Source organism: Mesorhizobium sp., assembly GCF_017306585.1.
Classification (GTDB): Bacteria; Pseudomonadota; Alphaproteobacteria; order Rhizobiales; family Rhizobiaceae; genus Mesorhizobium.
This window is the reverse complement of the sequence record NZ_JAFKIC010000112.1, coordinates 1-57,671: the sequence shown is the minus strand read 5'-3', so window position 1 is coordinate 57,671 and position 57,671 is coordinate 1. Positions and strand designations below refer to the sequence as shown.

42 protein-coding genes and 1 pseudogene (1 of these 43 running past the window's edge) are annotated in these 57,671 nt (G+C 64.9%); 23 read left to right on the top strand and 20 right to left on the bottom strand.

Annotated elements, in window-relative coordinates; all coding sequences use genetic code 11:
- Positions 1-493, bottom strand: the 5' portion of a protein-coding gene (locus tag J0I79_RS06785; RefSeq protein WP_292855924.1) for an IclR family transcriptional regulator. It extends 284 nt beyond the left edge of the window; the window shows 493 of its 777 coding nt (coding positions 1-493); the start codon lies at positions 491-493; its stop codon lies off the left edge, out of view.
- 229 nt (positions 494-722) lie between these two features.
- Between J0I79_RS06785 and J0I79_RS06780 the strand changes: the two genes are divergently transcribed.
- From J0I79_RS06780 to J0I79_RS06755, 6 genes are all read left to right on the top strand, one after another.
- Positions 723-2,387 carry an amidohydrolase gene (locus J0I79_RS06780; RefSeq protein ID WP_292855923.1) on the top strand — a complete coding sequence of 555 codons (1,665 nt, stop codon included), beginning with the start codon at positions 723-725 and terminating at the stop codon, positions 2,385-2,387.
- A complete protein-coding gene (locus tag J0I79_RS06775; protein ID WP_292855922.1) occupies positions 2,374-3,504 on the top strand; it encodes a GTP-binding protein in 1,131 nt (376 codons plus the stop codon). Before J0I79_RS06780 ends, J0I79_RS06775 begins: the two co-directional genes overlap by 14 nt.
- Positions 3,505-3,542: 38 nt before the next feature.
- A complete protein-coding gene (locus tag J0I79_RS06770; RefSeq protein ID WP_292855921.1) occupies positions 3,543-4,727 on the top strand; it encodes an ABC transporter substrate-binding protein in 1,185 nt (394 codons plus the stop codon).
- Between the two features lie 148 nt (positions 4,728-4,875).
- Positions 4,876-5,745 (top strand): branched-chain amino acid ABC transporter permease, encoded by an 870-nt coding sequence (locus J0I79_RS06765; RefSeq protein WP_292855920.1) that lies wholly within the window; start codon positions 4,876-4,878, stop codon positions 5,743-5,745.
- Positions 5,732-7,450: an ATP-binding cassette domain-containing protein gene (locus J0I79_RS06760; RefSeq protein WP_292855918.1), complete on the top strand. Its 1,719-nt coding sequence runs from the start codon at positions 5,732-5,734 to the stop codon at positions 7,448-7,450. Before J0I79_RS06765 ends, J0I79_RS06760 begins: the two co-directional genes overlap by 14 nt.
- Entirely contained in the window at positions 7,447-8,139 is a 693-nt protein-coding gene (locus tag J0I79_RS06755; RefSeq protein ID WP_292855916.1) for an ABC transporter ATP-binding protein, read from the top strand. Before J0I79_RS06760 ends, J0I79_RS06755 begins: the two co-directional genes overlap by 4 nt.
- A 209-nt stretch (positions 8,140-8,348) precedes the next feature.
- On the opposite strand, the gene J0I79_RS06750 is transcribed toward J0I79_RS06755, so the two are convergent.
- On the bottom strand, positions 8,349-10,178 hold the full coding sequence (locus J0I79_RS06750; RefSeq protein WP_292855915.1) for an ABC transporter ATP-binding protein: 1,830 nt from the start codon (positions 10,176-10,178) through the stop codon (positions 8,349-8,351).
- 194 nt (positions 10,179-10,372) lie between these two features.
- On the opposite strand from J0I79_RS06750, the gene J0I79_RS06745 reads away from it, so the two are divergent.
- The 5 genes from J0I79_RS06745 to J0I79_RS06725 are packed head-to-tail and all read left to right on the top strand — an operon-like array spanning position 10,373 to position 16,062.
- Complete coding sequence (locus J0I79_RS06745; protein ID WP_292855913.1) at positions 10,373-11,725, top strand: LLM class flavin-dependent oxidoreductase; 1,353 nt, start codon at positions 10,373-10,375, stop codon at positions 11,723-11,725.
- Between the two features lie 10 nt (positions 11,726-11,735).
- Complete coding sequence (locus J0I79_RS06740; protein ID WP_292855911.1) at positions 11,736-12,509, top strand: DUF427 domain-containing protein; 774 nt, start codon at positions 11,736-11,738, stop codon at positions 12,507-12,509.
- A 48-nt stretch (positions 12,510-12,557) separates the two neighbouring features.
- Complete coding sequence (locus tag J0I79_RS06735; protein WP_292855910.1) at positions 12,558-14,213, top strand: ABC transporter substrate-binding protein; 1,656 nt, start codon at positions 12,558-12,560, stop codon at positions 14,211-14,213.
- Positions 14,210-15,184, top strand: coding sequence for an ABC transporter permease (locus J0I79_RS06730; RefSeq protein ID WP_292855909.1), 975 nt, complete (start codon positions 14,210-14,212; stop codon positions 15,182-15,184). The genes J0I79_RS06735 and J0I79_RS06730 overlap by 4 nt, the downstream gene beginning before the upstream one ends.
- A complete protein-coding gene (locus J0I79_RS06725; RefSeq protein ID WP_292855908.1) occupies positions 15,181-16,062 on the top strand; it encodes an ABC transporter permease in 882 nt (293 codons plus the stop codon). Before J0I79_RS06730 ends, J0I79_RS06725 begins: the two co-directional genes overlap by 4 nt.
- 16 nt (positions 16,063-16,078) lie before the next feature.
- Here J0I79_RS06725 and J0I79_RS06720 read toward each other — a convergent pair whose 3' ends face one another.
- Positions 16,079-16,447, bottom strand: coding sequence for a response regulator (locus J0I79_RS06720; protein WP_292855907.1), 369 nt, complete (start codon positions 16,445-16,447; stop codon positions 16,079-16,081).
- A 16-nt stretch (positions 16,448-16,463) separates the two neighbouring features.
- On the bottom strand, positions 16,464-18,356 hold the full coding sequence (locus J0I79_RS06715; RefSeq protein ID WP_292855905.1) for an HWE histidine kinase domain-containing protein: 1,893 nt from the start codon (positions 18,354-18,356) through the stop codon (positions 16,464-16,466).
- Positions 18,357-18,731: 375 nt separating this feature from the next.
- Between J0I79_RS06715 and J0I79_RS06710 the strand changes: the two genes are divergently transcribed.
- A complete protein-coding gene (locus J0I79_RS06710) occupies positions 18,732-18,875 on the top strand; it encodes a hypothetical protein (protein WP_292855904.1) in 144 nt (47 codons plus the stop codon).
- Positions 18,876-18,989: 114 nt separating this feature from the next.
- Here J0I79_RS06710 and J0I79_RS06705 read toward each other — a convergent pair whose 3' ends face one another.
- On the bottom strand, positions 18,990-21,203 hold the full coding sequence (locus tag J0I79_RS06705; RefSeq protein ID WP_292855962.1) for a cation:proton antiporter: 2,214 nt from the start codon (positions 21,201-21,203) through the stop codon (positions 18,990-18,992).
- A 227-nt stretch (positions 21,204-21,430) separates the two neighbouring features.
- On the bottom strand, positions 21,431-22,123 hold the full coding sequence (locus tag J0I79_RS06700) for a DUF2270 domain-containing protein (RefSeq protein WP_292855902.1): 693 nt from the start codon (positions 22,121-22,123) through the stop codon (positions 21,431-21,433).
- 309 nt (positions 22,124-22,432) lie between these two features.
- Between J0I79_RS06700 and J0I79_RS06695 the strand changes: the two genes are divergently transcribed.
- Positions 22,433-27,844, top strand: coding sequence for an autotransporter domain-containing protein (locus J0I79_RS06695; protein ID WP_292855901.1), 5,412 nt, complete (start codon positions 22,433-22,435; stop codon positions 27,842-27,844).
- A gap of 332 nt (positions 27,845-28,176) precedes the next feature.
- Positions 28,177-30,762: a DUF2235 domain-containing protein gene (locus tag J0I79_RS06690; protein WP_292855899.1), complete on the top strand. Its 2,586-nt coding sequence runs from the start codon at positions 28,177-28,179 to the stop codon at positions 30,760-30,762.
- A 7-nt stretch (positions 30,763-30,769) separates the two neighbouring features.
- On the opposite strand, the gene J0I79_RS06685 is transcribed toward J0I79_RS06690, so the two are convergent.
- The gene (locus tag J0I79_RS06685) at positions 30,770-32,008 is read right to left on the bottom strand and encodes an MFS transporter (protein WP_292855897.1); all 1,239 of its coding nucleotides are present in this window, start codon (positions 32,006-32,008) and stop codon (positions 30,770-30,772) included.
- A 97-nt stretch (positions 32,009-32,105) separates the two neighbouring features.
- Here J0I79_RS06685 and J0I79_RS06680 point away from each other — a divergent pair, with 97 nt between their 5' ends.
- Complete coding sequence (locus J0I79_RS06680; protein ID WP_292855896.1) at positions 32,106-33,014, top strand: LysR family transcriptional regulator; 909 nt, start codon at positions 32,106-32,108, stop codon at positions 33,012-33,014.
- A 129-nt stretch (positions 33,015-33,143) separates the two neighbouring features.
- Here the strand turns inward: J0I79_RS06680 and J0I79_RS06675 are convergent, their stop codons facing one another.
- From J0I79_RS06675 to J0I79_RS06645, 7 genes are all read right to left on the bottom strand, one after another.
- The gene (locus J0I79_RS06675; RefSeq protein ID WP_292855895.1) at positions 33,144-33,983 is read right to left on the bottom strand and encodes a 3-methyl-2-oxobutanoate hydroxymethyltransferase; all 840 of its coding nucleotides are present in this window, start codon (positions 33,981-33,983) and stop codon (positions 33,144-33,146) included.
- 1 nt (position 33,984) lies between these two features.
- A complete protein-coding gene (gene rbsD / locus J0I79_RS06670; RefSeq protein ID WP_292855894.1) occupies positions 33,985-34,446 on the bottom strand; it encodes a D-ribose pyranase in 462 nt (153 codons plus the stop codon).
- Positions 34,447-34,482: 36 nt separating this feature from the next.
- The gene (locus J0I79_RS06665; RefSeq protein WP_292855893.1) at positions 34,483-35,343 is read right to left on the bottom strand and encodes a ribokinase; all 861 of its coding nucleotides are present in this window, start codon (positions 35,341-35,343) and stop codon (positions 34,483-34,485) included.
- Positions 35,344-35,453: 110 nt separating this feature from the next.
- Positions 35,454-36,971: a sugar ABC transporter ATP-binding protein gene (locus J0I79_RS06660; RefSeq protein WP_292855891.1), complete on the bottom strand. Its 1,518-nt coding sequence runs from the start codon at positions 36,969-36,971 to the stop codon at positions 35,454-35,456.
- An 82-nt stretch (positions 36,972-37,053) separates the two neighbouring features.
- The gene (locus J0I79_RS06655; protein WP_292855890.1) at positions 37,054-38,025 is read right to left on the bottom strand and encodes a sugar ABC transporter substrate-binding protein; all 972 of its coding nucleotides are present in this window, start codon (positions 38,023-38,025) and stop codon (positions 37,054-37,056) included.
- A gap of 57 nt (positions 38,026-38,082) precedes the next feature.
- A complete protein-coding gene (locus J0I79_RS06650; RefSeq protein ID WP_292855888.1) occupies positions 38,083-39,105 on the bottom strand; it encodes an ABC transporter permease in 1,023 nt (340 codons plus the stop codon).
- A gap of 212 nt (positions 39,106-39,317) precedes the next feature.
- Positions 39,318-40,082: a phytanoyl-CoA dioxygenase family protein gene (locus J0I79_RS06645; protein WP_292855887.1), complete on the bottom strand. Its 765-nt coding sequence runs from the start codon at positions 40,080-40,082 to the stop codon at positions 39,318-39,320.
- 140 nt (positions 40,083-40,222) lie between these two features.
- On the opposite strand from J0I79_RS06645, the gene J0I79_RS06640 reads away from it, so the two are divergent.
- A complete protein-coding gene (locus J0I79_RS06640) occupies positions 40,223-41,113 on the top strand; it encodes an AraC family transcriptional regulator (RefSeq protein ID WP_292855885.1) in 891 nt (296 codons plus the stop codon).
- A 62-nt stretch (positions 41,114-41,175) separates the two neighbouring features.
- Here the strand turns inward: J0I79_RS06640 and J0I79_RS06635 are convergent.
- The 4 genes and pseudogenes from J0I79_RS06635 to J0I79_RS06620 form a co-directional block, all read right to left on the bottom strand.
- Positions 41,176-41,874 (bottom strand): annotated as a pseudogene (locus J0I79_RS06635) (ABC transporter ATP-binding protein).
- A complete protein-coding gene (locus J0I79_RS06630; protein ID WP_292855884.1) occupies positions 41,871-43,706 on the bottom strand; it encodes a branched-chain amino acid ABC transporter ATP-binding protein/permease in 1,836 nt (611 codons plus the stop codon). Before J0I79_RS06630 ends, J0I79_RS06635 begins: the two are co-directional and overlap by 4 nt.
- A gap of 10 nt (positions 43,707-43,716) precedes the next feature.
- A complete protein-coding gene (locus J0I79_RS06625) occupies positions 43,717-44,592 on the bottom strand; it encodes a branched-chain amino acid ABC transporter permease (RefSeq protein WP_292855883.1) in 876 nt (291 codons plus the stop codon).
- Positions 44,593-44,779: 187 nt separating this feature from the next.
- Positions 44,780-46,129: a substrate-binding protein gene (locus tag J0I79_RS06620; RefSeq protein WP_292855882.1), complete on the bottom strand. Its 1,350-nt coding sequence runs from the start codon at positions 46,127-46,129 to the stop codon at positions 44,780-44,782.
- A gap of 225 nt (positions 46,130-46,354) precedes the next feature.
- Here J0I79_RS06620 and J0I79_RS06615 point away from each other — a divergent pair, with 225 nt between their 5' ends.
- The 6 genes from J0I79_RS06615 (at position 46,355) to J0I79_RS06590 (ending at position 53,025) form a co-directional block, all read left to right on the top strand.
- The gene (locus J0I79_RS06615) at positions 46,355-47,080 is read left to right on the top strand and encodes a Crp/Fnr family transcriptional regulator (RefSeq protein ID WP_292855880.1); all 726 of its coding nucleotides are present in this window, start codon (positions 46,355-46,357) and stop codon (positions 47,078-47,080) included.
- Between the two features lie 63 nt (positions 47,081-47,143).
- Positions 47,144-47,401, top strand: coding sequence for a helix-turn-helix transcriptional regulator (locus J0I79_RS06610; RefSeq protein ID WP_292855878.1), 258 nt, complete (start codon positions 47,144-47,146; stop codon positions 47,399-47,401).
- 297 nt (positions 47,402-47,698) lie between these two features.
- On the top strand, positions 47,699-48,202 hold the full coding sequence (locus J0I79_RS06605; RefSeq protein WP_292855876.1) for a hypothetical protein: 504 nt from the start codon (positions 47,699-47,701) through the stop codon (positions 48,200-48,202).
- Between the two features lie 573 nt (positions 48,203-48,775).
- Positions 48,776-49,975 carry a hypothetical protein gene (locus J0I79_RS06600; RefSeq protein WP_292855874.1) on the top strand — a complete coding sequence of 400 codons (1,200 nt, stop codon included), beginning with the start codon at positions 48,776-48,778 and terminating at the stop codon, positions 49,973-49,975.
- Between the two features lie 178 nt (positions 49,976-50,153).
- A complete protein-coding gene (locus J0I79_RS06595; protein ID WP_292855872.1) occupies positions 50,154-51,320 on the top strand; it encodes a reverse transcriptase family protein in 1,167 nt (388 codons plus the stop codon).
- A gap of 367 nt (positions 51,321-51,687) precedes the next feature.
- Positions 51,688-53,025 carry an RsmB/NOP family class I SAM-dependent RNA methyltransferase gene (locus J0I79_RS06590; protein WP_292855870.1) on the top strand — a complete coding sequence of 446 codons (1,338 nt, stop codon included), beginning with the start codon at positions 51,688-51,690 and terminating at the stop codon, positions 53,023-53,025.
- Positions 53,026-53,075: 50 nt separating this feature from the next.
- Here J0I79_RS06590 and J0I79_RS06585 read toward each other — a convergent pair whose 3' ends face one another.
- Positions 53,076-54,164, bottom strand: coding sequence for a DUF1835 domain-containing protein (locus tag J0I79_RS06585; RefSeq protein ID WP_292855868.1), 1,089 nt, complete (start codon positions 54,162-54,164; stop codon positions 53,076-53,078).
- Positions 54,165-54,538: 374 nt separating this feature from the next.
- On the opposite strand from J0I79_RS06585, the gene J0I79_RS06580 reads away from it, so the two are divergent.
- A complete protein-coding gene (locus J0I79_RS06580; RefSeq protein WP_292855866.1) occupies positions 54,539-55,600 on the top strand; it encodes an aromatic ring-hydroxylating dioxygenase subunit alpha in 1,062 nt (353 codons plus the stop codon).
- Between the two features lie 149 nt (positions 55,601-55,749).
- Here the strand turns inward: J0I79_RS06580 and J0I79_RS06575 are convergent.
- On the bottom strand, positions 55,750-57,671 hold a 1,922-nt coding region (locus J0I79_RS06575), incomplete at its 5' end, for a YgiQ family radical SAM protein (RefSeq protein ID WP_292855865.1).

The following is a 57,671-nucleotide window of genomic DNA, read 5'->3' as shown; positions in this document are numbered from 1 at the left end:
TGGTGTGGGCGGTGAAGGCGGTCAGCGGCTTGCCGAAATGCGCCTCCACGCTTTCCGGGCGCGAGAAGGCGAGGAAGGCGATGCCAGACGCCGTGCCGTGCAGCGGCAGGATCTGGCCGACATCGACGCTGACGCGGTTGGCCCGGGCTGAAAGCTCGACATGAACGGTGAGCAGCGCGCCGGCGCTGAACTCCGACAGATGCACGGTCTCGCCGGTCTCCTGCGCCAGCTCACGCGCGATTGGCGCGGCCAGCCGCACGAAGGGCAGATGCGCGTCGCGCATGCGGGCAAGCCGCGACAGGCCGGCGCCGAGCCGGTAGCGGCGGCTCAGCGGCTCCTGCTCGATCAGCCGGTGCTCGGACAGCGCCACCAGCAGGCGCGGGGCGGTGGCCTTGTCGAGGCCGGACTTGCGGGCGATGTCGGAGAGGCCGATTTCCGGCTCCTTCAGCGTGAAAAGCTCCAGCAGCGAAATCGCCTTGCCGACCGTGGTCATCGCGGACTCCCAAAAAATACTTAGCGTGTGAATTAACTTGACAGTGGGCCGTGAGGCTTGCAGTCTGGCTATAACATACAAAACATCGGTTCATATGATGAACCGAGATGGGAACGTAAAAAACAAGGGCATAACGGTTCGCGGCAGCGCCTGGGCGGTCGCCGCACGCAATGCCTGAAATGGCCGGGCTGCCCTTCGGCACGCAACCGGCGGTGAGGAGAGCGAGAAAATGCCCGACAGAAGTGCCGACCTGGTTCTGACCAACGGCCTGATCTACACGGTGGATCGCAAGCGGCCATGGGCCTCGTCGGTGGCCGTCAAAGGCGGGCGCATCGTGGCGGTGGGCGAGGCGGATGCGGTCTCCAGCCTGACAGGCTCGGCCACGAAAACCGTCGATCTCGGCGGCGCCATGCTTATGCCGGGCATCGTCGACGTGCACGCGCATCTGATGATGGGCGGGCAGGCGGAGCTGTTCGAGCTGCGCTTTTCGCCGACCTCGAGCTTAGAGACGCTGATCGCGCGGGTCGCCGAGGCGGCGGCCGGGGCGCCGCAGGGGGCATGGATCATCGGCGGCCAGTGGGGCAGCGATCTCCTGCCCAGGCTCAACAAGCTGGACGCGCTGGCGGCGCTCGACAAGGCAAGCCAGGGCCGGCCGGTCATGCTGCGCGACGACACCTATCACAACAGGTGGATCAATTCTGAAGCCTTGCGCCTTGCCGGTGTGTCGGCCGCGACGCCCGATCCGCAAAAGGGCTCGATCGGCCGCGACCCCACCACCGGTGCGCCGACCGGCATGATGATCGAATCCGCCGCCGGCATCGTCGAAAGCACGATTGCCAGGTCGGGCCACTATACCGAGGAGATGGACCGGGCGGCGATGGCGCGTTCCATCGCCACGCTCAATTCCTATGGCGTTACCGCCTTCCTCGACGCCGCCGCCATGCAGCCGATCCTGGCGGCGCTGAAAGGTCTCGACGATCGCGGCGAACTCACCGCCTGGTCGGTGTCGGCTATGCCCGCGGTCGAGCCGTCCTTCATGTCCGGCATTGCCGGCGACGAGCTGATCGCGCTGCGCGAAAACTATCGCGGCGCCCATGCGCGGCCGGATTTCGTGAAGATCTTCCTCGACGGCGTGCCGGGCGCGCGCACCGCCGCCTTCCACGAGCCCTATGTCGACGACGCGATCCTCGGCTGCTGTTTTCGGGGCTCGACCATCGTCACCGTGCCGGAGCTGATCCGCTGGGTGGGCAAATGCGAGAAGCTCGGGCTCGGGGTGAAAATCCACTGCGCGGGCGACGCCGCCGTCAGCCAGGCGCTCGACGCCATCGATGTCGTGCGGTCCTTCAACGGGCCGACGAAGCTGATCCACCACATCGCCCATGCCAGCTACATCGCGCCCGATGACGTCGCCCGCTTCGCCGAGCTTGGCGTCGCCGCCGATCTGTCGCCTTTCCTGTGGTATCCGACCAGCTTTCTCGAAGGCCACAAGCAGACGATGGGCGAGGCGCGTGCACTGCGCTTCTGGCCGAACAAGGATTTGCTTGCCGCCGGCGCGCTGCTTGCCGGCGGTTCCGACTGGCCCGTCATGCCCAATCCCGATCCGTGGAATGGCATCGAAGGGCTGGTGACGCGGCGCAACCCGAGCGGCGAGTTCGCCGGCGTAGCACTCTGGCCGGAGCAGGCGATCGACGTCGCCACCGCGCTCGAAATCTTCACCATCAACTCGGCCCGCGCCATAGGGCTCGCCGACACGGTCGGCTCGATCGAGATCGGCAAGTCGGCCGACTTCATCAAACTCGACCGCAACGTGCTGGAAACACCCGCCGACGAGATCGCGGACACCAAGGTGCTGACCACCTGGTTCGAGGGGAGGGTGGTGTATGAGCGGAGCTGATCCTCTTAGCCCCATCCCGGTCACGATCCTCACCGGCTTCCTTGGCTCGGGCAAGACCACGGTGCTCAACCGCCTGCTGAAGCGGCCTTCGCTCGCCGGGGCCGCCGTCATCATCAACGAGTTCGGCGCCATCGGGCTCGACCATCTGTTGATCGAGGCCAGCGAGGAACAGTTCACGCTGCTCGACAATGGCTGCGTCTGCTGCACCGTGCGCGGCGACCTGGTGGCGACGCTGAAGGCGCTCGACCTGCGCAGCCGCGCCGGCGAACTGCCCGGGCTGACCCATGTCGTCATCGAGACGACCGGGCTCGCCGATCCCGCGCCGATCCTGCACACGCTGATGGCCGAGCCTGATCTCGCCGGCCGCTATCTTGTCGCCGGGGTCGTGACCACGGTCGACGCGGTCAATGGTCCCGCCACGCTCGACCGCCATGCCGAAGCCGCCAAGCAGGTGGCTGTCGCCGACCGGCTGCTGGTGACCAAGACCGATCTGGTTTCGGACGAAGCCCTCAGCGAATTGCGGCACCGGCTGGCGACGCTGGCGCCGGCGGCGCGGCAAAGCCTGGCGAGGAATGGCGAGGCGGATTTCGACATCATGGATGTCACGCATTCCGCCATGGCGGGCGATGCGCGGGAGATGGCGGCGTGGCTCGACATCTCGGCTCACGAATGCGGGCCGGATTGCGCGCACGATCATTCTGACCATCATCCTGGGGCCGGCCATCACCATGGCCCCCGCGAGCATCACGGCCAGCACCATCACGGCATCCAGTCCTACAGCTTCGTCATCGACAAGCCGGTGGAATGGTCCGCCTTCGCGCGCTGGCTCGACTATGTCGCGGCGCTGAAGGGCGAGGACCTGTTGCGGCTGAAAGGCCTGGTGCATGTCACCGACGAGCCGGAGCGGCCGCTGGTGCTGCATGGCGTGCAGCACGTCTTCCATCCGCCGGTGCGGCTCGATGCCTGGCCGTCGGCCGATCGGCGCACGCGGCTGGTGTTCATCGTGCGCGATATCGACAGGGAGACGATCGCGCGCACGCTGAAGAAATTCGCCGCCATCGACGCCACAAGCACCGTCGCCGTGGGCACCGGCACGCCGTCGCGCGCCGCGGCATGATCAGAAAATGAATCAGGAAAAACAGGGGAGTGACTGATATGCAATGGAAATCCAGCCTGCTTACGGCGGCCTTGGCCGGCATCGGTATTGCCGCGATGGCCGGCACGGCGTCCGCCGCCGGCCCGACCTGCAAGGACGGAACCATCAAGGTCGGCGCGGTCTCGACCATCACCGGTCCGGCCGATTTCAGCGAGGTGCCGAAGGCGACCAAGGCGGCCTTCGACGCCGTCAACGCCGCCGGCGGCATCAATGGCTGCAAGATCGACTACACGATCGCCGACGACAAGGCGGACCCGGCGGTCGCGGCACAGGCCGCGCGCGACCTGATCGACAACAAGGAGGCGGTGGCGCTGGTCGGCTCGGGCAGCCTGCTCGACTGCGCGGTCAATTCCGCCACCTACAGCCGCAAGAAAATCCTGTCGGTGCAGGGCCTCGGCGTCGATGCCGCCTGCTTCTCCTCGCCCAATGTGGCGCCGGTCAATGTCGGACCCTACACGCTGTCGACGGCGATGGCCTACTACGCCACCAACCAGCTGAAGAGCGAGAAGCTGTGCGCCTTCTTCATCATCATCGGCGGCACGCAGGAGGCCTACAAGAAGGCGATCGAGAACTGGGAGAAGATCTCTGGCAAGAAGATCCACCTCATCGACCTGACGCTGCCCTTCCAGGGCGACCTCACGCCCTATGTCATCAAGGCCCGCGACGCCGGCTGCGACGCGGTGCTGACCAACCAGGTCGAGCCGCAGGTGGTGCAGTTGATCAAGACGGTCGATGCCCAGAAGATCACGAGCATCAACTGGCTGTTCCTGGCGCCGGGCTACACCGAGCAGGTCGCCTCGGCGCTGGCCGACACCAAGCAACCGATCTATGTCGGCACCGAATGGGAGCCCTTCACCGAGAAGAGTTCGGCCGCCAACGCGCAATGGGTGGCCGACATGCAGAAGGCCGGCCGGCCGCTGACCGCCTTCTCGCAGGGCGGCTATCTCGCCGCCCAGCTGTTCCTGAAAGTGGTGGCTTCGATCGATGGCGAGGTGACGCGCGAAAGCGTGACCAAGGCGCTGCATGACATGCAGCCGATCACCAATCCGCTCGCCGGCAGCGCTTACGTCTTCGGCAAGGCCAAGACCCATTCGCCGATGCAGGCGACCAAGGTGATGAAGCTGGAAAAGGGCGCCTGGACGGTCGAGACGCCGGACTGGGTGGTGCTGCCGCAGGCCAAGTGAGGTCCTCCCGGGCGTCGGCGCCGCCCCTCCACGTTCGGCCGCTTTCTCCCCGTTCACGGAGAGAAATATCCGGCAGGACAATGAGGGGCGGCGCCGGCCTCGGCAACGGCCGGCTCGAAGACTGCCATTTGTGCCAACTGGAAACCACATGAACGCATTGCTTACTTCAGCCGTGGCGGGGCTGACCGCCGGAGGCACCTATGCCTTGCTCGGCGTCTGCGCCGTCTTCACCTACCGGCTGGTCGCCGTGGTCAATTTCACCGGGGCCGCGATCGGCACGGCCGGTACCTTCGTGCTGATCGCGCTTTACGAGGCCGGATATCCGATCTGGCCCTCGGTCGCGGCGGGCATCGCGGCCGGCACTTTGGTGGGCGTTGCCATCGGCTATATCATGACGCGCTGGTTCGGCGAGGCCAGCGCCTCGACCAAGGCGGCGGTCACCGTGGCGCTTCTGGTCGGCGTCATCGCCATCGGGCTGCGGCTGACCGGCGGCCAGCATCCGCACAACATGCCGGAACTGTTCCCTGGCTCCGCCTTCCGCATGGCCGGCGTCGAGGTGACGATCGCCTCGGTGCTGACCATCGGGCTGGCGGCACTGTTCACCATCCTGGCCGACCTGTTCCTCAACAGAACCAAGGTCGGGCTCAACCTGCGCGCGCTGGCCGACCGGCCGATGGCGGCCGAACTGCTCGGCATCAGGGTGCAGCTTCTGTCGCTGCTGGTCTGGGGCATGACCGGCGCCTTCACGACCTTCGCGCTGATGATCATCGCGCCGCAGCGCTCGCCCAATTTCATGACGCTCAGCCTGCTTGTCGTGCCGGCGCTGGCGGCGGCCCTAGTCGGCCTGTTCCGCTCCTTCTGGCGCACGCTTGCCGGCGGCATCGTGCTTGGCCTTGTCGAAGGCATGGCGAGTTCCATCGACAGCGTCAGCCAGTACCGCAGCGCCATCCCGTTCCTGGTCGTGCTTGCCGTTCTCCTGTGGTCGCAGCGGGAGGCCCGTTGGGATGAAGCGCGCTAATCTGAAGGCCTCGCTGACCATCATCGCCGTGGCGCTTGTGGCCGGCGCCGTCGCCTGGCTCGGGCTCCTGCCATCCTACTGGGTGTTCCTGGCCACCTCGGTGCTGATCACCGGCGTGGCGCTGCAAAGCCTCGGCCTCGTCGCCGGGCGCACGGGCATGATCGCGCTCTGCCAGATGTCATTCGCCGGCGTCGGCGCCTGGACCGTCGGCTATCTCAACCTTGCCGAAGCGCCGGGCGGACTGCCGGTCTGGATCCTCATCGGCGGGCTGGCGGCGGTGCCACTCGGCATCGCCATCGGCCTGCCTGCGCTCAGGCTGCGCGGCATCAACCTTGCCATTGTCACACTGTCCTTCGCCACGGCCTTCGACACGATCCTGGCGACCATGACCTATCCCGGCCAGACCGATTTCCTGCAGGTGCCGCGGCCGGAACTGTTCGACAGCGACGAGGGCTATTTCGTCTTCGTGCTCCTCTTCTACGCGGCAATCGCGGTGATACTCGAAATCCTCAGCCGCTCGCGGCTCGGTGCCTCCTGGCTGGCGGTGCGGCACTCCGAACGCGCGGCGGCCGCGCATGGCGTCAGCATCGCCACCGCCAAGCTGTCGGCCTTCGCCATCTCGGCCTTCGTCGCCGGCATTTCCGGCGGGCTGCTCGCCGGCTATCTCGGCACGCTGGTCTCGGAGAACTTCAGCATGATGCAGTCGCTGTCGCTTTACGCGGTGGCGGTCATGACCGGCGCGCATTTCGCCGAGGGCGCCATCATCGGCGGGCTCTTGGTGGTGATGTTCCCGGAAATCCTGCGCCGGCTCGATTTGCCGCAGGATATCGGCAATGTGCTGTTCGCCATCGGCGCCACGCAGGCGTTGTCGACGGGCGAGACGATGAGCGAAACCTTCCGCCGGCAATTGCGCAAGCTGCTGCCGGCGCGGACAAGGGCTGGCGCCTCGGCGCCGGCAAGCGACCTGCCGGCGCCGATCGAGCGTCCGGCCGGACCGGCGCTGGCCATCGACAAACTCACCGTGCGCTATGGCAGCGTCGTGGCGCTCGACAATGTGAGCCTCACCGTTGCCGCCGGCACGGTGGCCGGGCTGATCGGGCCGAACGGCGCGGGCAAGTCGACCTTCATCGACGCCGTCGCCGGCTTCCTTTCGAGCTATGAGGGCAGCATCAGACTGGCCGGCACGCCGCTTGAGGCCATGCCGGCGCATCTGCGCGCCCGTGCCGGCGTGCGCCGCAGCTGGCAGACCAACCGCATCGCACCGGAACTCACCGTCGGCGGCTATCTCGCGCTGGCCGCGAAGGGCCTGTCGGCAGCAGAGACCAGAGCGATCCTGGGTTGGCTCGACTGTCCCGATCCCGACACGCTGGTGGTCTCGGTCGATGCCGGCACCAGGCGCCTGCTCGATGTCGCCGGCGTCGTCGCCGCGCGGCCTGCCGTGGTGCTGCTCGACGAGCCGGCGGCAGGCCAGTCGCATGAGGAGAGCGTGCGGCTGGGGCAACGCATCGCCGAAATACCAAGGCTGTTCGGCTCGGCAGTGCTTTTGGTCGAGCATGACATGGACCTGGTGCGGGCGGTCTGCTCCGAGGTGACCGTGCTCGATTTCGGCCGTGTCATTGCGTCCGGCCCGCCGGCCAGGGTGCTGGAGCAGGGCGCGGTGAAGAAGGCCTATCTCGGCAGCGAGGAAGAGAGCGTGGCGGCATGAGCAGGCTCGTCGTTTCCAACCTGTCGATCAACCGCTCGGAATTGCCTGTGGTGTCGTCGCTCGACATAGCGGTCGAAAGCGGCGCCATCAGCGTCGTGCTCGGCGCCAATGGCGCCGGCAAGACGACGCTGCTCGAAGGCCTGTCGGGCATCATCCCGGTCGCCGGCGGCACCATCGAAATCGACGGCCGCGAGATACAGAAGGCCCGGCCGGGCGTGCGGTCGCGCGAAGGCCTTGCCCATGTCGAGCAGGGGCGCACCGTGTTCCGTCAGCTCACCACCGAGGAGAACCTTCGGGTCAGCCTGCATGCGGGGTCCGATCTCGACGAGGCCTATGCGCTGTTTCCCGAACTGGTGCAGCGGCGCCATGTGAAGGCGAGCCTGCTGTCGGGCGGTGAGCAGCAGATGCTGGTGATCGCGCGCGCCCTGCTGACGCGGCCCAAGGTGCTACTGATCGACGAGATGTCGGCGGGGCTGGCCCCGGTGATCGTCACGCGGTTGATGAGCGCGGTGCGCAAGCTCGCCGACAACGGTCTGGCGGTGCTGCTGGTCGAGCAATTCGCGGCACTGGCGCTGTCGATCGGCAACCGCGCCTATGTCATGCGGCGCGGCCGCGTCGTCCATGACGGCGACTGCCTGAAGCTCTTGAAGTCGCCGGACGAACTGCACCGGCTCTATCTCGGCGGGTAGCGTAGATACTCTCAAAAGGAGTTTTTACGAAGAAGGACCCCCACCCTAACCCTCCCCACAAGGGGGAGGGAACGCTGCCGCATGCCACCCGTTTGGCATGGAGCCTAGGCAACTTGCGGAGATCAGCGCCTACCAAGTCTCCCTCCCCCTTGTGGGGAGGGATTAAGGGTGGGGGTCCTCTTCGAAAAAAACCACAGCAGACGGATCGCTCAGGCGCGTTTCCAGCAGGCGATGAAATGCCCTAGTGCCACCTCGCGGGCCACGGGCTCGGCCGTGCGGCAGGCGTCGTCGGCCAGCGGACAGCGACCGGCGAAGGCGCAGCCGGATGCACCGGCTTCGATGGCGGGCGACGCCTCCGCGACCGTCGCGGCCGGTCCGTCATGCGAGGACGCTTCCAGCAGCATTTGCGTGTAGGGGTGGTTGGGGCCGGCGAAAATCTGGTCCGATGAGCCGGTCTCGACCAGCCGGCCGCGATAGAGCACGCCGATGCGGTCGGCCATGTAGCGCACGACCCTGAGGTCATGGCTGATGAAGAGATAGGCGGTGTCCTGCCTTCTCTGCAGGTCGTTGAGCAGGTTCAGCACGGTTGCCTGCACCGACACGTCGAGCGCAGAGGTCGGTTCGTCCAGCACCACCAGCCTCGGCAGGCCGGCGAAGGCGCGGGCGACCGCCGTGCGCTGGCGCTGGCCGCCCGACAGCGTGCCGGGCTTCTGCCGCGCTGTGGTGCGCGCGAGGCGCACCGAGGCCAGGAGGTCACTGATGCGCTGCGGCACGGCGCGGCGGGGCAGGCCGGCCAGCCGCCGCAGCGGCCTGCCAAGGATGCGGCCGATGCGCTGGCGCGGGTTCAAGGTGCGGTCGGGCGACTGGAACACCATCTGCACGTCGCGCCGTTCGCCTGGCTGGCGCCGTTCGACCAGCGGCGCCACCGTCCTGCCGAACAGGTCGACGCTGCCCGCCGTCGGCGGCTGCAGGCCGGTGACGATGCGCGCCAGGGTCGACTTGCCGGAACCGGACTCGCCGATCAGCCCGAAGGTTTCGCCGGCGGCGATGTCGAGGTCTATGCCGTGCAGCACCGGCTGGCCGCCGAAGGATTGTCTTATGCCTCGGCAGGAGACGGCAATCTCGCGCTGCCGCGCGGGGGAAGCGCTATCTCCTGCGGCCGTGACCGGCGCGTCGGCGGCGAGATCGACGGGGCTGGCATCCTCGGCCAGTCGGCCGTCGCGCTTGGTGCGGTGAAGCGTCGGGATCGCCGCAACCAATGCCCTGGTATAGCCGTGGCGCGGGTTGTCGAACACTTCAGCAGCCACGCCGGTTTCTACGATCGAGCCGGACTGCATCACCGACACGCGGTCGCAGGAGCGGCGGATCAGGTTGATGTCGTGGCTGATCAGAAGAATCGAGGTGCGGTGCTCGCGCCTGAGATCATCGAGGATGGCGATGATCTCGGACTGGACGCTGGCGTCGAGCGCTGTCGTCGGCTCGTCCATCACCAGCAGCGCCGGGTCGAGCGCGATGGCGATCGCGATGTTGGCGCGCTGCTGCATGCCGCCCGACAGTTCGTGCGGATAGAGCCGCAGCACGCGCTCGGGATTGGCGACGCGCACGCGGCCGAGCAGTTGCGCGGCTCGCGCCCGCGCCTCGTCATGATGCATGGGGCGATGGCGCAGCAGCGTCTCGGTGATCTGGCCGCCGATGGTCATGCTCGGGTTCAGCGCCGAGCCCGGATGCTGGTAGACGGCGGCGATGCGGTCGCCGCGCAGCCGGCGCAACTGGTCGGCCGAGAGGTCGCGGATCTCGCGGTTCTCGAAGGCCAGCTGCGAGGCTTCGACACGGGCGTGCCTGGGCAGATAGCGCAGCACCGCCAGCGCCACGGAGCTCTTGCCGGAACCGGATTCACCAACCAGTCCAAGGGCTTCGCCCTGGCCGATGCGGAGCGAAATGTCATCGACCGCGCGATGGATGCGCCCGGCGCCCCTGTAGGAAACCGTGAGGTTCTCGACGTTTAGGACCGGGGAAGGGATGGGCGAAGAGGAGGACATGGAAGGACCGGAAACCACTTTCTGCGTGCGGCGCGATCTTGGGAAATCGCTTCCGCTTTCAATTAGAACAATCTCTATAAAATTACTCGAATTAAGTCTGAGCGCAATCTAACTTTCAAGGACAGGAAGATTTTCAGGCGCCGGCCACACGCCGTCGCGCCGGCGGTTTTCCGCACCGAAAAAGGGAGATCGAGATGTCGCACCTGATCCTGAGCGCGTTCTTCTTCAATCCGCAGGGCGACCACCGCATGGCCTGGCGCCATCCTCGTGCGCCGGGCCGCGAAGTGCTCGATTTCGACTATTACCGCGAGCTGGTGCAGGCGGCCGAGCGCGCGCGCATCGACACCATCTTCGTCGCCGACCACGTGTCGATCTGGGATTCGGTGAAAAGCGGCGTCGCCCACTACGCCAATGCGCGCCTCGAGCCGCTGACGCTGCTTTCGGCGCTGGCGGGCGTGACCAAACATATCGGCCTGATCACCACGGCGTCGAGTTCCTACAGCGAGCCCTACAATGTGGCGCGGCTGTTCGCCTCGCTCGACCATATCAGCAAGGGCAGGGCGTCGTGGAACGTCGTCACCTCCGCCATGGACGAGGAGGCGCGCAATTTCGGCCGCGACGGCAATATCGAGCACGCCTTCCGCTATGAGCGGGCCGGCGAGTTCCTCGATATCGTCAAGGCGCTGTGGGACAGCTGGGAGGATGAGGCGCTCCTCATCGACAAGGAAACGGGCTTTTTCGCCGATCCCGACAAGGTCCATCCGATCGACCACAAGGGCAAACATTTCAAGGTGCGCGGGCCGCTCAACGTGTCGCGGCCGCCGCAGGGTCATCCGCTGATCGTCCAGGCCGGATCGTCCGAGGACGGCAAGAATTTCGCCGCCGCGCAGGCCGACGTGCATTTCGCCATCTTCAGCACCAGGGAAGACGGCATCAAGTACCGGCAGGATATCAACGAGCGGCTCGCGCGCCACGGCAGGCGGCCGGAAAGCTTCAAGATCCTGCCCGGCATCCTGCCGATCGTGGCGGCTTCGGAAGCCGAGGGCCGAGCACGGCAGGAGTATCTGCAGACGCTGCTGCCCGACCAGGTCGGCATCGACCTGTTGTCGAGCTGGAGCGGCATCGACCTTTCCGTCTATCCGCCCGACGGGCCGCTGCCGCCGCTGCCGGACGAGAGCACGTTCAATGGCGGGCGCACCTCGCTCAATCGCGTCAAGCAATGGTCGCGGGAGAACCTCACCTTGCGCGAGATCGCCCGCAAGCTCGCCAACAGCGGCTCGGTGCCGACGGTCGCCGGCACGCCCCGGCAGATCGCCGACCAGCTCGAGGACTGGTTCGTTTCCGGCGCCTGCGACGGCTTCAACCTGATGTTCCCGCTGCTGCCCGAGGATTGGGTGAATTTCGCCGAACAGGTGGTGCCGGAACTGCAGCGGCGCGGCGTCGTGCCGACCGAATACGCCCCGGGCACACTGCGCGACCGCTTCGGCCTTGCCCGCCCCGCCAACCGTTTCGCCGAGCAACGCGCCAATCAGCGCGCCGTATCCTGAGGACCCGACCATGACCGCAGCGCCCAACCTTCAGCCCCGCGAAGCCACCGCTCCACGCCTCGTCAACGTGCTCCACAGTCCCAAGCGCATCCGCGTCAAGTCCGGCGGCCGCACCATCGCCGACAGCCGCAATGTGCTGGTGCTGCGCTCCAACCATTTCCTGCCGATCTATTTCTTCCCGCCGTCCTCGGTCGATCCATCGGTACTGAAGCCGTCCGCGCATCGCGAGCCGCATCCGGTGGGCGGCGAGACCGCCTATTGGGATATCGACAGCGGCGACAGGCGCGCCGCCAACGCGGCCTGGTCGTTCACGGCGCCGCCGGATGAAAACCTCGCGCCGCTCGCCGGCCGCATCGCCTTCACCTGGAAGGCGGTCGACCAATGGTTCGAAGAGGAAGAGGAGGTCTTCGTCCACGCCCGCGATCCCTATGCGCGCATCGATGTGCTGCAAAGCGCCAGCCACGTGCAGGTCTGGTTCGATGGCGAGATCATCGCCGACAGCCACCGCCCGGTGCTGCTGTTCGAAACCCATCTGCCGACGCGTTTCTACCTGCCCGCCGAGGATATCCGGTTCGACCGGCTGGCGGCCTCGGTTTCCACGACGCGATGTCCCTACAAGGGCATCGCCTCCTACTGGTCCGGCATCCTGAAGGACGGTTCGATCCGCCCCGATATCGCCTGGAGCTACCGCGAGCCGATCGACGAAGTGGCCAAGATCAAGGGCCTGATCGCCTTCTATCCGCAAGCGGTCGACCGCATCCACCTCGACGGCCAACCGGCCTGACGGCGGCCCGCTCACATTCCACCAATCCCATTTCATGAGAGACAGACAATGACGAAACGTTCCGACATCGATCTCGTGCGCGGCCAGTCCCCCCGCAATCCGTCCCGCGACATCTGGAATGTCGCCGTCGATGAATATGCGCAGGGCTTCCTCAAGCGCCGCGATCTCCTGAAATACGCCGCGCTCCTCGGCCTCACCGGCTTTGCCGCCTCGCAAGGGCTGTTCACGCCGGGGACTGCTCGCGCCGCCGGTGCCGGCGGCGGCACGGTGCGCGTCGGCCTCGGCCAGCCGACCAAGGCGATCGACCCGGTGACGGTCACCGATCCGGCCAGCATCGGCGTGATCAGCCAGGTCGGCGAATATCTCATCCTCGACGATCCCAAGGATGGGCTGCAGCCGAAGCTTGCCTTATCGTGGGAGGCTGACGAGACGGCCAGCCGCTGGACCTTCAAGCTGAGGCCCGGCGTGAAATTCCACGACGGCCGCGCGGTCACCGCCAAGGATGTGGTCGCGACCTTCGAGCGGCTTGTCGATCCGAGCACCGGCTCCGGCGCGCTGTCGGCCTACAAGGGCATCCTATCGAAGGGCGGCGCCAAGCTGGTTGACGACGAGACGGTCGCCTTCGACCTCGACCAGCCCAACAGCAATTTCCCGTTCTATGTCTCGTCCGACGTGTTCAACGCCGTCATCCTGCCGGCCGACTATGCCGGCGATTTCGAAAAGAATTTCATCGGCACCGGCCCGTTCAAGTTCGAATCCTTCCGTCCCAAGCAGGGCGCGAGCTTCGTGCGCAATGAGGAGTACTGGGGCGACAAGGCGCTGCCCGACCGCGTCGAGATCAAGTTCTTCGACGACGAGCAGGCGCAGGTGCTGGCGCTGCAGGCGGGCCAGCTCGACGTCATCCCCAGCACCACGCGCCTGGAACTGGCGATCGAGGGCAATCCCAACTTCAAGCTGCTCAGCGTGCAGGCGAGCTCGCACGACCAGGTGCATCTGAGAACCGACCAGGCGCCGTTCACCGACAAGCGCATCCGCCGCGCGCTGGCGCTGACCATCGACCGCGAGGCGGTGGTGAAAGGCCTGCTCAAGGGCCGCGCCATCGTCGGCAACGATACGCCGTTCGCGCCGATCTTTCCGTCGGCCGACCCGTCGGTGCCGCAGCGCAAACAGGATATCGAGGAGGCCAAGCGGCTGCTCGGCGAGGCCGGCGTGCCGAACGGTTTCCAGGTGACGCTGACCACCGAGCGGGCCTACGACATTCCCGATTATGCCGTGCTGATCCAGAACTTCGCCAAGAAGGCTGGCATCGACATCAAGCTCAACGTATTGCCGCAGGATGCCTATTACGGCTCGGCGACCTTCGGCTCCTCGCCATGGCTCGATTCCAACCTCGGCATCACCGATTTCGGCCATCGGGGCACGCCCGACATCTTCCTCAACGCGACGCTGAAGAGTTCGGGCGCCTGGAACGCGGCGCATTTCAACAATCCGGACTATGACGCGCTGCTGATCGACTACGGCAAGGCGCGAGACCTGCAGGCACAGCGTGTGGCGGCCGGCAAGATCCAGACGCTGCTGCTCGACGAGACGCCGCTGATCATCGGCTATTTCTCGCAGTACAGCCGCATCGTTTCGTCGAAGGTCGAAGGCGTGCGCTTCACCGCGATCTCGCATTTGCTGCTCGACAAGGTGTCGTTCGTGTGAGCATCGCGGGGATAGCGATTGTCCGGCCCCTGGTGGTTCGAGCGAGCTCGCTGCTGCTTACGCTGTGGCTGGTCAGCGCGCTGGTCTTTCTCGCCGGGCAGGTACTGCCCGGCGATGTCGGCCGCGTCATGCTCGGGCCGTTCGCCGACGCGCAGGCGGTGGCCGAATTGAACCGCAAGCTCGGCACCGACCAGCCTGTTCTCGTGCAGTACTGGCACTGGTTCGGCAAGGCGATCACGGGCGACTTCGGCGACTCGCTGTCGATGCGTGCGCCGGTGGCGCCTTTCGTGCTGGAGAGCATCAGGAATTCCGCCGCCCTTGCTGGCGTCGTCCTGTTGTTCCTGGTGCCGATCGGCATCGGCGCCGGCGTCGTCGCGGGCCTGCGCGCCGGCAGCCTCTTCGACCGGCTGATCGTGCTCACCGGCGTTTCGCTCTCGATCGTGCCGGATTTCGTCTCCGGCCTCTTGCTGCTGATGGTGTTCGGCCTCTGGCTGGCCTGGTTTCCGATCACGGGCGCGGCGCCGCAGGCGGCCGGGTTCTGGACGACCAGCTACTATCTCATCCTGCCGGCGCTGCCGCTGGTGCTGAATCTCATCGGCTATGTCGCTCGCATGACGCGGGCCGGGGTGATCGAAGCGCGCGCGGCCGATTATACGCGCACCGCGATCCTGAAGGGGCTGAGCCCGGCGCAGGTGCTGTTCAAGCATGTGCTGCGCAACGCGCTGGTGCCGACGGTCGCCGTCATCGCCACGCAAAGCGGCTTCCTGCTCGGCGGGCTGGTGGTCATCGAGGCGCTGTTCGGCATACAGGGCCTCGGCAATCTGGTGCTGAGTGCGGCCAAGGCGCGCGACTTTCCGATGCTGGAGGCCGGCGTGCTGGTAATGGCCACCATCTTCGTCTCGACCGCGGCGATCGGCGACCTCCTGCAAGCGCTGCTCGACCCGCGCCAGCGGCGGCGGAGCGCGCCATGACCGATCTGGCGCAATCTCCCATGCGCGGCGACATCAGGCTCTCCCTGGCCGGCAGGTTGCGCGGCTTCCTGCCTGACCTCGCGCCATCGACCGTGATCGGTTCGGCGGTGCTGCTGTTCTGGATCGCCTGCGCGGTGTTCGGCTCGCAATTCGTGCCGTTCGACCCCTATGCGGAGGACTTCCTCTCCATGATGACGCCGCCCGACGCGGTGCACTGGTTCGGCACCGACCAGCTCGGCCGCGACGTGCTTTCGCGCATCGTCGTCGGCTCGCGTGACATCCTGCTGGTGGCGCCGCTGGCGACGCTGGCCGGCGTCACAGCCGGCAGCGTCATCGGCCTTGTGCTCGGCACGTTTGGTGGCGTGGTCGACGCGGTCGGCGCGCGGCTACTCGACGCCGTCATGTCGCTGCCCTTCATCGTGCTGGTGACGATGGCGCTGGTGGCGGTCGGCCCGTCCAACCTCACCGTCATCGCGGTGATCGCGCTCGCCTACGCGCCGCTGGTGGCGCGCACCGTGCGCACGGCGGCGCGCGAGCAGCGCGAGCGCGACTATGTCAGCGCCGCAAGGCTGGCGGGCGAGGGACGGCTGGCGATCATGTTCCTGGAGATCCTGCCCAATGTGCGCGAGACGATCCTGATCGAGCTGATCACAAGGCTCGGCTACGCCTTCTTCTCGATCGCGACCTTGAGCTTCCTCGGCCTTGGCATCCAGCCGCCCTCGGCCGACTGGGGACTGGCGATCGCCGACGGCTACGGTTTTCTCACCGGCGGCAAATGGTGGGTGGTGGTGTTCAATTCGGCCGCGATCATTTCGCTGGTCATGGCCACCAACCTGATCGCGCAAGGCATCGGCGCCTTCGAGAACAGCGACAAGTGACGCAGATGACCGCAGTTCAGCCCAGCAGGCCGTGAATGGTGGCGGCCACGGCTGCCGGGGCGTAGGGCTTGGGCAGGAAGACGCCGCCGTTCGGCATCGCATCCCGGGCCGGCTGCTGCTTGCCCGAGGTGATGATGATCTTGACCGGCGGCCAGCGGTCGCGCACGGCCGCCGACAGGCGCAGCCCGTCCATGGAGCCGGGCATGTCGATATCGGTGAACAGGATCGCGATGTCCTTGTGGGTCTCCAGCAGGTGGATAGCCTGGTCGGCGTTGCTGGCCTCCAGCACGCCGAACCCCGCCTCACGCAGATCATCGGCGATTGCGTACAACAGAAATGCCTCGTCTTCGACGACGAGGACTGTGACGGGAGGCTGAGTACTCATGACACGCTCTATGTAGTCAGTAAGACGCTGTCGGCAACTGGGGTGCCGGTGCGTTCAACACGCATTCGACGCCGTCGGGATTGTAGTCGATCTCGACAGACCCGCCGAAATCCGTGCCCAGCACGCGCTCGATCAGGAAGCGGCCGAAGCCGCGCCGGCTGGGAGCCGTCACCGGCGGGCCGCCGCGTTCGCGCCAGGTCCAGACGAGCCGCGCCTCGCCGGGCCGCTCGACCGAAGGCCGCAGCGACCAGTCGATTGTCACCTTGCCATCCGGCGTCGACAGCGCGCCGTACTTCAACGCGTTCGTTGCGAGTTCGTTGACGGCAAGCGCCAGGGTCAACGCCATTTTGGGATTGATGGGCAGCGCCGGTCCCGAGACCTTTATGCGCTCGACCGGAAAGGTCGCGATGGTGTTGTCGACCACTTCGCGGATCGAGGCGCTGGTCCAGCGCGTCTTGTTCAAGATGTCGTGCGCGTTGGCGAGCGCCCGCAGGCGTTCGGTGAAGGTGGCGCTCGCCGCGGCGATGTCGGTGCTGTTGCGCAAGGTCTGCGAGGCGATGGCGGAGACCATCGCCAATATGTTCTTTATGCGGTGCTCGAGTTCGTGGGTCAGCAGTTCCTGCCGCGCCTGCGCCTCGCGGCGGTCGGTGACGTCCTGCATGACGCCGAACATCTGGACCGGCTTGCCGGTCTCGTCGTAGACGAAATCGATATGTCGCGACAGCCAGCGCAGCTCGCCGGTGTCGGCGCGGCGGATGCGGTATTCGACGGCGGGTACCGCGGTGCCCTGCCTGCGCGTCTCGCTGTTGGAGCGCACGTCCTTGTCTTCCGCCACGACGATGTCTTCCAGAACGCTGATGTGCACGCTGTCGCGGGGCGACAGGCCCCACAGATCCCAGAACCCCTCGGAGCCGACGACGATGCCGCTTGCGATGTCGAGCTCCAGCGCCGCGATGCCGGCGGCATTCTGCGACAGCTGCAGCCGGCGCTCGCTCTGGCGCAGCGCCTGTTCGGCGACCAGACGGTCGGTGACGTCGACGCCCTGGACAAAGATACCGATCACCTCGCCGCCGGGGTTGCGCACCGGCTGGTAGGCGAGGTCGATGAAGCGATCCTCGACCGGGGCGCCCGGCGTGCGTTGCAATTCGGCCTTCAGCGCGTGGCCGATAAAGGCCTCTCCCGATGTGAAGACGCGGTCGAGCAGTTCGAAATATCCCTGGCCTTCGATTTCGGGCAGGGCCTGGCGTACGGGCAGGCCGATCACGTCGCGGTGCCCGACCAACTGCATGTAGGCGGCATTGGTCAGTTCGAACACGTGGTTCGGCCCCGACAGCATGGCCATGAAGCCGGGCGCCTGTTCGAACATCTGGCGCTGGCGGTCGCGTTCGCTGGCGCGCCAGCGCTCGGCGGCAACCTTGTCGGTGGTCTCGATGACGATGGCGATGACGCCGGCCGGTTGACCGCTTTCGTCGAGCACCGGCGAGTAGTCGAGATCGAGCCAGACCTGTTCGGGCTTGCCGGTGCGGTTGAGCGTCAGCACCTGCTCGCGATAGGCAAGCGTTTCGCCCTTGCCCAGACAGACTTTCATGATGTTGTCGTTGAAGTCGGCCACTTCCGGCCAGCCTTCGCGAACCTTGGAGCCGAGCAATCTCGGATGGCGGCCGCCGGCGAATTCGGAATAACCGTCATTGTAGATCATGACGCCGTCCTCGCCCCACAGCATGACGATCGGCACCCTGGAGCGCAGGATCAGCGAGGTCGCCGTCTTCAGGCTCTGCGGCCAGCCGCTGATCGGCCCGATCGACGTGGCGGACCAGTCGAAGGCCGCGATCAGGCAGCCAAGCTCCCCACCGCCCGACAGGAAGGCGAGGTCGCGATCGGTCAAGGTCTTGGTGCTGGTTTCCGGCATGGCGTCTCGTGAAAGATGGCGTCTCTTGAACTAGGAGCCGTTGGTTCGCGTTCTGGATCGGCTTTCGCCTGCCGGTTCTCACGACGTCAGGAGATCGGCCTTATTGCTTTCCTATGGCCGCACGACCTCGCACCCCGCGAGCTGGCCGTATTGTCTCAGGTTCGGTGAACAAGAATAGTATCCCGACCGCCACAACCCCGGGACGGGTCATTCGGTTCCTTGGGTGCGGTGATTTTCCGGGTAGCCGGTTAACCGCAACGTACCGCGATGGTCGCCTATTCGATCGAATTTCTTTGCGAACCGTTAATTCGGCCATGCTGTTAATAAGCGATAACTAATTAAATGGTCGACCCGGGGGTCGGCCAAGAGGTAGGAATGACCAAAAATCTCGGCAATGCACGCTATACGCCGGCGAAAGAACAGCAGAGCTCCTTTTTGAGCAAGGTCGCGCCGGCGCTTTTCCCGCTCGTCGTGGTGGCGTTAGGCTACATGATCGGGCGGCAGTTCTTCGGCATCTAGAGCGGTTCAGCGTTTGATGGAATCGCCGAACCGCTCTAACTCTTTGTTTTTACGCAATTCCGGACGGAAAACCGTTTCACACTTTTCCTGGAATTGCTCTAGGCCCCCGTTGGATCAGGCACCGATCTCTGTTGCCGTCTCTTCGGTGTCGGCTCCAGCGCGCCTGACGCGCTCGCTGGCGAGCAGCACGACCGGGCAGGCGACGACCGCCAGCACGGCTGTCGCCGTATCGCCGAAGAACAGCTCTTCGCCCGGCCGCTGGGTGACGCCCATCACCACCATTGCAGCACCTTTCGTCACCTCCCTGGCGATCGCCCTGTCCGGCGTGGCGCGGGTTCGGATCGCGGTTTCGATGGAAACGCCGTAGCGGTCGGCGATATCGGCTATGTCCTTCAACACGGCCTCCTCGCGGCGATGCGAGACCGAGCCAGGCCGGCTCCCTTGCCTGCCTTGCGAGACATAGAGAACCTTGACGCGAGCCCGGTGCGGCCGCGCCAGCGCCAGCGCGAAGTCGGCGGCGCGGCGCGCGACCTCGGTGCCGTTGACCGGAATGAGGATGGTGGCGCCGGCGCGCAGCACCGGCATCTTTCCCGCCGATTTGGCGCCGTTCAGCACCAGGCACAGCGGGCCATCGAAGCCGCTGCTGATCTCGTTCAGGGTGGGGCTGAAGGCGCCTTTGTCGGTCAGTGCGTTCTCCAGCCCGGTCAGCAGAAGCCCATAACCCTTGCGCGCCTCTGCGGCGATGGTTTCGGCGCTCGCCACAAGCTCGGTGCGGGCGGTGAGATGGACCTTGTCGACCAGCGTGTCCTCGGCCTTGCTGACGGCCCTGGCGCTTCTGGCGGCGCCCTTCCTGACCTCCCTTGACGTTCGCTCCGGACCTTTGTCGCCGCCCGGCCCGGCAAGCTTGCCGTCCCTGAGATGCAACAGCGTGGTGGGCATGCCGCCGCCACCGCCGACCAGCCCGGCAAGATAGGCCGTGAACTTCCCGGCCGGGCTGTCGTCGACGACCAGCAGCAGGCGTTCCAGCTTGGAAACGAAGCCGCGCTCGTCGAGAATTTCACGGTCGACGCGCTGCTTCTCCGCATTGTCGACCGGCAGGCGACCGAGCGCCCAGCGCAGCATGGGCGGCATGGCGAGCGTGGTGATGACGGCCATGGTGACGATCATCGTGAACAGGTTGTGCGACAGGATGTTCATCGACAGGCCGATCGAGGCGACGATGACCTCGGTCGAGCCGCGCGCGTTCATGGCGCTGCCGACGGCGGTGGCCTCCTTCAGCGACATGCCGGCGAAGCGGCCGCCGAGAAACGCGCCGCCGAACTTGCCCACGCTGGCGATCGCCACCAGCGCCAGCGTCAGCAGCGCCAGCTTCGGGTCGGCAAGCACGGTAAGATCGGCGGAGAGGCCCGCCATGCCGAAGAACACGGGCATGAACAGCGCCGTGATGATGCCGCGCAGCTGGCTCTCTATATGGTCGGACAGGATCGGCGATTCCCCGACCAGTATGCCGGCGACGAAGGCGCCAAGCACGGTGTGGACGCCGATCAGGTTGGTGATCAGCGCCATCACGCCCATGATGATCAGGATGACCGTGATGACGGCATATTCGCTGCGGAAGGAATCATTGCTCCAGCGGATCAGCGTGAAGACGAGGCGGCGGCCGATGGTGAAGGAGAACACCATGAACAGCGCCACCTCGGCCACGGTGAGGATGAGCGGCAGCACCTGCAGGCTGCCATTGGTGGCGATGCCGAAGGTGACGGCGATGATCAGCCAGCCGATCGTATCCTCGATGATGGCCGACGAGATGATGATCTGGCCGAGGTTGCGGCGCATGAAATTCATCTCGCGCACCACCATGGCGACGATCTTGACCGAGGAGATCGACAGCGCCGTGCCGAGGAACAGCCCGGCGACGATGCGCTGGCTCGGGTCGGGCAGCAGCGAAGCGGGCAGGGCCTGCGCCAGCACGAAGCCGAGGACGAAGGGCACCACGACACCGGTGATCGAGATCGAGAAGCAGGCGGCTCCGACGCGGCGCACGAGGCGCAGATCCGTCTCCATGCCGGTCAGCAGCAGAAGCAGCAGGATGCCGAGCTGCGAGACGGCGTCGATCATGCTCTTCTGCGCCGGGTCGGTGGAGAAGATCAGGTGCTGGGCTTCAGGCCATATCAGGCCGAACAGCGAGGGGCCGAGCAGGATGCCGCCGATGAGCTGGCCCATGATGGCCGGCTGGCCGTAGCGCTGGAAAACCTCGCCCAGGCCGCGTCCGACCAGGAGCAGAAGCACGATCTCGGCGACGAACAGCCCTTCAGCCGAGCCGCCCATGCCCGAGGCATGGCCGGCCGGTTGCGCGGCGAGGGCGAGGCCGGCCGGCGCGAGCAGGAAAACAGACAGAATCAGGATTGCCGCAACGCTGTATGACCTCGTTGCCCGTTGCCGGTTCATGGGTTCCCTCAAAGTGCAGCGGCGGACTGACCATCACAACGCGCGGCCGGCGTTTGCGTTGCAGGCTGCCGTTGCCGGATGTTGATGCCAGATGCCGCGCTCTGACATCAGACATGGACGTCGCCGAAGGACAGTTCGCCATCGTCACCGGACATCAGGAAGGCGGCGGCAAGCAGGCCGGCATAGAGAACAGTCACCAGCGCGACGATCGCCCCGCCGGGAACCGGGCCCAAAGCGGCGGCGGCGACGGCCTCGCGCAGCGTACCGACGAATCCGACCGGCGCATGTTGATCAAGCAGGCTCGGTGTCGACAGCTTCAGGATCCAGGCGAGCAGCAGGATCAGCATCAGGTGGATGTAGTTGCGGCGCAAACGGCGGGCCAGCGCGACGCGTTGCGAAACCAGGAATTTTGGCGCGCGCAGGCTCTCGCCGACGACCAGCAGCCAGTCCGACGCGAAGTCCGGCTGCGGGGAAAAAATCTGCGCGAAATAGTGGCGCTCGAACTGGCGCACGCGTGCGCGGTAGACATCGAAGAAACGATAGCGCCGCGCCTCGATCCACAGCAGCAGCAGGACCAGCAGCATGGCGAACAGGAGCACGCCATGGTGAGCGCTGGCCGTCGACAGCGAAACCGACAGCATGGCGGCGACGACGGTGATGGCCCAGTTGCTGGTGCGGTCGATGCGATCGCGCCAGCCGGCCATGCGGGCAATCTCGGCGCGATGGAAATGCGACATGACGGTAACCAGCTCGCTTGACGAAAGCGCTCTGCCGACGGGGGTTGCCGGCGCATCGTTCATGGCGTCCTCCCAACCCGATAAAACGCGCTGAAGGCGATCTTGTTTCGCGACCGTCACGGCGCCTGCTGATTCGCAGTCCGAACCAATCCGCAGGCCGGTCGCACGGATCGAGCGGTCCGCATTGTGGCTCAGGGTGTCTTCGGGCCGCTCCATGTCCCGAATTGTCCGCATCTGTCCCTAACTGCCGGTATCGACCGGACATGCGCCTCTCTAGCTTTTTGCAAGGGCCGCCGACCGGCGCGCCCAGGGGAAATCCTTGCGGTTCGAGCGGATGGCCGCGCGGATGTCGCGGCAGGGCAGGGGAACGGCATGGACAATGGAACGCCTCGTCACTCCAGGGGCCGCGTATCGCACGCGCTGACCGCGGGCCTGGCGGCGCTCTTCGTTTCCAGCTCAACCCTGGCGCTGGGCGCCTCTCTGACGTGGAACGGTTCCTCGAACAACTGGTTAAGCGCGAGCAACTGGACGCCGTCCTCGGTGCCGACATCCGCCGACGATCTCACCATCAACACCGCCGGCGTCAACACCGCCACCATCAGCACGGCCGGGGCGCTCGCCAACACCATCACCATCGGCAGCCTGGCCGGCACGAACGGAGCGCTTGTCGTCACCGGCGCCGGTACTCTGGGGGTCAGCGCCAGCTACCTCACTGTCGGCGACTATGGCACCGGCGTGCTCACCATTTCGGCCGGCGGCAAGGTGACCTCCAACCGTTCGCGCGTGGCCAACAATCCGTCGTCCTCGGGCACGGTCACCATCACCGGCGCCGGCTCGCAATGGACGAACTCCTCCCTGTCGATCTCGGCCGATGCCGGCGCCGTAGGCCGGGTCCGGGTCGAGGCAGGCGGCAAGCTGTCGTCCAGCGGCAATGTCATGATCGGCGAGAGCTCGGCGCTCGCCGACGGCCAGCTGATTGTCACCGGCAGCGGCAGCGACTTCTCCCTGACAAATGCCGGCATCGCCCAGTTCATCATAGGCGTTACCGGCAAGGGCGATTTCCAGCTGCTAGACAATGCCACCGCCACCACCAAGCTCAGCTATGTCGGCGGCAACGCCTCGGGTGTCGGCACGGCGACGGTTTCGGGCAACGCCAAGTGGATGACCGAAAACCTGTCCGTGGGCGGCGTCGGCACCGGCACCCTGCTCATCTCGGGCGGCGGGCAAGTGACCAGCACGGCCAATTCGATCCTGAGCACGCCTCCCGGCAACATCGTCAACGGCAAGGTAACCGTCACCGGCGTCGGCTCGCAGTGGAAGCTGACCGGCGTTTACAACAACGTGCCGCTGGCCATGGGCTCGACCAGCCAGACGTCGGAACTCAATGTGCTTGCCGGCGGCACGGTGCTGATCGATTCCACCGCCAGCAGCTATCTCTCCGGCGATGCCCGTATCGCCAACACGGCCGGTTCCAAGGCGGCGATCACCATCGATGGCGCCGGCTCAAGCTTCACCACGCCCTACCGGCTCTATCTCGGCAATGCCGCCAATTCGACCGCCACCGTGACCGTCTCCGGTGGCGGCAAGCTCAATACCGGCTATACGGCGATCTCCAGCGCCGGCGACGCCACCACCGCGACGGCCGATACCGTGACGGTGACCGGGGTGGGCTCGCTGTGGACGATCAGCAACACGCTCGGCTCACCGTCCAACGCTCTACAAGGCCTGACTGTCGGCTCTTCCGGCTATGGTGTGCTCACGATCGCCGACGGCGGCGTCGTCAGGGTCAATGGCGGTACCGGCGGCGTCGGCATCGGCGCGATTGCGGGCTCTGCCGGCACGCTCAACATCGGCGCGGCCGCCGGCAGTCCGGCAGCGGCTCCGGGAACGCTCGAAGCGGCACAGGTGATATTCTCCGGTACCGCCACGGGACCGCAGGCGATCAATTTCAATCACACCTCCAGCAACTACGTCTTCGCGCCGAACATCGCCGGCTTCGGCGCCCTGGCGGGTCCCGCCAGTGTCAACATCCTTGCCGGCACCACCATCTTCACCAGCGAAAACGCTTATTCCGCAGTCACCAACATCAGCCCCGGGGCTGTCCTGCAACTCGGCAATGGCGGCACGACAGGCAGTATCCGCGATGGGGTCGTGAACAACAATGGCACGCTGATCTTCAACCGTTCGGCGGACATGGGCCTTGGCTATGCCGGCGCGATCGGCGGCAGCGGGCGAGTGATCATCGACAGCACCAGCAACATCACATTGACCGGCACCAACACCTATACCGGCGGCACGACAATCAATAGCGGGCAGCTCACCCTGGGCAGTTTCCAAGGCAACGGAACGTTGACCGGCGACTACATCAACCACACCAGGCTGGTGTTCTATTCCAGCGGCACGACATCATATTCCGGCGTCATCTCGGGAGAGGGCAGTTTCGACAAGTCGGGCGGCAACAGCGCCAGCGCGCTGACGCTGAACAGCGTGCAGACCTATACGGGCGGCACGAAGCTGACCATCGGCAGCCTGATCCTGGGCGGCAACGACCGTCTGGTGACGACGGGCGCGATCATCGGCAGTGGCGGTATCCTTGACCTCAATGGGTTCAACCAGACCGTCGGCGACCTCTCAGGCTATGGCAGGCTCGAAATCCGGACCGGCACCCTGACCGCGGGCGCGACGGCCGACACGACCTATCAGGGCCGAATGGAGGGCACCGGCACCTTCACCAAGCAGGGTTCGGGCACGCTGACCCTCACCAGCATCACCAGCGGCTTCTCCGGAACCACCAACGTCAATGCCGGCAAGCTGCTCGTCAACGGCACGATGACGCCAAGCACCTTCCAGGTCAATTCGGGCGGAACGCTCGGCGGTACCGGTTTGGTCGGCGCCACCACGATCGCCAATGGCGGTACACTCCAAGGCGTCGCCGGGCAAACGCTGACGCTGAGCTCGCTGACGCTGAACGACACCTCCAATCTCAACGTCTCGCTGGGCGCGGCCAACACCACGCCGCTGTTCGACGTCACCGGCGCGCTGACGCTGGACGGCAAGCTCTCGGTGAGCGATGCGGGCAGCTTCACCTACGGAACCTACCGCATCGCCAACTATGGTGGCACCCTGACCAACAATGGCCTCGTTATCGGCAGCGTTCCGGCGACCTTCAACCCGGGCGACTGGTCGATCCAGGCGGGAAGCGGCGTGGTCAACCTTCTGGTGGCGACGGGTGCCGGAGAACAGTACTGGGATGGCGCCAATATGAGCCCCAGCGGCGTCGCCGACGGGAGCGGCGGCAACGGCACGTGGAACAGCTCCAACACCAACTGGACGAACGCCGCCGGCAACATCAACGCCGCCTGGGCGAGCCAGAAAGCGGTGTTCGCCGGCACGCCCGGAACGGTCAGCGTGGTCGGTTCGCAGACCTTCACGGGCCTGCGCTTCGTGTCGCACCCGACAAACTGGACCTACACGCTGTCGGCGGGCGCGGGCGGCGCGCTGGTGACGAATTCGGCGGCCACCGAAATCATCGTCGCCGCCGATCCGGGCGCCAGTGTCAACAACGCCATCATCAATGTCGGCATTTCCGGCACCGGCAGCATCGTCAAGCTCGGCGACGGCACGCTGACACTGGGCGCGGCCAATTCCTACCAGGGCGGCACGACGATCAAGGAGGGCGAGCTCGTTGCGGCGGCCAACGGCGCGCTCGGCACCGGAGGGGTTTCGGTGACGGGCGCGCCGGCGGCAACGCTGAAGCCCAGCCTGCGCTTCGCCGGCCCGGTCAGCGCCGGCAGCCTGGCGATCTCGACGCAGAACGGTTCGGTCGTGCTCGACAACCAGTCGAGCGCGGGCACGGCGGCCATCACCAACAACGGCAATGGCAAGACCGTGTTCCTGGCCGGCAGCAGCGCCGGCAGCGCGGTCATCACCAATGAGAGCGGCGGCACCACCGCTTTCCGGGGCGACAATGCCTCGACGTCCGCCAAAGTCATCAACCAGAGCGGCGGCAAGCTCGACATCTCGACCTTCGACGCGGCGGGTGCGTGCAATTGCGTGTCGCTGGGCTCCGTCTCCGGCGCCGGCGACATCGCGCTCGGCGCGCATACGCTGAAGACCGGCGCGCTCAATCTCGACGAGACGATTTCGGGGATCATCTCGGATGGCGGGGCGCTGGCCAAGGGCGGCTTCACCAAGGACGGCACCGGCAAGCTTATCCTGTCTGATGCCAACACCTATCTCGGCACGACCACGGTCAATGCGGGCTTGCTGCAGATAGACGGCTCGCTGGGCTCGGCCGATGTGGTGGTGGCGAGCGGCGCCACGCTCGGCGGCACCGGAACGATCGGCACGCTGGCCGGCGGCACGGTAACGATCCAGGCCGGCGGTCATCATGGCCCCGGCGCCTCGATCGGCACGCAGACCATCAACGGCAATTACAGGCTCGCCGGCACGCTCGATGTCGAGATCAATCCGACCAGCGCCGACAAGGTGGTGGTGACCGGCACGGTCGATGTCAGTGGCGGCACGCTCGCCCTGCATGAACTGACCGGAACCGGCTGGCAGCCGAGCCAGACCTACACCATCATCGACAATCAGGGCGCCGGCGCCGTGACCGGCCAGTTCGCCAGCATCACCCACACCTACGCCTTCCTGACGCCCGATGTCAGCTATACCGGCGACGATGGCAACAATGTCGTGCTGACGCTAACGCGCAACGCCGTCGACTTCTCGTCCGTCGCGCAGACGCCGAACCAGAAGGCGGCGGCCGGCGGCATCGAGGGGCTCGGCGCCGGCAATCCGGTCTACAACGCCATCGCGCCGCTCTCGGCCGACGGCGCGCGCTACGCCTTCGACCAGCTTTCGGGCGAGGTGCATGCCGCGACGGCCGGCCTGCTTGTCGATGAAAGCCGGCTGCTTCGCGACGCAGCGCTGGGCCGCACCGGCGCGGCGATCGCCTATCCCGGGGCGAGAGGCTTCTGGATGCAAGGCGCGGGCCTTGTCCGTTCGCTGGACAGCGACGGCAATGCCGCCGATGTCGTTGCCAGCACCGGCGCCTTCTTCGCGGGCGCGGACGCGACCATAGCAGATGGCTGGACGCTCGGCTTCCTCGGCGGCATCAGCGTCACTTCGCTCGATGTCGACGCCCGCGCCTCCTCGGCAAAGGTGACGAGCGTGCATCTGGCAGCCTATGGCGGCGGCATGATCGACACGGTGCAACTGAAGTTCGGCGCCGGCTACAGCCATCACGACATCGACACCACGCGCGACCCGGCCTTTCCCGGCTTCAGCGAGCGGCTGAAGGCGAGCTATGGCGCGAGCACCGTGCAGGTGTTCGGCGAGGCGTCGCGCGCCTTCGATGTCGGCGCCATGAAGATCGAGCCGTTCGCGGGGCTGGCCTATGTCCATCTCTCGACCGATGGTTTCGGCGAGGATGGCGGCGCTGCGGCGCTGTCTTCCGGCGGCTTCCGCAACGACGCCACCTTCACCACATTGGGCGCCCGGGTGTCGCAGGCGTTCACGCTCGGCGGCTCGGCGCTGGAAGCGCGGGCCTCGCTCGGTTGGCGGCATGCCTTCGCCGACCTGCCGGCGGCGCAGCTGTCGTTCGCGGGCGGCAACGACTTCACCGTGACAGGCGTGCCGATCGCCAGGGATGCGCTGGCGCTGCAGGCCGGCGTCGATCTCGCCATCGGCGGGGCAAGCCGGCTCGGCTTCACCTATGACGGCCAGTTCGCCTCGGGCGCGATGGAAAATGCCTTCAAGGCAAGCTTCTCGACGCGGTTCTGAGGGCACAATCCCTCCGGCCGGGGCTGGTTGCTTCGGGATGCAGCCGCCCGTCCGCGCCGGAAAGCAGTGCGCAAAGCATCCCGCAGGATCTTATTCCCGGGGAATTTGCCCGGGCATAAGTCAAGCCGCGATTTTACTGCGCCGCCAACTTGCGCGCCCTTTCCGGTTGTTGGATAGTGACGCCGACGAACTGGGGGTTCGTGTGAAAATCGGACAAATTGCAGGCAAGCTGCTGGTCCAGATGCGGCAAGCAGAAGCGGCGGGCCGTCGCGCGAGCGGATGATGAACTGGCAGGAGTGACACGCGACGAGCAGCATTGAGAGGGGGAGGATATGGGCAGGAATATCGTCGTCTTCGCCGACGGCACCGGCAACAGCGCCGCCAAGGCATTCAAGACCAATGTGTGGCGGCTCTACCAGGCGCTTGACCTGACCGGCGGTGACCAGATCGCCGTGTTCAGCGACGGCGTCGGCACATCGCAGTTCAAACCCTTCGAGATCATCGGCCTGGCGCTCGGCTTCGGCGTCAAGCGGCGGGTGCTCGCGCTCTACAAGTTCCTTTGCCTCAACTACAAGGAAGGTGACCGGATATTCGCTTTCGGCTTCAGCCGCGGCGCCTTCACCATCCGCGTGCTGGTCGGCATGATCGCCAGGGAAGGGCTGGTCGACTTCAAGTCGGAAGAAGAACTCGACCGCAACGCGCTTGCCGCCTATCGGGCATACCGGCCGAAGGCCTTCGGGTCGAAACTGCCCTGGGTGGTGTTCGCCCGCTTCGTGCGCGACCGGGCGGTCGACTTGTGGAATGAAATCACCGGAAGCCGTGCCTACAGCCAGGTGAAGCCGCGTGTGCCCGATCCTCGCTCGGCCAAGGAGATCCGCGTCGCCTTCGTCGGTGTGTGGGATACGGTCGCCGCCTACGGCCTGCCGGTCGACGAATTGACCAAGGCGGTGAACAAATGGGTCTGGCCGATGACATTCGAGAAGCGGGACCTTCTCGATGGAATAGACTGTGCCCGGCAGGCCTTCAGCATCGACGACGAGCGGCGCACATTCTTCCCGATCCCGTGGAATGAGCCTGCCCCGGTCCTGGATGCGGCTATCCTGGAAAGGGCCGACGTGGCCGATCCGCGCCTGCTGCAAGTCTGGTTCGCCGGCTGCCATGCCAATGTCGGCGGCGGCTATCCCGACGACAGGCTCGCTCATATTCCGCTGTGCTGGATGATCGGCGAGGCCGCCGAGCAGGGGCTGCAATTCAAGAAGGATCTGGTCGCCGACTACTGGGACTATGCATCCGAAGCCGGCCGCATCTACGATTCCCGTTCCGGTCTCGGCGTCTTCTATCGCTACCATCCGCGTGACGCCAAGCAGTTGATGGGCAAGGGCGTGACGCCACTGGTCGATGCCAGCGTCATCATGCGCATGGCGAAGGGAAACGACGATTACGCGCCGATCGCGTTGCCGGAGCATATCGAGGTGCTGTCGCCGCTCGGCGCCCGGGTGCCGTTCACGGGCCTGCCCGACGAAGACAGGATGACGATGCGCAAGGCCGCCGTCACCGACAAATTGCCGCTTCCGGCCGGGCGCAAACGCAATCTGGCCGGCATGGACAAGAAATTCCGCGAAGCGCTGGCCCTGCTTCAGGACGATGGCGCCGGCAGCCGTACGCAGCATGCCGCCGGCCGCCTGGAACTCATGCGGCTGATGCGCGACACGGTGTGGTGGCGCAGGGGACTTTATTACGCCCTGTTGTCGATCGCCGTGCTGCTGCTGGCGTTTCCGCTGCTGGCCGGCTATGTCACGCTCGACGTCACCGGCCGGTTCGATCAGTCCGCCGCTGGCCTTGTCGGGCCGGTGATCGGCCTGGTCAGCGGGTTCCTGCCGGGCATTGCCGCGCCGTGGGTGGACGCCATGGCCAAGCATTCGATCCTGGCGGCGGGGCTGGGGCTCATCCTGGGCGTTCTGCTGTGGGTCAACGGGCTGTTGCGCACGCGCATCAACGACCGGGCGCGATCGGCCTGGAACGTCGCGATCGACCGCACGGCGGCGGTGCTGCAATCCAACCGGTCCGACGCGCATCGGCGCACCTGGCTGATCGGGGCGGTCGTGCTCGGCTTCGGCGCCCTGGCGCTCGGGCTGGCCAAGAACTATGCGGCCGGCCTCTTTGCCATAGGCTTCATCGGCTGCCTCGCCACCTTTGTGGTGGTCAGCCGGCGCGGGCCGCGCACGGGCGTGCCGCCAACGCCCGTATCCTTGCGCATTGCCCGCGCCATCCGGACCAACAGCTTCGCAAACTCGGTCTATGAACATTTGCGGGAATATGTGCTGCCGGCGGTGTTCCTGGCCCTGTCGGCGGCTCTTCTGCTGTTCGGTGCCAACAAGACCACGTTCGAGGTCGCGGATTCGATGGGGGCCTTCTGTGCCGAACCCGCCTCGACAAATCCGACCGGTGCCGAAAGGCTGACGGGAACGCCCTACGTCCTCAACACCGCCGATATGTGCGGCGACACCGGCAACTGGCTGCAGCAGGGCGTCCGCTACAAGGTCGAGATTTCGATCACCGACGCCTGGAAGGACGGCGCCCTGTGCGCGGATACGCGTGGCGTCCAGGAGAGCAGTGTGGCCCATTATCTGGCGACGCTGATGAAGCGCTGGTGGGCGGAGCCTTACTTCAAGCCGATCGCGCGCGTCGGCCGGTTCGGCAATGACGAATATGTCCTCAATGCCGTCGAGCCGGTGATCCCCGGCCAATGCGCGAACATGAAGCTCGCCGCCGAAATCAAGCCCAAGACGTCGGGCGAGCTCTATGTCTATGTCAACGATGCCGTGGTCGGGTTGCCTGGCATCTACGACTTCTTCTACCGCCACAACAACCAGGGATCGGCCCAGGTGAGCGTCAGCAAGGTGAACGTGTTCCCCTGAGGTGGCGTTATTCCGGCCCGCCGATCCAGTCGACGAGGAGTGCGGCGAGGCCGAAGCCGGCACCGATGGCGCAGACGTCAGGCCAGCCGCCCCAGGCCCAGGCGATGCCGGCCAGCAGCGAGCCGATGGCGCCGCCGATGAAGAAGATGCCGACGAACAGGCCATTGAGGCGGCCGCGTGCTTCAGGCCGCAGCAGGTTGATGGCGCGGCGGCCGAGCGTCTGGTCGCCGGTGACGCCGATGTCGAGCAGCACGGCGCCAGCGCCCATCAGCACGAGCGGTTGCCATGACGCTCCGGACTGAAAGGAGCCGGCCCAGGCGGCGAGGGCCAGCGCCGCCATCAGCACCAGATGACAGAAGATCGTCGCCGGCCGGGTCCAGCCATGGTCGCCGGCACGGCCAAAAAGCGGCGTGACGACAGCGCCGCCGGCGCCGACCAGCGCGAACAGCGCGATGCCGCGCTGGCCAAGGCCGAAGGGCGGCTGCGCCAGGCGCAGCGCCACCGCGGTCCAGAACAGACTGAAGGCCGCCATCACCAGGGCGGCGGTCAATGCGCGGCCGCGCAGCACCGGCTCGCGGCGAAGCAGGTCGAACAGCGAGGCGATCAGCGCGCCATAGGACGATTGCACCGGCGGGCGCCGGCGCGGCATCGTGGCGGCCAGCACGCAGACGAGCAGGACAAGCGCCGCCGCGCTGAGGCCGTAGAAGGCCCGCCAGCCCCAGGCATCGGCGATGAAGCTGGCCAGCGGCCGCGCCAGCAGGATACCGACCATCAGTCCGCTCATCACATCGCCAATGACGCGGCCGGCCTCGCCGGGGGGCGCCATGGAGGCCGCGATCGGCACCAGGATCTGGATCGCGGAACAGGCGGCGCCAAGGATGAAGAGCACGATCAGCAGCGCGGCGATGGTGGGTGCGAAGGCGGCGACGGCGGCGGCGAGGGCCGCTGTCAGCAGCATGCGCAGGATCAAGGCGCGGTTTTCGGCAAGGTCGGCCATCGGCACCAGGAAGAACAGGCCGGCGGCATAGCCGAGCAGGGTTGCCATGGCGACAAGGCCGACGCTTGCCGCACCGGCGCCGAGCGATGGTCCGATCAGGCCGACCAGTGTCTGCGGCGCGAACAGGTTGGTGACGATGACGCCGACCGAGGCGGCAAACAGCAGCGCCTGCGGGCCGGTGATGGTGGCCGCCGGCAGGGTCTCCGTCTTCGCGGTCTCGGCCGCCCGGCGGTCCGTGGTGTCGAGCATGAGGTCCTCGATAAATTGCATATCGTGTGAGGACTTTATGCCGAAGTTTTATCATGCTACAATTAAATCTATTCAATAATGATTATGCGAGATACGCATGAAAATCCATGATCTCGAAGCCTTCATCGCCGTGGTCGAGACCGGCTCGATCGTCGGCGCCTCGGCAAGGCTCAACCTGACCCAGCCAGGTGTCACGCGCCGCATCCAGAATCTCGAGGACGGGCTGGCGACGGCGCTTCTGGACCGCCAGTCCAAGCCGCTGAAGCCGACGGCTTCGGGGCGTGAGGCCTATGAGCATGGCCGGCGCGTGCTGCGCTCGCTGGAGGATCTGAAGGCCGGCGTCTCGCCGCGAGGGGAGGTCAGGGGCGAGTTCCGACTCGGCGTCATGCCCTACCTCTCGGATGCAGCACTTGCACTGCCTTTCGACAGCCTGCGCGAAACGTTTCCGCAACTGACGTTGCGCGTCACCTCGGGCTGGTCGCCGAGGCTGGTGGAACAGGTGGCGCGCAGCGAGCTCGACGCGGTGGCTGTGTGCCTCGCCGAAGGCCTCGCGCCGCCGGATGAGCTTGCTGGCGACGATCTCGGTCTGCAGCCGGTGCTGCTGGTGGCGTCCCCAGGCCTTGGCGTGCCGAAACCGGCGAGCCTTGCCGACCTGTCCCGCTTCGCCTGGGTGATGAACGAAAACGGTTGCGGTTTTCGCGCCTATATCAGGCAGAGTCTGGAGGCGGCCAGGCTGCCGTTCCAGGTCGGTGTGGAGGCGCTCAGCGTCGATCTCAGAATGTCGCTGGTGGCGCGCGGCCATGGCATCGGCATCGTCACGCCGGGCGCCTTCGCCGACAGCCGCTGGCGGGATGCGGTCGAGATCATCGACTGCCCGGACTTCAAGCCGCAAGTGCGCTCATGGCTGCTGCACCGCCCACCCGCCGGACGCCTGAGCCGCCCCATCGCGCTGTTTCGCGACGCGCTGATCGAAGGGCTGAAGGTGCCGATGCCGCTGATGTCCTAGATGGAGCGCAGGCGGGCTCCGCAGGAGAGCTGTGCGGATGGGGCCAATCGTCAGGCGTCGGCAGGACAGAGGGGGGCGAAGGAATGAGGCGCTTGCTGTCGGGCACCGTTTCCCGGTTGCGGCCAATCTCTAGGATTTGCGTATGAGATCCGCCGCAAGCCGCGCGCGAAAATCCTCTAGTTCGGCTTGCGCGATGCCGGCCATCTCGGCCTCCGTCGGAAAGCTCCCACCAGCCACCGCCTGGCGGAATCCCGTCAGCGCCTCGACACGCGCGTCGCGGACTGCCTTGTGGAGTTTGGCGAGGTCGCCCCAGGCGCGGGCGTGGCGGGGCAGGCGCGCGCTTTCGCCCGAAATGTCCGAGGTGAACAGGAACATCACGTCCGCCGCCGGGCCGGAGCCGAGCGAGACGGTGACCAGTCCGGTGCGGCGGTTGATTTCTTCCATCACCTCGGCGGCGATGATCTCGCATTCGACGGCGAAGGCGCCGGCATCCTCCAGCCGCCGAAACCGGTCGAACAGCTCCAGCGCTTCGTCGGCGGTCTTGCCCACGGCGCGGATGCCGCCGACCCAGGTGGATTTGCGCGGCACGAAGCCGAGGTGACCCATCACCGGGATCTGCTCGTTGGCGAGCATGCGCACCGTGTCATGGCCGCGCCCGGTGATGACGGCGTCGGCGCCCGTGGTGATGGCTGAAAAGGCGGTGCGCAGCACCTCGTCCGGCGTCACCGCGTCGGCGAAGCCGAGCGCGGCGGTGACGAAGACGCGGCGTGAGCCCTGGCGCACAGCAGCCACGTTGGCGGCGCGGCAGACCACCATCTCGATGCCGGCGGCTTCAGCCGCCGCTGCCTCGTCCGCGGTCTCGGCCGTCACCTGCGCCATGTGCCGGCCGCTGCCTTTCAGCGCGCGCAGGCCGGCGACCGTTACCGTGCGCTCGACCTCGCGGCCGCCGAAGTCGAAGATGCGCGGCATCTCAGCCCTTCAACTTCTTGGCGTAGTAATCGGGCGCGACGACGCCGGGCTTGGAGAACCATGCCGGCACGTCGACGCCGGAATAGAGCAGGATGTTGCCCCAGGGGTCGAAGGCGCCGGTGCGCACGATGACCTTGGCCTTCTTCGCCATCTCGCCGAGGATCGCCTCATGCGTGACGGTCTCGAAATCGGCGTCGGGGAAGAGCCGCTTCAGTTTCTCCAGCAGCGGCGCATTGTGCACGGGCAGCGTGTCGGCATAGCCGACGCGCTCGGCGATCAGGTTCTCCGCGATCGGTGCCAGCACCGTTTCAAGGTCCGGCACGTCGGGCGAGATGGCGAGGTCGATGCGCCAGGCGCTGGACGGGATCGGAAAGCCCGCGTCGCAGACGATCATCAGGTCGCCATGGCCCATCGAAGCGATGGCGTGCGACAGTTCTGCATTGAGCAGCCGGTTACGGTTCATCTTTCTTCCTTCCCTGCTATGTCTGCGACCAAGTTGTTATGTCTGGGACCAAGTTGTCTCGAGGGCTTTCGCGAACAGCGCGTCGGCCTGTGCCCGTTCGGGCAGGCCGGGAATGACGCCGAGCCTGGTGCAGGCGATGGCGCCGCAGACGACGCCGAAGCGCACGGCATCGACAATGTCGCGGCCTTCGGCCAGCGCCACGGCGAAGCCGGAATTGAAGGCGTCGCCGGCGCCGGTCGTGTCCACCACCTCCACCGGCACGGCCGGCACCATGATGTCGAGTTCGTCGGTGAGGATCAGCGCGCCGCTGCGGCCGAGCGTCACCACCACATTGCGCACGCCCCGGCGGCGCAGTTCGCCCGCCAGTTCGCGCGAGGAGCGCGGATCGTCGGCGGGCAGGCCGAGCAGGATGCGCAGCTCGCTCTCATTGGGCGTGAGGTAATCGACATTGCTGAAGATGGCGTCGGGCAGCTGGCGCGCCGGCGCGGGGTTGAGGATGGTGCGGGCGCCGTGCCGGCGGCCGAGTTCCATGGCCCGGGCGGCGGCCGGGATCGGCACTTCGAGCACGGTCATCACCACGTCGCTGCCGGCGATGCGTTGTTCGGCCGTGTCGACCACCGCCGCGTCCATCAGCTCGTTGGCGCCCATGTCGAGGACGATGAAATTCTCGCCCTTGTCGTTGAGGATGATGAAGCCGACGCCGGTGGCGCGTTCGGTGCGCGTCGAGACGAGGCTCGCATCGACGCCTTCGGCAGCGTAGAGGTCGGTGGCGATGCCGGCCAGCTTGTCGTTGCCGATGAGGGCGACCAGCGAGGAGCGGGCGCCCAGACGCGAGGTGGCGACGGCCTGGTTCGAGCCCTTGCCGCCGGCGCCCATGTCGAAATCGGTGCCCAGCATCGTCTCGCCGAAGAGGGCAGTTTGGGCGCGCGGATGGTCAGGCCGACGGCGAAGCTGCCGACGATGGTTATTCTGGGTGCGGTCTCGGATTTACTCATCACTCGCCTCGTTCAGGACGCCATGGCGCGCGCCAGGATCGCTTCCTCGTTGATGCCGGCGCCGGTCAGTTCGCCTGATATGCGGCCGTTGCGCAGCACCAGGACGCGTTCGGCGTTCATGATCAATTCGGGGATTTCGGAGGAGATCATCACCACCGCCACGCCTTCGCCGGCGATGCCGCGCAGGATGGCGTAGATCTCGGCCTTGGCGCCGACGTCGACGCCGCGCGTCGGCTCGTGCAGCACCAGCACGCGCGGGTTGGTGACGAGGCTGCGGCCAAGGATGATCTTCTGCTGGTTGCCGCCCGAAAGCGTGCCGAGTTTCTGGCCGAGATGTGAAATGCGCGCATCGAGCCTGGCGACCTGCGCGCGGGCCTCGCGGCGCACCGCACCGCGCCGCATGAAGCCGGCCAGGGAGAAGCGCGGCAGCGAGGCCGAGACGACATTGTTGGCCACACTCATGGTCAACAGCCCGCCGGCGCCGCGCCGGTCGGCCGGCACCAGCGCCATGCCGTTGCGGATCGCGCCTTGAGGGTCGGCGGCGCGCAGTTCCTTGCCGTCGATGGTCACCTGGCCGCGCCGGGCACACAGGCCGAACAGGGCTTCGCCCAGCATGTCCTTGCCGGAATCCGGCAGGCCGCCGATACCAAGGATTTCGCCGGCGCGGGCGTGGAAGCTCACCTCGTCGAGGCCCGGGGCGCCTAGTTTTTCGACCGAGAGCACGACAGGCGCTTCATGCGAGCGTGCCTCCGCCTGCAGCGACCATTGCGCCGCCGTGTCGAGTTCGCGCCCGACCATGGCGCGGATCAGGCGATCCTCCGACAGTCCGTCATTGTCCATGGTCTCGATGGTGCGGCCGTCGCGCATGACGGTGATGCGGTCGGCGAGGTCGAGTACTTCCTTCAGATGGTGCGAGACGTAGATGACGGTGACGCCTTCGCTGCGCAACTGTTTGACGATCTCGAACAGGCGATCGCTTTCGCGCTTGGAGAGCGCGGAATTGGGTTCGTCGAGCACCAGCACGCGGGCGCGCTGACGGATGGCGCCGGCGATCTCGACCAGCTGCATCTCGGCGACCGAGAGCCGGGAGACCTTGGTGTCGGGGTCGAGCGTGCCCATGCCCAGCCGTGTCAACGCCATGCGCGCCTGGCGGCGCATCTCGTCGCGCGGCACCAGCGACACGACCGAGCGCGCCGCCATGTCGGACATCATGATGTTTTCCGCGATGCTCAGCGTCGGGCAGAGCGCCAGTTCCTGGTAGACGACGGTGATGCCGGCGGCGCGGCTGGCGAGCGGCGAGGGAATAGTGGCTGGCTTGCCGTCGATGCGGATTGTGCCGCCATCGGGCTGCAGGTCGCCGGCGAGGATGTTCATCAGCGTCGATTTGCCGGCGCCGTTCTCGCCGATCACGGCATGGACCTCGCCCGGCCGGAACGAGACGGAAATGCGGTCGAGCGCCAGCACGCCGGGGAACCGCTTGGTCAGTCCGGAGATCTCGACGATCGGGGCAGGGGGCTGGGTGTCTGTCATGAACCTGCTGGCGTGGGGCTGGCTGCTTTCGTGCAAGCGGCCGCCGGGCCCATGCGGACCGGCGGCCGTGCCTCGTGGTCGATTACTTCTTCTTGGCGACTTCGGCGATGTTTTCCTTGGTGTAGATGCCGACGCCGGTGTCGACATTGTCGATCGGCTCGCCCTTCAGGAACTTCACCAGCAGGTCGACGGCGGCAAAGCCCTGCTTTTCCGGCGCCTGGTCGATGGTGGCGTCGACATTGCCGTCCTGCACGAGCTGGACCGTCTGGTCGAGCAGGTCGAAGCCGACGACCTTGACCTTGTCTGATGCCTTGTTGCGCTCCACCCAGGTGCCGGCGGCGGGCGTCGAGCAGCATTCGAGCGACAGCACGCCCGTGATCGAGGGGTTGGCCAGCATGGCGTTCTCGATCGCCGAATAGATTTTTTGCGGGTCGGTGCCGGTGTTGAGCGTGTTGACCACCTCGATGCCGGGCTCGGCCTTCAGCGCCTCGCGCGCGCCCTTTTCGCGGTCGAGCGACCACTGCGCGGCGGCGTCGATGGTGGTGATCATCACCTTGCCCTTGCCGCCCAGGACCTTCGACATCAGCTTGCCGGCCTCGCGGCCCGACTGCACGAGATCCTGGCCGGCGAAGGCGAGGCGCTTGCTTTCGGGATTGTCGGTGTTGAAGGTGACGACCGGGATGCCGGCGGCGATCACGCGGTCGATGACGGGCGCCAGCGCGTCGGTCGAGACCGAGGAGATGGCGAGGCCGTCCATCTTGCCCATCAGCGTCTCGATCTCCGAGATCTGGCCGTCGGCATCGGCGCCGACCGGGCCGATGAACTGGGCGCCGACCTTGTCTTCCTTGGCGGCGCGCTCGACGCCGGCCTTCATGAACGGCGCGAATTCGTTCGAGACGTCATGATAGGAGACGTAGAAGTCGAGCGGCTGGCCGGCATCGATCTTGGCCTTGATGCGCGGCGCGAGCTGGAAATCGGCTAGCTTGGATTCGGCGTGCGCGGAAAGCGGAAGCAGGCCGATCGCGGCCGCGAGAATGACGTGTCTGATGTTCATGGATAGTCCTCCCTTTTTGGTTCTGGTTGTCTGGAATCAGGCTGGTTGTTTATTTGTTCAGGCGGTGCGGCGCGTGCTCCATTTGTCGATGCCGACGGCGACGATGATGACGAGGCCGATCATCAGTTCCTGCACGAAGGGCGAGACGCCCATCAGCACCAGGCCGTTGCGCATGACGCCGATGATGAGCACGCCAAGGATGGTGCCGAGGATGGTGCCTTCGCCGCCTGACAGCGAGGCGCCGCCGACGATGGTGGCGGCGATGACGTCGAGTTCCAGCCCGAGCCCGGTGCGGCCGGCGTGGCTGGATGGCAGGAAGGCGAGGCCCAAAATGCCTGCGAAAGCGGCGAGCACGCCCATCAGCACGAAAGCCGCGATCTTGACCCGGTTGACGGAAATGCCGGAAACGCGCGCGGCCTTGGCGCTGCCGCCGACGGCATAGACGCGGAAGCCGAAATTGGAGAAGGACAGCACCAGCCAGGCAAGGATGGCGACGATGACGAAGAAGACGAGCTGCATCGGAATGATGCTGAACAGATAGCCCTGGCCCATGAAGCCGAAGCTCTGCAGCACGTCGGGCAGGGCGCCGTTGCGGGCATTGACGGTGACGGGCTGGCCGTTGGTGAGGATGAGTGCGGCGCCGCGCACGATGGACAGCATGCCGAGCGTGGCGATGAGCGAAGGCAGGCGGCCATAGGTGGAGAGCACGCCGTTGACCAGGCCGATGGCGACGCCGGTGAGCAGGCCGACGCCGATGGCCGGCAGCAGCGCCCAGCCGGCGATGATCAGCATGCCGGTGGCGAGGCCCGAGAATGCGTAGGTCGAGCCGACCGACAGGTCGACTTCGCCGGCGATCAACACGAACGTCATGCCGACAGCCATGATCCCGAGCAGGGAGACCTGGCGTCCGACATTGAGCAGGTTCAGCGATGTCAGGAATCCATCGGTGGCGAAGGACAGGAACAGGCACATGACGAGAAGGGCGATGAACACGCCTGCTTCCCGCGCCCGCAACAGCCGTGCCAGCGTGAATCGGTCCGTGGCTGGCGCGCGCGCGCCGGTCCTGACCGCCTGGGCCATACAGTATCCTCCCTCAGCGTGACCGGCCGGTCCTCACCGGCGCGGTCACTTCCTCCGTTCCATCGGCCTGGCCGAGCTCAGGCGCGGGCCGATGTCTCACAAAACCGTTCCCGAACTGATTCAGGATCGGTGTCTATCTCCCTGTGTGGCCACGATCTTTCCCGAAGTCCGTGGCCGGGGCATGGGCGTCGTCGCCCGTGCCGGTCTTGGCGTCAGGACGCCTTGCGGAACGAGCCGGCCGGCACCTTGCGCAGCTCGTCGAAATTTCCGTATTCGCGAACCTTCTTGAACGGCGCGTTTTCGACCGCGTTGTAGGAGCAGATATAGCCCCAGCGATAGGTGTCGGAACGGTTGGCGTCGGAACGATGCAGGAGGTTGCCGTCGAAGATCAGCGCGTCGCCGGCTTCCATCTCGACATAGATGTGCTCGTAGCGCTTGAGCGCGGCTTCGAGGTGCTCCTGCTCGACGTTGGTCTGGTCGTTCTCCCGGATGTGGTTGAGACGGCCGAGCTTGTGCGTGCCCTTCAGCACCTGCAGGCAGCCATTCTCGCGCGTCGCCTTGTCGAGCGCGACATAGATGCTCATCATTTCCGGCGCCAGGCAGCCGTAATTGTACCAGTAGCCGAAATCCTGGTGCCATTCCCAGGCGCCGCCCTCATTGGGCTGCTTCATCGTCATCTTGTGGCTGTAGAGATAGATCGGCTTGCCGACGGCGTCCTGCGCCAGGTCGACCATGCGCTCGTCGCGAGCGAGCAGGCCGTATTTGTCGTCCTCGGCCTTGGTCCACATCTTGAGAAGGGTGGTCTTGCCCTCCTTGTCGCCCTTGGCCATCACGGCGCCGGACTTGTTTTCCGCCTCGAGCTGGGCGCGGGCATGGTCGCGGAAATTCTCGACCTCCGCCACGTCGAGCAGCCCCCGGCGGATAATATAGCCGTCCCGGGCGTAGTCCTCGGCCTCTTTCCTCGTCATCGCCAGCATCGTTCTGCCTCCCTGAACCATCGGGCCGCCGACGGCGCCGAGCGCCCGGAAAACCCTGAAAATCCGGGGATTCTCGCGGCGGCGTGCCGAAATCCCCGACCTCATGAAAGCGACCATAGCGGCGCCCCGTGGCGAACAAAATGGACAGCAAGGCGCTTGTTTTGTATAAAACGCGCATCATGGAAAAGAGCGCGGTTTTCGAGAGTTTCCACTATGTGCCGGCGCCCGGCTGGACACGCACGGCCTTCAGCGTGGTGCGCGCCGGCAAGGTGGCGGCGGCGCGCGACTACCGCATAGAACGGGCCTTCCACCCCGGCCAGGACATACTCTACTGCGTGTCGGGCAGGGGCCATGTCGAGATGCTGGGGCAGCGGCTGGACGTGCGCGCCAACCAGCTGGTGTGGATGGCCAACGAGGCGCCGCATGTGCATTGCGCCGATCCCGCCGACCCCTGGACGCTGCTGTGGTTCCGCCTCGACGGGCCGGACCCGGGGGTGCTGCGCCGCAAGCTGTTCGGCGAGGGCGCCTCGCGCACCTTGTTCACCGAGGCGGCGAGCCCCGCGCCCTGGTTCGAGCGGCTGTTCTCGGCGCTGCGGCGGCGCGACGCCGGGCTTGATCTCAGGCTCAACCAGCTGGTCGCCGAATTCCTGCTGATGGTCGACCGCGCCGTCGGCGGCGCCAGCCACGAGGACCTGCCCGCCCCGCTCGCCGCCGCACTCGACGCCATGCGCGCCGAGCCCGGCTTCGCCTGGACCGCGCCTGATCTGACCGAGGTGACCCGCCTCGGCCCCTCGCAACTGCGCCGCCTGTTCCAGAAACATCTGCGCACCAGCCCGCACCAATGGCTGATGCGCGAGCGCCTGATGCAGGCGCAGTCCTTGCTGGTGCAGGGCGATCAGCCGCTGGCCGAAGTTGCCGAAGCCTGCGGCTTCTGCGACGTCTACCACTTCGGCCGCGAGTTCAAGCGGTCAGTGGGGATTTCGCCGGCGGCGTGGCGGCGCAGTGAGTTGAGCGCCGCGCCGAGGGGGTGAGGGGGGCGGTTTTGGGGCTGTTCGACCGCATCAAGCCAGCGGCTACCCGTGAAGCACCGGGCTCATACGCCGAGATATTGTTGCAGCAGTCCCGGCTGCGCTTTCAGCTCGGCAGCCAATCCCTCGTAAACGATGTGACCGTTGTTGATGATATAGACGCGGCTGGCGAGCGCCAACGTCGCGGCGAGGTTCTGCTCCACCAGCACGATCGTCTGCCCTTCCTGCGCCAATTCGCGGCAGGCGCGGACGAGGTCGTGCACAATCACGGGCGCAAGCCCTTCGAAGGGCTCGTCGAGAAGGATGATCTTCGGGTCGCGCACCAAGGCGCGGGCTATGGCCAGCATCTGCTACTCGCCGCCCGACAGATCCGTGCCGCGGCTGGTGCGCCGCTCCTTCAGGCGCGGGAACATCGTATAGATGCGCTCCAGCGGCCAACGGTGGGCGGCGGTCAAACCAGCCAGGATGATGTTTTCCTCGACGTTCAGGCTGCCGAAGATGCGCCGGTTCTCATGCACCAGCTGCATGCCCTGGCGGGCGATGCCGTGCGCCTTGCGGCCCGCCAGCTCGACGCCATCGAGCTTGACCGAACCGGTGCGCGGCGTCACCACGCCCATCAGGCTCTTCAGCGTCGTCGACTTGCCGGCGCCGTTGCGGCCAAGCAGCGCCACCACCTCGTTCTGTTCGACCTTCAGCCCGACGTCGAAGAGGATGTGGCTGTCGCCGTAGTAACTGTTCAGTCCGCTGACCTCGAGCAGGCTCATGCCATCTCTCCGTGCACGCCACCGAGATAGGCTTCCTGCACCTTGGCGTTGGTCCTGATCTCAGCGGGCATGCCTTCGACCAGCACCCGGCCTTCCTGCAGCACCGTCACTTTCCCGACCAGCTCGAACAGCGAATCCATGTCGTGGTCGATGATGATCATCGTGCGTCCGCGCGCGATCGACTTGAGCAGCGCCACGGTCTCGACGCGTTCGCGCGGGCTCATGCCGGCCAGCGGCTCGTCGAGCAAAAGCAGGCTTGGCGACGTCGCCAGCGCCAGACCTATTTCCAGCCGGCGCTTTTCGCCATAGGGCAGCTCCGAAACCGGCCGGTCGAGACGCGCGGTGAGGTTGACCAGCGCCGCCGTCCGCTCGACCTGTTCGTCGAGGCCCGGCACGCCATGCAGGTTCTTGAACAGGTCGAGCCGGAAGCGGCCGCGTGTTTCGCCGAGCGCCGCGATCGTCAGGTTGCGCCGGACCGTCAGCCGGTCGAACAGCTGGTTGATCTGGTAGCTCTTGGTCAGTCCGAGCTGGCACACAGCGGATACGTCCATGCCGGTGATGTCGCGGCCTTCGAACGTGATCTGCCCGGAGGTCGGAGCGACCTCGCAGGTCAGCATCTTGAAGAAGGTGCTCTTGCCGGCGCCGTTCGGCCCTATGATGCCGCGTATCTCGCCATGATCGACCGTGAAGTCGATGTCGCTGTTGGCCACGATGCCGCCATAGCGCTTGCTGAGGCCTTGCGCCCGCAGGATCGGTCCGGATGCCGGCGCATCGCCACGCCGGCGCGGCGGCATCGGTTCTATGGCAGCGGGGTCGAAGGGCGGGCTCCCGGCCGAGGCGCCGGCTGGCTCCTCGTTCCCGCCGCCGGCCGCCAGTGCGTAGAGGTCGACCATCGCGCCGACAATGCCGCGCCGCAGGAAGCAGACCAGCAGCACGAAGACGATGCCGAGCACCAGCTTCCACGTCGCTCCCAGATGCAAGGTGTTCTGGAAGAAGTCGCTGAGATAGAGCCAGACCGTCGCGCCAAGCAACGGTCCGAACAATGTGCCGGCGCCGCCGATGGCCGTCTGCATGACAAGCTGGCCTGATGTGTCGAACATGAAGGCGTCCGGCGGCATGAAGCCCTGCATGACGCCGAGCAGGCCGCCGGCAAAACCGGCATAGATCGCGGCCACCACGAAGGCCGTCAGCTTGTAGCCGTGGATGTTGTGGCCGAGTGCCTCCGCGCGCCGCGGATTGTCACGGATCGCCGACAGGATCGCTCCGACCGGCGAGCGCACGATGCGCAGCGCAATCACGATGCCGACGAAATACCAGAACGCCAGGAAGCCATACATCGACCAGTCGGTGTTGAACTTCAGCACGGTGAAGCCGAGATTAAAGGTCGGCGTCGGCACGCCCGGCAGCCCGTTCTCTCCGCCGGTGAATGCCGACAGCGGGTTGAACTCGACGAAGAAGAAAACCTCGGCGATCGCCACCGTGATCATGGCGAAATAGATGCCGGTGCGCCGCAGCGCTATCAGGCCGATGAAGTAACCAACCACGCCGGCCACCACCGCGCCGAGTATGATGGCGACCATGACGTGGTCGAAGCCGGCCTCGGTGAGCAGGTAGGCGGCGAACATGCCGCCCGTGCCGTAGAAGGCCGACTGGCCGAACGACAGCAGTCCGGTGTAGCCGAACAGTATATCGAAGCCGAGCCCGAACAGGCCCCAGATCAGGATGCGGTTGATGGTGCTGGGCGAAAAGCCGAGATGGGGAAGAACGAATGGCGCGAGTATCAGCGCCAGGGCGGTGATCAGCTCGATCAGGTAGGGGCGTGTGATCCGCATGAAGGACGCCCTATTCACGACCGGCCTGGCCAAGCAGCCCGTGCGGACGGATCACCAGCACCAGCGTCATGGCCACGAACAGCATGATGTAGGAGTAGCCCGGATTGAACATCGAGGTGATCGATATGATCTCGCCGGCGATGAGGCCGCCGATAATGGCCCCGGGGAAAGAGCCGACGCCGCCGATGACGACGACCACGAAAGTCTGCACCAGGATCGCTTCGCCGACATCGGGAGCAATCGATACCACCGGCGCGTTGACGACGCCGGCAAAGCCCGCCGCCATGGCTCCGATGCCGAACACCAGCATGAAGATCCTGTAGACGTCGATGCCGAGCGAATCGACCATCCCCGAATCCTCGATGCCGGCGCGCACGATCATGCCGATGCGGGTGCGGTAGAGAACGAAGTAGAGAACCAGCAGCGCGACGGCGACGATGCCGAGCAATGCCAGCCGGTAGGTGGGATAGATCATGAAGCCCAGATTGGTGATGCCCACCAGCGGCGCCGGCGGCGGCAAGGTCTGCGACATGCTGCCGAAGAAAAAGCGCACAGCCTCGACGAAAACGATAACGAGGCCGAAGGTGACGAGAAGCTGGTCCTCCTGCGGCCGCGTGTAGAAATGGCGGATGATCAGCCGCTCCATGACCACGCCGACCACCATGACGAACAGCGAGCCGGCGACGACGGCGGCGAGGTAGGAACCGGTGTAGCTATAGGCGAGCCAGCCGGCATAGCCGCCGAGCATGAACATCGCCCCATGCGCCAGGTTGAGCACGCCCAGCGTGCCATAGATGATCGTCAGGCCCGATGAGATCAGCGCCAGCAGCGCGCCGAGCACCAGTCCGTTGAAACATTGCGAAATGAAGTTGGCCCAGTTTATCACGCTGCCGCCCGCTTTGAGATTGATGTGAATCCAGGGGTGCCCGTCGCCGTCATCATGACAGCAAACCGGCGCGCTTTCGATAGCCGATCACCATCGGCGGATGGCGGGCGCACTCTGCCGCGAAGCGGCTTTCCAGTCACGGGACAAGCCTTCTCCGCCCTTGCGACGGAGAAGGCGCGGGTGGCGATCAGAGGTAGTCGCCGAGCTGGCAACCGAACGCATCCGGCTTCTGCATCAGGCCTTCGCCGGGGACGACTTCGAGCACCTCCCAGAAGTCCTCGTCGTTCTTCATGTCCTTCTTGGCCTTGCCGCGCACGATGACGACGGGACGGATGCACTGGTGGTCTTCGGGCCGGTAGTGGACATCGCCCAGAAGCGAGGGAATGGTCTCGCCCTTCTCGTACTGCTTGATGATGTCAGGCGGATAGAAGCTGCCTGCTTCCGAAACCATGCGGGCCCAGTGGGCGAAGCTGACATAGCTGTTCTCGGCCCCCCATTCCGGCCGGTAGCCGAACTTGGCCTGGAAAGCCTCGACGAACTGCTTGGCCAGCGGATACTGGTCCTCCTGCGTCCACCAGAAATCGGTGGCGGCGAAAACACCCTCGGTGATCTCCGGGCCGACTTCCTTGGCCAGGAACGGAATCTGGTAGGGGATGACGAGCTTCATGTTGGGCAGGAGGCCGAACTGCTTGGCCTGCTGCGACGACAGCACCGCGTCGCGGCCCCAGTTGACGTTGATGAGGAACTCGGCGCCGGAATTGGCGATGTTGGTGAGATACTGGCTGAAGTCCTGGGTGCCGAGGGGGGATATCTGGTTGGTCACCATCTCCCAGCCGCCCTCCGAGGTCAGGTAGTCGTTCACCGACTTGGTGACGGTGTGGCCGTAAGTGTAGTCCGGCGTCATGAACGCCGCCTTCTTGTTCTTGCCGAACTGCTTGAGGAGCACCGGGCCGATCGCGGCGGCCGAGGTCTGGCCGAAGAGGTTCTGGCGGAAGCCGTAGCGGACGCAATCCTTGCCGGTCGTGTCGTTCGAGCCGGAAATGCCCGCGACATAGAGAACCTTCTCGCGCTGGGCGAATTTGTTCAGCGCGACGGCGACCGCCGACGACGTCGAACCGGTCATCAGGATGATCTTGTTCTGGTTGATGTAGTTCTGCTCCACCTCGACGGCCTGATTTGGCTTGGCCGCGCTGTCGGCGGACAACAGCTCCACCTTCTTGCCGAGCAGCCCCTTGTCGACCTTCGGCGCCATGGCCTTCATCAAATCGTGGCCGTTGTTGATATGCTCGACGGCAAGCTGCCAGCCCTTGAGCTCGTCGGCGCCCTGCAGCGCATAGGCGCCCGTGAGCGGCACCGCGGCGCCGATATAGACGGTGTCGCCAGCCGACCCGGCCGGCCAGGTGCCGATCGCCGGCTTGTCGTCGGCGAAAGCCGCCACGCTGAAACCAGGCAGAAACGCGCCGCCAAGAACGGCGGCGCCGGCATGCAATACGGTGCGGCGGGATATGTTGGCGGTGTCTTTATCGTCCAGCGGCATAGATTGCTCCTCCTCGCCCTCGGAGCCATCCGATGGCTCTCGTCGTTGTTCCCAGATTGCGAACTCTTCCCAGGCAAGGCGGCGAAAGACGCGGCCTGCCCACAGGGGGCATTCGCGGCGGCGGGAGCGGGATCGTCAATACAACTTTCGTTTGATGATCCTATTGATTGATCCAGATTAATAAGCGTACGAAAGTTTCGCCACCATGACGCCTGGAAAACTGGCATGCCGCTGACCGGCCACCCGATCGTGACCCGCCTGACACGTGTGATGGGGCTGAAGGCGGCCGAGATCGAAAGCCTTGCGGCTATCTTCGAGCGCGATCTTTCCGTCAAGAAGCGCGAGGAACTCATCGTTCACGGCTCGGAGTTCCGAAGCCTGTGCTTCGTCAAGGCCGGCTATGCGATCCGCTACAGGCTGCTTCGCAGCGGCAAGAGGCAGATCCTGAAGCTCATCCTGCCGGGCGACGTCGTCGGGCTGCCCGTCAGCTTTTTCGATCGGTCCGGCTATGCCGTCGTCGCCGTGAGCGAACTGACATACGCTGTCTGCCCATTCGCGTCATATGTTCGTCTCTGCTACGAGCAGCCGAAATTCGGCCTGGTGTTAAGCTGGCTCGCCGCCGAGGAGGCAGCGACCTACGCGGAACACATCGTCAATCTGGGCCGGCGCACGCCAATTGAAAGGCTGGCGCAGCTGCTGCTCGATACCCACGCGCGCCTCCTCGCGGTTGGACTGGCCGGCGAGGCGAGCTTCAACCTGCCGTTTTCGCAGGAAATCATGGCCGATGCGCTGGGCCTGAGCGTGCCCCATCTCAATCGCGTCATGCAACAGCTGCGTGCCGAACATCTCGTCACCAGCAACGCGCGCCTGATCGATCTGACCGACCTTGCGGGTCTGCGGAGGCTGGCTCAATACCAATCGACGGACCTCGCCCCGATCCCTGTTTTCTGACGCGTTCGATGTTGATGCATCGGACGGCCCAACGGCGGACTGGACCGCGCCTGACCTGACCGAGTGACCGGCCTCGGCCCCTCGCAACTGCGCCGCCTGTCCCAGAAACATCTGCGCAGCAGGCCGCACCAATGGCTGATGTGCGAGCGCCTGATGCAGGCGCAGTCCCTGCTGGTGCAAGGCGACCAGCCGCTGGCCGAAGTGGCCGAAGCCTGCGGCTTCTGCGACGTCTATCACTTCGGGCGGGAGTTCAAGCGGTCAGTGGGAATCTCGCCGGCGGCGTGGCGGCGCAGTGAGTTGAGTGCTGCGCCGGGGAGGTGAGGGGGATTTGCGCCTCGTTTCGGTTGTTCATCCATCTTCCCGGAGTTCCTGATGGCAGACTGACCTGGCCGGGCAACCCCACAGATGCCCCGCACCTCTAGAGACCTTTGCTCAGAGAACAAGGATTGCAACCAGAAAGCACTCGCGCCCCAAAGAGGCGGGAAGATAGTATTCCGCCGGTAAGCTTAATACCAAACTGTCTTTAGATTGTAGTTCCGTGCGTCCTAGACTAAGCGATTGAGTTCTTGCAATATCTCAAATCAAGCTCCGGAGCTAATTTACATCAATGGACCTCCAATGAGTGCGCGCCTATCGACAGCTATCAAGATCGGGGAAGCCGCAAAGGCGATTCTTCGGAAAACTCAGACCTTTCCAGGTCCAGATTTCAGAAAGCCTGCAGACCCGACCGAGCGCGAACACGTCGGTGTTGAACCGCTGCTTTTGGCGCTTTCGATGGAGTTGGCACTCAAAGCGTGGTTCGTCTTCGATCACGATGATCCAAAAGTCGCTAAATCGCACAACCTGATAGAGCTGTTTGATCGCTTAAAGCCTGAAAGCCAAGAAAAACTCGACGCGGAGTTCAAAAGGTCAGTAGTCCCGCATCATCCCAGTTTTTTCTACATCGACTACAGCATTCGTGACATTCTGTATCAGCACCAAGATGCCTTCACCGACTGGCGATACCTGCATGAGGCGAAGAAATCGATGATGTTCGATCAGAGTGCTTTTGAGGCAACGCTCGAAATGGTGCTCAGTGAGTTCCAGAAGAGATATCGCGTTGAGCGGGTGAACCCGCTTTGACCATCCTGAATGCAGTTCGGATCGTAGCCCCCGTTGCGGTATTGAATGCTGTTTCGAGCGCTAACTTTGGGACAGGAGCTTACGTGCCAGAGCGAGGGGCTAACGTCCGCTACGAGGCGGGTAGCGGCCAAGCGGCATTCGCGGACGATCGGGCCGACTGCGCTCTGTCCCGAAAACTGTCGTTGCTGCCGAATCCCATGATAGCCGATGAGGGGTGGAAAGCGGACTGGCCGCCTTCAGCGGGAACGCAGACGAAGCGGACACTGGAAGCTCCGCAGCGCTGGACACCGGGGGCGGCAACTCTTGCCCGCCTCGAGCGAGCTAACTGCCCCCCGTCGAGCCCCGACTTCAGTTATGCCGAGGCCATATTAGCGATCAAGCACTCATCATGAAATGTGTTGAGAACGCGATCGCTGACATTGATCATGCTGTTCCGGCGCATCGGGCACTGCAGGCCCAAACCGCGTTGACTAACAAACGATTTGCGGTTCCTTGAACAATGACTCCCACCGTGTTTAGCTTCAGTACGCCATCGGTCAGATGTGCTAAGTCAGATTATAATTGGATAAGGTGATGGAGGCATCGGAGACCCCGCGTGGACGAAACTGGCTCAGCAATTTTGTCCCTGAGCAGCAGGTCGCCGCAAAACGGTTGCTGGACGCAGTCGAGTTCGTTGGGCAAGATCAATTCCGAAATGGGCTAGTCCGACTGATATCTCGTCTTCCCAAAAAAGCACAAAAACCTATCGCGCTCGTTCCAGTACGAGAAATGGCTGCCGGTCAAAACTATTTTGGGCCGGACAAAAATGCCTCTCCCCGCTTGCTCAACTCTGGGTCCTTCCCCGGCAGCGAGGGCATCGTCGCCAACGTCCTAGGTGCATTGCGTCGCCAAAATGGCAACGATGGGCCATTTGTAGCGGCACCTAGCCTCAAGAATATGAGAGCTGCGAGATGCCGCACGGTCTTGTACGTCGATGATTTCAGCGGCTCGGGAAAGCGCATTCTAGACTTTCATCGAAGCTTTATGGCTAGCAAGACCATGAAGAGTTGGAAGTCATATGGGCTTGTAAAGTTTCATGTTGCCGTGTTCGCCGCTACGCCCCGCGCTCGGGAAGTACTGAAGTTCACGTTCGGCAACCAGAATGTCCACGTCGTCCAAAGCTGTCCGACTTTCACAAGTCAGCATTGGACGTCCGACGAACTTGCAGAGATACGATCTCTATGTACGCCACATAACGAAAAGGGGGCTCCCTTTGGCTTCCGCGAAACGGGTGCTCTGCTGGCATTCACACATACAGCGCCAAATAACCTGCCCGCTGTCTTATGGAAGCAAATCCCTCAGTGGCACTCCTTCTTCGAGGGAAAGGCTGTACCTTCTGATATTCTCTTATTGTTTGGCAGACCTCGGCGCGAATTTCGTATCCAACAGGCTCTGCTCGCTATGGGACAGAAAACGCTATCGACAGGCTCGTGGCGCAAATTTGCTGGCGAGATGATTGGCGAAACGGTTTTGGTCTTAGCCGCCATCACAAGTCGAAAGCGAACCGTCGGCGAGATCGCAGCAGCTTCCGGGCTAACCGAACAAGACGTGTCGCATTTGATAGACCTGTGTCGGCGCTGGGGGCTCATTAGTCCAAATAGCCTGCACATTACCGACACTGGTCTGGCCGAACTGCGCCATGCCAGAAGCCTTGGATCGTCGCCGCCCAAACAAAAAGAATTGCCATTGCCACCATCACCCTATTATCCTAAGCAGTTGAGGGTGGGACGGTAGCATTTTAGCGTTACTTCTACTCAGAAGTGTTCCGTGTCGGGTTTCCGACGTGGCGGGTGCGTCGCACCTTGCTTAGGAGAAGCCAACGCCAGTCGCGCCGGTGGTGGAGTGAACTCAGTTCTTCACGGAGCCTAAAGCGTTCACTCCACCATCGCCTCGCGGCGGCGAGCCAAAGTAAATGACTTCTATCCCACCCCACTTATATCGAAAGCTCGCGCCGAAAGAGCTCGACCCAGTAATTGTGGATCGGGCATTAGATCAGCTTCTCGCAGTTGAAGCTAACCGGCTACCGGGTATACTGTCGCTCAGGCACTTAGCTGCCCTGACGAGGTCAGACTATTTGTACCTGAGAAGTATCGTCGCAAGGGAGACGGATGCGTATCGGACGTTCACAATCAGGAAGCGGTCCGGCGGCGGCAGACTAATCGCAGCGCCGCAGCCTGAGCTAATGGCCCTACAACGCTGGATTTCCAAGGAAATTCTCGCAAATATCACGCCACATGTGGCAAGTCACGCATATGCTCGAAAGTCCTCGCCGCTAAAATGCGCCAACTTGCATGTTGGGGCATCCTGGCTGATCAAAGTAGATATTCACGATTTCTTTGAAAGCATCACCGAACGGCGAGTTTTCTTCGCCTTCCGGCAGATGGGGTATCAGCCAATTGTAGCATTCGAACTTGCCCGCATTTGTACGCGGGTAAGGATCGACCTTCCATTGAGAGACAGACGGTTCGCGGCGGCGCGTCGGACTGTGGGCATTGCAAAATACGGTCACAGTCAGATGGGCTACTTGCCACAAGGTGCTCCAACCAGTCCTATGTTGGCGAACCTCGTGAGTTTCGAGATGGACAGAAAACTCACAGAATTTGGCGCTGAGAAGGGGCTAACCTACACGCGCTACTCTGACGATCTCATTTTTTCATCCGGCAGAAGCCTGAGTCACAAAACGGCCGAAACCTACGTTGCCATTATCTCACGTATCATAAACTCGTTCGGGCACGACGTTCATGAACGGAAAACGACTATCGCACCTCCTGGGGCACGAAAGGTCGTACTTGGACTGCTCGTTGACGACACGGGTGTTAGACTTCTGCGCGAAACACGCGACCGGGCCGCAGACCATGTACGGGGAATTGAGAAGTTTGGGCTGGCAGCACACGCGACAGAAAGACACTTCGCATCGCTGTGGGGTATGGTTCGGCACATTCACGGACTGCTAAGGCATATGAATTCTGTACAGCCCGAGGTCGCAGGACCTTTGCTCGCCAGACTTGAGGCCGTTCTAGCTCGAGAGAAATGGCAGGGCTCTCTCGACGACAATTTCTGGCTAAACGACCTTCTGTAGCAGGTGGTTAAAGTTTGGCTTTCGCTCGGTCTAGGAGGTGTTCATTCTGACCATTTGATAATAGTCGACCTGTGCGGTTACGTCAAAATTAGCGATGGATGTTGGCGATGCCATTGTCTTCGGCACCGGCTGGTCTGTTATTTGTTGAGCAAAATTTGTAAGTCAGCTTCTATGAACCTGCAGAAACTGCCTGACGGCCGAGATGGGGTCGGAATCGGAACCGCAGGTATCTGCCTGATACGGCCAAGACTCGATATGCCGATCTCGGCCCCCAATCCAGACTGACCAAGCCCTCGATGCCCCCCCAATAGCCAACCCCACCTCCATCCCCTATACCAGCCTCTTTCCCAACCTCGATCGCCATCCCGTGAATCTCCCCGCCCGCCTGCAATCAACCCTCGAACTCATGCATGAAGTCGACAGCGTCGCGCGGCCGGCGGATGCTGTCGTCTCGGCGTGGTTTCGGGCGCGGCGGGGGATTGGGGAGGGGGATCGCGGGCAGATCCTGGAGCTGCTTTATGCGCTTTTGCAGCACCATGCTCGGCTTGGCTGGTGGCTCTTGCGGCATGGGCGCGAGGATGTGGCGCGCAACCGGCTGCTGGCCTGGCTGGCGCTGAAGGAGGGCCGGACGCCGGATCAGGTCAAGCTGCTGTTCGACGGCTCGAAGTTCGCGCCCTCAGCGCTCACGGCTCAGGAGCACGCGCTGCTGGTCAAGCTGCAGGGCGGCGCGATCGATCATGCAGGGATGCCGGAGGAGGTGCGCCTGGAATGCCCGGCCTGGGCGGCCGGTCCGCTGCGGCGGCGTTTCGGGAGCGCCTTCGCGGGCGAGATGGCCGCGCTGCTGACGCCGGCGCCGCTCGACCTGCGCGTCAATCCGATCAAGGCGATGCGGGAGGCCATGCTTGGCGCGTTGCGCGATCTCGGCCTTGCGGCGCAGGCCTCGGCCATCGCGCCTCACGGCATTCGCCTCGACGAGCGTGTTTCGCTGGCGCGGCTGCCGATGCTGAAGAGCGGCGAGGCCGAGATTCAGGATGAGGGCTCGCAGCTTGTCGCCCTGCTGGTCGATGCCCGGCCGGGCGAGCGCGTGGTGGATTTCTGCGCCGGGGCCGGCGGCAAGACATTGGCGATCGCCGCACAGATGAACAACAAGGGCCATGTCATCGCCTGCGACGTCATGGAGGGCCGCCTGAAGCGCAGCGCCGAGCGTTTCCGGCGGGCAGGGCTGCACAATATCGAGACAAGGCTGCTGGCCAGCGAGACGGACAAGTGGATCAAGCGCCACAAGGCCGGCTTCGACCGCGTGCTGGTCGACGCGCCCTGCAGCGGCACCGGCACCTGGCGGCGCAACCCCGATGCCCGCTGGCGGGCGCGGGAGGAAGAGGGTCTGGACAATCTCGTGGCGCTGCAGGCCCGCATCCTGGCCAGTGCCGCGCGCCTGGTGAAACCGGGCGGGCGGCTGGTCTACGCGACATGCTCGCTGCTGCTGGAGGAGAACGAGGAGCAGGTGGCGGCGTTCCTGGCGGCGCATCCCGCTTTTCGGGTCGTGCCGCTGGAGGAGGCCGCGCCGGGGCTGGCGGCCTCGGCGCATGGCGATCACCTGTCGCTGACGCCGGCGCGCAATGGCACGGACGGTTTCTTCGCGGCGGTGATGCAAAGGGAGGCTTCGCCTCCAGGCGAGGCCGCGAATGGCCCGAATGGGCCGTAAGCAGACTGACTGGCCTACGGAGACTCTTCAGAGAAGCAGACGCGTATTTGCTAATCAGGGAGCCGTACTTCGCACTTTCGCATCATCCAGGGGTCACCGTGGGCCATGAGTTTCCCCTGATCGACAAGGGCCACGATACGGGTCAGCAACATCAAGTCGCCGACCTGGATATACGGCTCCATATTGTGTCCCATGGTCTCGGCGATGACCCGTGCAACCTTGCGCCAATCCTTGCTAGCCCGCTCGAGTAGGAGCTCATCGAAGACATCCGCAGACGCCGAGACGAGCCCGGAATCTTTGACGATACGGAACGGTGCGTTTTCGGATTTCAAATTCCGCCAATGGCGCGCGGCATCTTCCCGTTCCTGGCTCGTCATCGCGCGTTCCGTGCCGAACAACAAGGCGAGCTCCGTTTCGCTCATAAGCGAAACGGCCTGTTTGGGGTTCGACAATCGCGGCTTGCCGTCGGGCCGCGTCAACGGCATTTGCAGCCCGGTGACGTCGATGATGTCATAGGGGCGGTCACCGAGGCGATCCACCAAGGCCAGGAAGAAAGCATGCTCCTGGGCACTATGGCGTCCGACCCAGACGATGAGGCGGTCCGAGGTCGACATGATTTGCTTCCAGAAACCTTCGAAATCATCATCATACTCGTCGTACATCGATGCCCACCAGCGCGCTCGTGCCGAAGACTCCTGGGAATCAATCGGGCCGCAGCTGAGATCGTCGCGAAAACTGATCACATCGTCGGTACGCCCGCTCGTGCGCAACGCTTGGCGAAGTGAACCACCCGCCGAACTGCCGGGCGCTATGTGCAGTATGCCGCTGCGCCACTTGTGCGTTCCGTCGGAGTTCACATCCCTCGTGAAATACTTGGTGTCGGAAAACGTAGAATGGACGACCAACTGCCCATCCGACAATAGCAGCCGATACGCGGTGATTTGGCCGGACGACCAATGGGCAGCGAAACGGACTTCATCATTGCCGTAACTCAAGCCTTGGATCTTTGCCAGTTCGCCGCTGGAACGTTTAATGGCGCTCACGACGAGGTCGCCGTCGACAATGTTGATTTCGATGGTTGCAGTTGTGTGCCGGTCGTTCCCGGCAATCCAGCGACCAACAAAATCCTCGATCTGCACGCCCTTGGTCCTCACCATCATTCATGCATAGATTAACTCAGCCTTCCGGCCGATGCACCTTGCGATGTCCGTTATCGAGCGAGAGTTTCAAATCCTGCAATGACCGGGATGCGGAGCAAAGCTGCCGGCGAAGCCGGATCTCTGCCTCGAACCGCCACTCGGCAGGTCAACTACGCTGGCGAGTGCGCTACAGAGGCACACCCCGCCTCCACCACACTTCTTCACAAGCGGCTGGTGGGCGGGGATCAGCTGTTCAGGGCCGGGGCTGATCCGGTCGGCGCGGCCGATCTCCTTCAGGGCTGTGCGCGGCAGAGCCAATTCCCTTGCGGTGTCGGCCCGCTTGCGACAGGATCGCCGCAAATGGAGGCCAGCCTATGACGCCAGATGCCTTGCTACGCGACCACCCGCCACTCGACACCGCGCCCGTGCAATACCTGAACCTGGACCCGTCGCTTTATGTCCGCGATGATGTCTGGCAGCAGGAACGGCGCGAGATCTTCGCGCGCACCTGGCAGTTCATGGGGCCTGTCGCCTCGGTCGCGACGTCAGGTCGATACCTTGCCATCGACATCGCCGGCACGCCGGTCTTCGCCATCCGGGGCCGGGACGGGACCTTGCGCGGATTCAAGAATGTCTGCCGCCACCGGGGGGCGAAACTTCTGGCCGACGGCGAGGGCAAATGCGGGCTGATCGTTTGTCCCTATCACAAATGGTCCTTTGCCGACACCGGACGGCTGGTGCAGGCCCCATGGTATGGCAAGGATCCCGCGATCATTCCCGAGGACTGGCCGCTGGAGACGGTGCAGTTGTCCGAATGGCGCGGGCTGCTCTTCGCATCACTCGACCCGAAGGAAAGTCTTCTCGATCAACTCGGCTCCCTGCCTGCCGAACTGGCGGACGAGCCGTTGGAGACCTATGCCGCCACCGATCAGGCCACTGTCAGCTTCGCGGCGAACTGGAAGATCTACACCGACAATTTCGTCGAAGGCTACCACATCCCCGGCACGCATCCCTCGTTCTACGCCGCCATCGACTTCGAAGCTTTCCAGACCACCGCCCACCCCGGTTATGTCCGTATGACCGCGCCGCCGAAAGACGGTCTGTTCTATCGCGGCAAATGGCTCTGGATGTGGCCGAACTGGACGCTGTCGCTTTTCGATGGCGGCATGAACGTCAGCCGGATCAACCCGACCTCACCGCATCACACGGACCAGCACTACCATTTCTTCTTTGCCGACACCTCCGCGGAAGCAGCCGAGAACAGGGCGAAATCCGTGCAAGGCACCCTGGCCGTGGTGCGCGAGGACTACACCATCTGCGCCGATACGCATCGCAACTATGCCGCGGGGGCCTATAGCTCCGGCCCGCTCTCGGGGCGGCATGAGCGGGGCGTCCAGTATTTCCAGGAACGGGTCGCGACCGCACTGGGGCTGTGATCGCCCGTGGCGTCCTTGTCCGCCGCATAGTGCTCCGGCTCGGCGCGGGCGCACGAGAGCCCGGGGCCGTTTCCGGTATGGCGGGTTAGGGCTGGGCTTGCGGGAAGCTGCCGTTCCGCGGCGGCCTCTTCGAAGGCGTCCATAGCCCGTTAGCGGTTCAATTTCTTTGGAAACGGCACGCCCTTGGTGGTGAAGCTCTGCCCTTTGCCGATCGGCCGCATGGGCCGCTTGGTCCCCGCTGCCTTGCCGGTGCCGGGCGGCTGGTGGGCCGGGATGAGCTGTTCGGGGCGGGGGCCGATCAAATCGGCGCGGCCCATCTCCTTCAGCGCCTCGCGCAGCAGCGGCCAGTTGTCGGGGTCATGGTAGCGCAAAAAAGCCTTGTGCAGCCGGCGCTGGCGGCCGCCGCGAATGGTCTCGACCTTGTCGGTGGCGCCGCGCCGCACCGCCTTCAGCGTGTTGACGCCGGTGTGGTACATGGCGGTGGCGGTGGCCATGGGCGAGGGCAGGAAGGTCTGCACCTGGTCGGCGCGGTAGCGGTTCTTCTTCAGCCATAGCGCCAGATGCAGCATGTCCTCGTCGGTCGTGCCGGGATGGGCGGCGATGAAATACGGGATGAGATAGTATTTCTTGCCGGCTTCCTTGGCGGCCGCGTCGAACATCTCCTTGAACTTGTCATAGGTGCCGATGCCGGGCTTCATCATCTTGTCGAGCGGCCCGCGCTCGGTGTGCTCGGGCGCGATCTTGAGATAGCCGCCGACATGATGCGTGACGAGTTCCTTGACGTATTCAGGACTTTTCACCGCAAGATCATAGCGCACGCCGGAGGCGACCATCACCTTCTTGATGCCCTTGGTCTCGCGCACCTTGCGATACAAGCTGATCAACTCGTCATGCGAGGTGTTCAGGTTCGGGCAGATGTCGGGGAAAACGCAGGAGGGCAGACGGCAGGCAGCTTCCACCTTCGGGTCCTTGCACGCCATCCTGTACATGTTGGCGGTCGGGCCGCCGATATCGGAAATCACGCCGGTGAAGCCCGGCGTCTTGTCGCGGATCAGTTCGATCTCCTGCAGGATCGAGCGCTCGGAACGGTTCTGGATGATGCGGCCTTCGTGCTCGGTAATGGAGCAGAAGGTGCAGCCACCGAAGCAGCCGCGCATGATCGTCACTGAGAACTTGATCATGTCCCATGCGGGAATCTTGGCATCGCCGTACGACGGATGCGGCGCGCGGGCGTAAGGCAGGTCGTAGACGGAATCCATTTCGTCTGATGTCAGCGGGATCGGCGGCGGATTGAGCCAGAGATCGCGGTCGCCATGACGCTGCACAAGCGCGCGTGCGTTGCCGGGATTGGCCTCGCGATGAAGTACGCGCGAGGCGCGCGCATAGGCCTCTTTATCCTGCTCGACCTGCTCGCAGGACGGCAGCCGGATCACCGTCGCTCCGGACTGGCGGCTCGCGCCTTCATCGGCGGAATCGAGATCGTCGGCGTGCAGTTCGGTGTAGTTGTCCGGCACGCGGCGAAACAGCGCGACGCCGCGAACATCATCGAGATCGCGCGGCGCATCACCTGCCGCGAGCCGATGCGCGACTTCGACAACGGCCCGCTCGGCGTTGCCATAGAGCAGCAGATCCGCTTTCGCGTCCGCCAGGATCGAGCGGCGCACTTTCTCGGACCAGTAATCGAAATGCGCGATCCGGCGCAGCGAAGCCTCGATGCCGCCGAGAACGATCGGCACGTCCTTGAAGGCTTCGCGGCAGCGCTGGGCATAAACGATGGTGCAGCGGTCGGGCCGCTTGCCGCCTTCGCCGCCGGGTGTGTAGGCATCGTCGTGGCGCAATCTCCGGTCCGCCGTATAGCGGTTGACCATCGAGTCCATGTTGCCGCCGGTGACCCCGAAGAACAGCTTTGGCTTGCCCAGGGCCGTGAATGGCTCGGCCGAATGCCAATCGGGCTGTGAGATGATGCCGACCCTGAAGCCCTGGGCTTCGAGCAGACGCCCGATGATCGCCATGCCGAAGCTCGGATGGTCGACATAAGCGTCGCCTGTCACCAGCACGATGTCGCACGCAT

Excerpts from the sequence above, each read along its gene's own strand:
- J0I79_RS06780 (WP_292855923.1), top strand. The coding sequence starts at position 723 with ATGCCCGACAGAAGTGCCGACCTGGTTCTGACCAACGGCCTGATCTAC.
- J0I79_RS06775 (WP_292855922.1), top strand. The coding sequence starts at position 2,374 with ATGAGCGGAGCTGATCCTCTTAGCCCCATCCCGGTCACGATCCTCACC.
- J0I79_RS06770 (WP_292855921.1), top strand. The coding sequence starts at position 3,543 with ATGCAATGGAAATCCAGCCTGCTTACGGCGGCCTTGGCCGGCATCGGT.
- J0I79_RS06765 (WP_292855920.1), top strand. The coding sequence starts at position 4,876 with ATGAACGCATTGCTTACTTCAGCCGTGGCGGGGCTGACCGCCGGAGGC.
- J0I79_RS06760 (WP_292855918.1), top strand. The coding sequence starts at position 5,732 with ATGAAGCGCGCTAATCTGAAGGCCTCGCTGACCATCATCGCCGTGGCG.
- J0I79_RS06755 (WP_292855916.1), top strand. The coding sequence starts at position 7,447 with ATGAGCAGGCTCGTCGTTTCCAACCTGTCGATCAACCGCTCGGAATTG.
- J0I79_RS06750 (WP_292855915.1), bottom strand. The coding sequence starts at position 10,178 with ATGTCCTCCTCTTCGCCCATCCCTTCCCCGGTCCTAAACGTCGAGAAC.
- J0I79_RS06745 (WP_292855913.1), top strand. The coding sequence starts at position 10,373 with ATGTCGCACCTGATCCTGAGCGCGTTCTTCTTCAATCCGCAGGGCGAC.
- J0I79_RS06740 (WP_292855911.1), top strand. The coding sequence starts at position 11,736 with ATGACCGCAGCGCCCAACCTTCAGCCCCGCGAAGCCACCGCTCCACGC.
- J0I79_RS06735 (WP_292855910.1), top strand. The coding sequence starts at position 12,558 with ATGACGAAACGTTCCGACATCGATCTCGTGCGCGGCCAGTCCCCCCGC.
- J0I79_RS06725 (WP_292855908.1), top strand. The coding sequence starts at position 15,181 with ATGACCGATCTGGCGCAATCTCCCATGCGCGGCGACATCAGGCTCTCC.
- J0I79_RS06720 (WP_292855907.1), bottom strand. The coding sequence starts at position 16,447 with ATGAGTACTCAGCCTCCCGTCACAGTCCTCGTCGTCGAAGACGAGGCA.
- J0I79_RS06715 (WP_292855905.1), bottom strand. The coding sequence starts at position 18,356 with ATGCCGGAAACCAGCACCAAGACCTTGACCGATCGCGACCTCGCCTTC.
- J0I79_RS06710 (WP_292855904.1), top strand. The coding sequence starts at position 18,732 with ATGACCAAAAATCTCGGCAATGCACGCTATACGCCGGCGAAAGAACAG.
- J0I79_RS06705 (WP_292855962.1), bottom strand. The coding sequence starts at position 21,203 with ATGGGCGGCTCGGCTGAAGGGCTGTTCGTCGCCGAGATCGTGCTTCTG.
- J0I79_RS06700 (WP_292855902.1), bottom strand. The coding sequence starts at position 22,123 with ATGAACGATGCGCCGGCAACCCCCGTCGGCAGAGCGCTTTCGTCAAGC.
- J0I79_RS06695 (WP_292855901.1), top strand. The coding sequence starts at position 22,433 with ATGGACAATGGAACGCCTCGTCACTCCAGGGGCCGCGTATCGCACGCG.
- J0I79_RS06690 (WP_292855899.1), top strand. The coding sequence starts at position 28,177 with ATGGGCAGGAATATCGTCGTCTTCGCCGACGGCACCGGCAACAGCGCC.
- J0I79_RS06685 (WP_292855897.1), bottom strand. The coding sequence starts at position 32,008 with ATGCTCGACACCACGGACCGCCGGGCGGCCGAGACCGCGAAGACGGAG.
- J0I79_RS06680 (WP_292855896.1), top strand. The coding sequence starts at position 32,106 with ATGAAAATCCATGATCTCGAAGCCTTCATCGCCGTGGTCGAGACCGGC.
- J0I79_RS06675 (WP_292855895.1), bottom strand. The coding sequence starts at position 33,983 with ATGCCGCGCATCTTCGACTTCGGCGGCCGCGAGGTCGAGCGCACGGTA.
- rbsD (WP_292855894.1), bottom strand. The coding sequence starts at position 34,446 with ATGAACCGTAACCGGCTGCTCAATGCAGAACTGTCGCACGCCATCGCT.
- J0I79_RS06665 (WP_292855893.1), bottom strand. The coding sequence starts at position 35,343 with ATGCTGGGCACCGATTTCGACATGGGCGCCGGCGGCAAGGGCTCGAAC.
- J0I79_RS06660 (WP_292855891.1), bottom strand. The coding sequence starts at position 36,971 with ATGACAGACACCCAGCCCCCTGCCCCGATCGTCGAGATCTCCGGACTG.
- J0I79_RS06655 (WP_292855890.1), bottom strand. The coding sequence starts at position 38,025 with ATGAACATCAGACACGTCATTCTCGCGGCCGCGATCGGCCTGCTTCCG.
- J0I79_RS06650 (WP_292855888.1), bottom strand. The coding sequence starts at position 39,105 with ATGGCCCAGGCGGTCAGGACCGGCGCGCGCGCGCCAGCCACGGACCGA.
- J0I79_RS06645 (WP_292855887.1), bottom strand. The coding sequence starts at position 40,082 with ATGCTGGCGATGACGAGGAAAGAGGCCGAGGACTACGCCCGGGACGGC.
- J0I79_RS06640 (WP_292855885.1), top strand. The coding sequence starts at position 40,223 with ATGGACAGCAAGGCGCTTGTTTTGTATAAAACGCGCATCATGGAAAAG.
- J0I79_RS06630 (WP_292855884.1), bottom strand. The coding sequence starts at position 43,706 with ATGCGGATCACACGCCCCTACCTGATCGAGCTGATCACCGCCCTGGCG.
- J0I79_RS06620 (WP_292855882.1), bottom strand. The coding sequence starts at position 46,129 with ATGCCGCTGGACGATAAAGACACCGCCAACATATCCCGCCGCACCGTA.
- J0I79_RS06615 (WP_292855880.1), top strand. The coding sequence starts at position 46,355 with ATGCCGCTGACCGGCCACCCGATCGTGACCCGCCTGACACGTGTGATG.
- J0I79_RS06605 (WP_292855876.1), top strand. The coding sequence starts at position 47,699 with ATGAGTGCGCGCCTATCGACAGCTATCAAGATCGGGGAAGCCGCAAAG.
- J0I79_RS06600 (WP_292855874.1), top strand. The coding sequence starts at position 48,776 with ATGGAGGCATCGGAGACCCCGCGTGGACGAAACTGGCTCAGCAATTTT.
- J0I79_RS06595 (WP_292855872.1), top strand. The coding sequence starts at position 50,154 with ATGACTTCTATCCCACCCCACTTATATCGAAAGCTCGCGCCGAAAGAG.
- J0I79_RS06580 (WP_292855866.1), top strand. The coding sequence starts at position 54,539 with ATGACGCCAGATGCCTTGCTACGCGACCACCCGCCACTCGACACCGCG.